The organism is Clostridium sp. MF28 (assembly GCF_002969175.1).
Lineage (GTDB): Bacteria > Bacillota > Clostridia > Clostridiales > Clostridiaceae > Clostridium > Clostridium beijerinckii.
In genome coordinates this window covers 2,708,676-2,766,346 of sequence record NZ_CP014331.1, presented here as the reverse complement: position 1 = coordinate 2,766,346, position 57,671 = coordinate 2,708,676, and the positions used below count along the sequence as shown (strand labels likewise).

At 30.1% G+C, this 57,671-nt stretch carries 35 protein-coding genes (2 of these 35 cut by a window edge); 27 read left to right on the top strand and 8 right to left on the bottom strand.

Annotation, left to right across the window (positions count from 1 at the left end; translation table 11 throughout):
- The 7 genes from AXY43_RS11920 to AXY43_RS11890 all read left to right on the top strand — a co-directional run.
- Positions 1 to 1,130, top strand: the 3' portion of a protein-coding gene (locus tag AXY43_RS11920; protein ID WP_017212092.1) for an N-acetylmuramoyl-L-alanine amidase family protein. 625 nt of this gene lie to the left of the window's left edge; only the last 1,130 of its 1,755 coding nucleotides appear in the window; its start codon lies off the left edge, out of view; it ends in the stop codon at positions 1,128 to 1,130.
- A gap of 433 nt (positions 1,131 to 1,563) precedes the next feature.
- Positions 1,564 to 2,985 carry a cadherin-like beta sandwich domain-containing protein gene (locus AXY43_RS11915; RefSeq protein ID WP_105411582.1) on the top strand — a complete coding sequence of 474 codons (1,422 nt, stop codon included), beginning with the start codon at positions 1,564 to 1,566 and terminating at the stop codon, positions 2,983 to 2,985.
- Positions 2,986 to 3,307: 322 nt separating this feature from the next.
- Positions 3,308 to 5,539, top strand: a complete 2,232-nt coding sequence (locus tag AXY43_RS11910) for a cadherin-like beta sandwich domain-containing protein (protein ID WP_105411581.1) — start codon at positions 3,308 to 3,310, stop codon at positions 5,537 to 5,539.
- Between the two features lie 256 nt (positions 5,540 to 5,795).
- On the top strand, positions 5,796 to 7,103 hold the full coding sequence (locus AXY43_RS11905) for a methyl-accepting chemotaxis protein (RefSeq protein ID WP_103698823.1): 1,308 nt from the start codon (positions 5,796 to 5,798) through the stop codon (positions 7,101 to 7,103).
- A gap of 272 nt (positions 7,104 to 7,375) precedes the next feature.
- Positions 7,376 to 9,481: a cell wall-binding protein gene (locus AXY43_RS11900; RefSeq protein ID WP_105411580.1), complete on the top strand. Its 2,106-nt coding sequence runs from the start codon at positions 7,376 to 7,378 to the stop codon at positions 9,479 to 9,481.
- A gap of 315 nt (positions 9,482 to 9,796) precedes the next feature.
- Positions 9,797 to 13,114 carry an Ig-like domain-containing protein gene (locus tag AXY43_RS11895; RefSeq protein ID WP_105411579.1) on the top strand — a complete coding sequence of 1,106 codons (3,318 nt, stop codon included), beginning with the start codon at positions 9,797 to 9,799 and terminating at the stop codon, positions 13,112 to 13,114.
- A 91-nt stretch (positions 13,115 to 13,205) separates the two neighbouring features.
- A complete protein-coding gene (locus AXY43_RS11890; RefSeq protein WP_077854093.1) occupies positions 13,206 to 14,273 on the top strand; it encodes an InlB B-repeat-containing protein in 1,068 nt (355 codons plus the stop codon).
- A 306-nt stretch (positions 14,274 to 14,579) separates the two neighbouring features.
- On the opposite strand, the gene AXY43_RS11885 is transcribed toward AXY43_RS11890, so the two are convergent.
- A complete protein-coding gene (locus AXY43_RS11885) occupies positions 14,580 to 15,902 on the bottom strand; it encodes an ISLre2 family transposase (protein ID WP_105411578.1) in 1,323 nt (440 codons plus the stop codon).
- Positions 15,903 to 16,284: 382 nt separating this feature from the next.
- Between AXY43_RS11885 and AXY43_RS11880 the strand changes: the two genes are divergently transcribed.
- Positions 16,285 to 17,157, top strand: coding sequence for a glycerophosphodiester phosphodiesterase (locus tag AXY43_RS11880; RefSeq protein WP_039770707.1), 873 nt, complete (start codon positions 16,285 to 16,287; stop codon positions 17,155 to 17,157).
- Positions 17,158 to 17,428: 271 nt separating this feature from the next.
- Here the strand turns inward: AXY43_RS11880 and AXY43_RS11875 are convergent, their stop codons facing one another.
- The 3 genes from AXY43_RS11875 to AXY43_RS11865 all read right to left on the bottom strand — a co-directional run bounded on the left by AXY43_RS11875 (position 17,429) and on the right by AXY43_RS11865 (position 23,896).
- Complete coding sequence (locus tag AXY43_RS11875; protein ID WP_077867907.1) at positions 17,429 to 19,378, bottom strand: N-acetylmuramoyl-L-alanine amidase family protein; 1,950 nt, start codon at positions 19,376 to 19,378, stop codon at positions 17,429 to 17,431.
- Positions 19,379 to 19,692: 314 nt separating this feature from the next.
- Positions 19,693 to 21,483: an N-acetylmuramoyl-L-alanine amidase family protein gene (locus AXY43_RS11870; RefSeq protein WP_105411577.1), complete on the bottom strand. Its 1,791-nt coding sequence runs from the start codon at positions 21,481 to 21,483 to the stop codon at positions 19,693 to 19,695.
- Positions 21,484 to 22,012: 529 nt separating this feature from the next.
- On the bottom strand, positions 22,013 to 23,896 hold the full coding sequence (locus AXY43_RS11865; RefSeq protein WP_105411576.1) for an N-acetylmuramoyl-L-alanine amidase family protein: 1,884 nt from the start codon (positions 23,894 to 23,896) through the stop codon (positions 22,013 to 22,015).
- A gap of 529 nt (positions 23,897 to 24,425) precedes the next feature.
- Between AXY43_RS11865 and AXY43_RS11860 the strand changes: the two genes are divergently transcribed.
- On the top strand, positions 24,426 to 26,021 hold the full coding sequence (locus tag AXY43_RS11860; RefSeq protein ID WP_023974296.1) for a peptide chain release factor 3: 1,596 nt from the start codon (positions 24,426 to 24,428) through the stop codon (positions 26,019 to 26,021).
- A gap of 150 nt (positions 26,022 to 26,171) precedes the next feature.
- Here the strand turns inward: AXY43_RS11860 and AXY43_RS11855 are convergent, their stop codons facing one another.
- Together AXY43_RS11855 and AXY43_RS11850 are read right to left on the bottom strand one after the other, a co-directional pair.
- On the bottom strand, positions 26,172 to 27,131 hold the full coding sequence (locus AXY43_RS11855; RefSeq protein WP_023974295.1) for a DNRLRE domain-containing protein: 960 nt from the start codon (positions 27,129 to 27,131) through the stop codon (positions 26,172 to 26,174).
- Positions 27,132 to 27,541: 410 nt separating this feature from the next.
- Positions 27,542 to 27,826: a hypothetical protein gene (locus tag AXY43_RS11850; RefSeq protein ID WP_023974294.1), complete on the bottom strand. Its 285-nt coding sequence runs from the start codon at positions 27,824 to 27,826 to the stop codon at positions 27,542 to 27,544.
- Positions 27,827 to 28,190: 364 nt separating this feature from the next.
- On the opposite strand from AXY43_RS11850, the gene AXY43_RS27910 reads away from it, so the two are divergent.
- The 8 genes from AXY43_RS27910 to AXY43_RS11805 all read left to right on the top strand — a co-directional run bounded on the left by AXY43_RS27910 (position 28,191) and on the right by AXY43_RS11805 (position 39,158).
- Entirely contained in the window at positions 28,191 to 31,673 is a 3,483-nt protein-coding gene (locus tag AXY43_RS27910; RefSeq protein WP_242986227.1) for a glycosyltransferase, read from the top strand.
- Positions 31,670 to 32,632, top strand: a complete 963-nt coding sequence (locus AXY43_RS11830) for an NAD-dependent epimerase/dehydratase family protein (protein ID WP_105411575.1) — start codon at positions 31,670 to 31,672, stop codon at positions 32,630 to 32,632. The genes AXY43_RS27910 and AXY43_RS11830 overlap by 4 nt, the downstream gene beginning before the upstream one ends.
- Positions 32,625 to 33,728, top strand: coding sequence for a DegT/DnrJ/EryC1/StrS family aminotransferase (locus AXY43_RS11825; RefSeq protein WP_105411574.1), 1,104 nt, complete (start codon positions 32,625 to 32,627; stop codon positions 33,726 to 33,728). The genes AXY43_RS11830 and AXY43_RS11825 overlap by 8 nt, the downstream gene beginning before the upstream one ends.
- Positions 33,721 to 34,758, top strand: a complete 1,038-nt coding sequence (locus AXY43_RS11820) for a hypothetical protein (RefSeq protein ID WP_105411573.1) — start codon at positions 33,721 to 33,723, stop codon at positions 34,756 to 34,758. The genes AXY43_RS11825 and AXY43_RS11820 overlap by 8 nt, the downstream gene beginning before the upstream one ends.
- 18 nt (positions 34,759 to 34,776) lie before the next feature.
- Positions 34,777 to 35,667 (top strand): UDP-3-O-(3-hydroxymyristoyl)glucosamine N-acyltransferase, encoded by an 891-nt coding sequence (locus AXY43_RS11815; RefSeq protein ID WP_105411572.1) that lies wholly within the window; start codon positions 34,777 to 34,779, stop codon positions 35,665 to 35,667.
- Between the two features lies 1 nt (position 35,668).
- On the top strand, positions 35,669 to 35,797 hold the full coding sequence (locus tag AXY43_RS28450) for a hypothetical protein (RefSeq protein WP_278337363.1): 129 nt from the start codon (positions 35,669 to 35,671) through the stop codon (positions 35,795 to 35,797).
- A 201-nt stretch (positions 35,798 to 35,998) separates the two neighbouring features.
- Positions 35,999 to 37,315: a nucleotide sugar dehydrogenase gene (locus AXY43_RS11810; RefSeq protein ID WP_023976115.1), complete on the top strand. Its 1,317-nt coding sequence runs from the start codon at positions 35,999 to 36,001 to the stop codon at positions 37,313 to 37,315.
- A gap of 55 nt (positions 37,316 to 37,370) precedes the next feature.
- Positions 37,371 to 39,158: a tetratricopeptide repeat-containing glycosyltransferase family 2 protein gene (locus AXY43_RS11805; RefSeq protein ID WP_039770716.1), complete on the top strand. Its 1,788-nt coding sequence runs from the start codon at positions 37,371 to 37,373 to the stop codon at positions 39,156 to 39,158.
- Positions 39,159 to 39,612: 454 nt separating this feature from the next.
- On the opposite strand, the gene AXY43_RS11800 is transcribed toward AXY43_RS11805, so the two are convergent.
- Positions 39,613 to 40,089 carry a PTS sugar transporter subunit IIA gene (locus AXY43_RS11800; RefSeq protein WP_077854083.1) on the bottom strand — a complete coding sequence of 159 codons (477 nt, stop codon included), beginning with the start codon at positions 40,087 to 40,089 and terminating at the stop codon, positions 39,613 to 39,615.
- Positions 40,090 to 40,522: 433 nt separating this feature from the next.
- Between AXY43_RS11800 and AXY43_RS11795 the strand changes: the two genes are divergently transcribed.
- The 4 genes from AXY43_RS11795 to AXY43_RS11780 all read left to right on the top strand — a co-directional run bounded on the left by AXY43_RS11795 (position 40,523) and on the right by AXY43_RS11780 (position 45,708).
- Positions 40,523 to 42,085, top strand: coding sequence for an alpha-glucoside-specific PTS transporter subunit IIBC (locus tag AXY43_RS11795; RefSeq protein ID WP_023976112.1), 1,563 nt, complete (start codon positions 40,523 to 40,525; stop codon positions 42,083 to 42,085).
- A gap of 519 nt (positions 42,086 to 42,604) precedes the next feature.
- Complete coding sequence (locus AXY43_RS11790) at positions 42,605 to 43,939, top strand: 6-phospho-alpha-glucosidase (RefSeq protein WP_105411571.1); 1,335 nt, start codon at positions 42,605 to 42,607, stop codon at positions 43,937 to 43,939.
- A gap of 253 nt (positions 43,940 to 44,192) precedes the next feature.
- Entirely contained in the window at positions 44,193 to 44,984 is a 792-nt protein-coding gene (locus AXY43_RS11785; RefSeq protein WP_012060857.1) for a MurR/RpiR family transcriptional regulator, read from the top strand.
- Positions 44,962 to 45,708 carry a MurR/RpiR family transcriptional regulator gene (locus AXY43_RS11780; protein WP_012060856.1) on the top strand — a complete coding sequence of 249 codons (747 nt, stop codon included), beginning with the start codon at positions 44,962 to 44,964 and terminating at the stop codon, positions 45,706 to 45,708. The genes AXY43_RS11785 and AXY43_RS11780 overlap by 23 nt, the downstream gene beginning before the upstream one ends.
- Positions 45,709 to 45,794: 86 nt before the next feature.
- On the opposite strand, the gene AXY43_RS11775 is transcribed toward AXY43_RS11780, so the two are convergent.
- Positions 45,795 to 46,865: a diguanylate cyclase gene (locus AXY43_RS11775; RefSeq protein ID WP_023976110.1), complete on the bottom strand. Its 1,071-nt coding sequence runs from the start codon at positions 46,863 to 46,865 to the stop codon at positions 45,795 to 45,797.
- 179 nt (positions 46,866 to 47,044) lie between these two features.
- Between AXY43_RS11775 and AXY43_RS11770 the strand changes: the two genes are divergently transcribed.
- From AXY43_RS11770 to AXY43_RS11745, 6 genes are all read left to right on the top strand, one after another.
- The gene (locus AXY43_RS11770) at positions 47,045 to 47,350 is read left to right on the top strand and encodes a hypothetical protein (protein WP_105411570.1); all 306 of its coding nucleotides are present in this window, start codon (positions 47,045 to 47,047) and stop codon (positions 47,348 to 47,350) included.
- Between the two features lie 351 nt (positions 47,351 to 47,701).
- A complete protein-coding gene (locus tag AXY43_RS11765) occupies positions 47,702 to 49,972 on the top strand; it encodes an N-acetylmuramoyl-L-alanine amidase (protein ID WP_039770724.1) in 2,271 nt (756 codons plus the stop codon).
- Positions 49,973 to 50,437: 465 nt separating this feature from the next.
- Positions 50,438 to 52,423, top strand: a complete 1,986-nt coding sequence (locus AXY43_RS11760) for an N-acetylmuramoyl-L-alanine amidase (RefSeq protein ID WP_039770726.1) — start codon at positions 50,438 to 50,440, stop codon at positions 52,421 to 52,423.
- 291 nt (positions 52,424 to 52,714) lie between these two features.
- Positions 52,715 to 53,113 (top strand): hypothetical protein, encoded by a 399-nt coding sequence (locus AXY43_RS11755; RefSeq protein ID WP_105411569.1) that lies wholly within the window; start codon positions 52,715 to 52,717, stop codon positions 53,111 to 53,113.
- Between the two features lie 428 nt (positions 53,114 to 53,541).
- Positions 53,542 to 56,703, top strand: coding sequence for an N-acetylmuramoyl-L-alanine amidase family protein (locus tag AXY43_RS11750; RefSeq protein ID WP_243099205.1), 3,162 nt, complete (start codon positions 53,542 to 53,544; stop codon positions 56,701 to 56,703).
- A 452-nt stretch (positions 56,704 to 57,155) separates the two neighbouring features.
- Positions 57,156 to 57,671, top strand: partial view of a winged helix-turn-helix transcriptional regulator gene (locus AXY43_RS11745; protein WP_023976105.1) — the start only. Its footprint extends 1,335 nt past the window's final position; only the first 516 of its 1,851 coding nucleotides appear in the window; the start codon lies at positions 57,156 to 57,158; its stop codon lies beyond the right edge, outside the window.

Genomic DNA, 57,671 nt, shown 5'->3' with positions numbered 1-57,671 from the left:
CTACTAATAAAACAGCAACTATAAGTAATACAGATGATACATATGATGCTGCTGGTGAAACTGTAAAAGATCAATTATCAGCAAGCGTTGATAGTGATAATGCTAAAGTAATTGGGCAAGATGCTAATAACATCTATAGAATAGCAAAAGTTACTGTAACAGTTAAGAACGGATCTACAATAGCTAAAATAAATGGAATAGATGTTTCTGTTGATACAAAGACTTTTGATACAACAGTATCTGGAAGTGTAAGCTTCAGTGTTATTCAAAAAATATCAAAAGCACAAGCTTCTGGCAATGTTGATGGAGCTAAATATGCTAAGTCAGTAACAACTTATATAGTTTCTGATGAAGATGGAAAGAATGAAGCTTTCACTTATGACAACTATACTGTTGCTAATGGAAAATTAGTTGGTTATACTGCTAATGGTACAAATGTAAAAACTGCTACAGGAACATTAAGTTCAAAGAATGGTTACTATTATGTTGATTTAGGTGATGAAGCAAGTGAAGATGTACAAGTAAATGGTAGTAAGAGTGCTGTTGATACAGATGCTGATGGAAATCTTTGGAGATTAGATGCTGGATATATCTACGAGTGGAATAATGATGAAGATTGGACAAAAGTGTACAAAGTAGACGGTTCTTTTGATCAAATGTCAGTATATAACAAAGATAATATCGTAGCTTGGAGTAAAGAAGATGATGTTTACTCAGTAATCGGTGGAAAAGGTACAACTACACCAACAGATCCTACTCCAGTTGTAAATAAAGGATGGGTTAAGACTGATGCAGGTTGGACATTCTACAATACTGACGGAACTCAAGTAAAAGGACAATGGGTTAACGATGGTGGAGTTTGGTATTACATCAAAGCTGATGGAACTATGGCAACTGGTTGGATTCAAGATGGATCAACTTGGTACTATTTACAATCATCAGGAGCAATGAAAACTGGTTGGTTAAATGATAACGGAACTTGGTACTACTTACAATCATCAGGAGCAATGTCTACTGGTTGGTTAAATGATAATGGAACTTGGTATTTCTTAAATTCATCAGGAGCAATGTTAGCTAACACAACTGTTGATGGATACAAATTAGGAGCATCAGGAGCTTGGATTAAGTAATAAATTAAAATAAATAGAAGTTTAGATAATAAATTTTAACTTCTACAACATAATACTAAAGATAAAAGATTACTTTTGAATAATTTCCTTATTCAAAAGTGAGTATAGGTAATGAAGGCTGCTCATAATGGTTTATTTAAATCGTTATGAGCAGCTTTTTTTGTGGTATCATTAAATAGTATTTTTACTAAAGTGTTAAAGTAAAATTAATATAAAATTAAGATTTAAGATTATTCATCTGCGTTTACAGTAAAGTATTATAATGGTAACATTATTATTAGAAGAAATATAAAAATAGAATTAATCATATTGGATTCACAGCTTATTAATATACATATAGAAGTGAGTATCTGTAGAATTTATACTCTATTTATATATTAAATATAGAGATTTAGTTTAGAAATATTAAGTGGTGACAAAGGGGGGGCAGAATATGAGTAAAATGGTCAGAAGGATAATTTTAACATTTTTTATTATTTATAGCGTTTCATTTTTACAGACAAGCTCTTTGAATTTGCTTATGACAAAGGTTTATGCAGAACAAGATAATCCTTCTTTAAAAGATATTTATTTAAGTGATGGAGGAAATCTCGATTTTTCAGAAGATAAATACTCATATGTCACAGATGTTGGTAATGATATTGATCAAGTATTAATTAAGGCTAAACCGTATGATTTGCTAGATACGGTTAAGGTTGATGGAGAGATAGTAACTAGAGATGATAGTTATAGAAAAGTCGTACCTTTAGTAAAAGGTAAAAATAAGATAGAAATAGAAGTCTTAGATAATAGGAGCGATGCAACATCTACCTATAATGTGTATATTTATAAGGGAGGAAAAGATGCTGTTTATCTAAAGGATATCAATATAAATGATAGTAATATTGGATTTGATAAAAACACCAATTTTTATAATATAGAGTTAGATGAAGGAACAGATATAATGGAGCTTGAGGCAACTCCAGAGGATGGAAACTATTCAATGACAGCTAATGGAAAGCAATTAAGCAATGATTCTATAAAGGTTAAGTTTAATGGTATAGGAAAATATACTATTAATCTAGGGGTTAAAGATGATGATACTCAAAGAATTGGGAATTATACTTTAAATATGTACTTAGGTATTCCAGTAACACCTAATGTTCAGGATACAATTAATGCAGTAATAAAGCCGAATCAATGGGTAATAGTAAATGGAAGATGGAGGTACAATGATACTGCGGGTAAATGTTTGAAGAATACTTGGTATTATGATAATAAATATAAAAGTTATTTTTATTTCAACAGTAGAGGAAATATGCAAACAGGTTGGATGGAAGATGACGATAAGTGGTACTATCTGGAGGCAAATGGAGAAATGCAAACTGGATGGTTATATTATAAAAATGAATGGTACTTTTTAGATAATAATGGTGTAATGAAAACTGGTTGGATTAAAGATAATGATAAGTGGTATTTCTTGAAAGACGATGGCACGATGGCAACAGGATGGATAACCAGTAATGGAACTTGGTATTTCATGGAGCGTAATGGTAGTATGAGAACAGGGTGGATATATTATGGAAGACAATGGTATTATTTAGATCCATCGGGTGCCATGAATACTGGATGGGTAAATGAAGATAATCAATGGTATTTTCTGAATGTTGATGGAAGTATGAAAGCTGGAGAATGGGTATATTGGAAAAATAACTGGTATTATTTGAACTACGCGGGTAATATGAGGTGTGGATGGCTTTATAAAGATGACAAGTACTACTATTTTAATGAGGATGGCGCTATGAGGACTAGCTCTATAGAAATCGATGGATATATATATAATTTTAATAATGATGGTTCCGTGAATTTTGGGTAATTACCATATCTAAATCTGACTTTTAATTATTTGAAAAAACAAGTTTTGTGTAACATTATAGTAGGAAATACAGAATATATTAGAATAAAAGTCAAAAAGGAACCAATATTTCCAAGGAAATTTGTATATTATAGAGGAAATAAGTACGAATAAAGGCAGGATGTCTATGTTTATTTAGTTAAAGAAACTTTAGGAAAATTCGATAATAAATATAGTAATAGATTATATACTTTATGAATTTGAATATACTGTTTCTGGTGTTTAAATGCATTAGAAATGGATGATAATACATTTCGTAAACATAAGATGGGGGGACGTATTAATGAGTGCAAAAAAAATCGATCTTAATAAGATTACTTCTTATTTATTAATTTTTACTGTATTTTTTACACTTATGCAGACAGTAAATTTGCAGAAAGCTAGTGCAACTGATGAAACTCAAATAAAAGGTCTGCAATTTCACATAGGAGATGTGAACGGAAAAACTAAAAATATTGATGGAAACGAGAAAGATGGATATGTATGTGAGTTTCTTCCAATAGGTCAAAATTTCACTTTGATAGCTGATTCTGGTTATTCTATTGTAAGTGTTCAAAGTAGCTCAAGTTTTATGAATGTTAAGCCAGTAGCAAACTCAAGTGGAGGAAATGATTATGTAGTAAATACAATAACTGATTATAGCGATTTTACACTTACGGTGGTTATGAAAGATAGTTCAGGAAAACAAGTTACCTATCCAATAAGAATGAAATTTGAAGCGGATTCTTCTCTTTCATTTCAAAGTTTAAGGGTTACATTAGATGGTAAAATAACTTATAATTTATTTTTTACACAAACAGATGCAAATGGAAACTATCATATTTCTGATATAAATTCTGATGTTAAAATGGCGAAAGTTCAGTTGTTTGACAATAATAATACGCCAATGAATTTTTCTACTAATGGCGGTAATAGTGCTGCAGAGGCGACTGTAAACTTAACTGGTGGAGATAATGTTATAAGTATAGGTGTGACAACCCAAAATATCTCTAGACAATATAAGTTGATTATAACTAAAAAAGGAGAGGCAAAATTACAGTCATTAGTGCCGTCAGCAGGTACTTTATCTCCAGCATTCAATTCAAATACGTATGACTATACAGTTCAAGTACCAACTACTCAAACAACAATTGCATTTACACCAATAGCTGTAGATAATTCATCTACTATTAAAGTCAATGGTGTGACTGTAAAAAGTGGAAGTAAGAGCCAAAGCATAAAGCTAGATGAAGGAGAAAATGATGTTGAAGTTATCCTTACAACTAAGGATGGTGATACAAGTACATATAATATTAAAGTTACCCGTACAGCTTTATTTAGAAGTTCTCAGCTTACTGGGTTGACACTGACATCAGGAACTCTAACTCCTGCTTTTAATAAAGGAATATATGAATATTCAGGAACCGTCGATAATAGTGTTACATCAATAGGGGTTACTCCAACAGCAGAGGATGTTAATGCGACAATTACGGTTAATGGAAAGAAAGTACCTAGCGGTGCAACTTCACCTTATATAAGCTTGGATGAAGGTGGAAATACTATAAATGTAAAAGTTACAGATTCTAAAGGAAATAGCAATACATATGTATTAAATATTACAAGAAGATATCCAAAAGACAATGTGAATTTAGCGAGTCTTTCTGTAACAGACGGAACAATGTCACCAAAATTTGATCCTGAGACTTATCTATACAGTGTTAAAGTTGCTAGAAATATTGAAAAAGTAAGAGTTATGTATACTTCACAAAATGACAAAGCAAAGATTAAGATAAATGGTAAAGAGTATACTAATGGACAATCTGATTACATAAAACTTGATATAGGAGCAAATCTTGTAGTTGTTGAAGTAACTGCTGAAGATGGAAAAACAACGACTACTTATAAGTTAAGTGTAATTAGAGGAGATATAGAAGGAACTAACCAGTGGGTACTTGTTGGAGGAAATTGGACATTCTATAATGCAGCTGGTATGCAAATTAAAAATCAGTGGGTTAAGTATGACAATCAATGGTATTTCCTAGACATAAACGGGTATATGCAAACTGGATGGATACAGGATTCTGGTAATTGGTACTATTTAAATAAAGATGGTATTATGCAAACAGGTTGGTTTTATGACAAAGGATATTGGTATTACCTTGAAGCTAATGGAGCTATGAGGGTTAATACATGGGCTACTTACGATGGAAAATGGTATTACTTTAATAACTTTGGAGAAATGCAAACAGCTTGGGCACAATATAAGGGTAAATGGTACCTTATGGATGATCATGGGGTAATGCAAAAAGGTTGGGTGACCTATGATAGAAATAAGTACTACTTGAATGATGATGGTAGTATGAGGACAGGATGGTTATATAATGGAAAGTCATGGTACTATTTAGATGATAGTGGAATAATGATAACTGGATGGAAGAATATAAATGGAAAGAATTATTACTTCGATGCGGGTGGAGTTATGAAGACTGGAATGCTTTTCCTTGACGGGCAATGGATAAATTTGAATAATGCATAATTAAGAATAGAAGTGATATCTTATGATAGGATATCACTTTTATTTTTGTACAAAGGATAAGCTGAAATTTATATATATGTCCAAATAATGTTATAATTGTAGAGTTATGTTTGTATTAGTTGAATGTAGGAAAAAATAATGATATCATAAAATTGTGTAGGATAGTCAATCACCATCTATAAATATGAATACATTTATTAAAATATTTTATAAATGAATGCAATTAGATTGAAAGGTACATATAGGAGGAGACAAAATGAATAAAGAGAAAAAAAATGTATCACTAAAGGTTAAACTTCAAGTTTCGTATGTAATTATGTCTATTTTGGTATTTATATCAGGAATAGTGAATTTTAAGCAGCTTAGTGATATAAAAAATGGTATTGCTAATGGAGATACATTGGCAAGAGATATTACGACAACTGTAGTGGTATGTATCATAAGTATAATTGCAGCAATTTTTGCTGGGTTTTATATGCATAAAAATATAATTTCAAGACTAAATACTCTTCAGAAATTTGCTATGAAGTTGGCAAGCTATGATTTTTCAGAAGGTGTTGAAATAACTAAATATGATGAAATTGGAGCTACTGCAAGGGAACTGAATATTGCTCAGGAGAATGTAAAAAATCTTATTTCAACTATTTTAAATGAAGCTTGTAACATGAGTGGGTTAAGTCAGGAATTATCTGCGAATGTAGAAGAAGTATCAGCCAAGCTTGATGAAGTTGATAATTCATCCAAAAATATAAATGTTACAATGACGGAAACAAGTGCAACGGCAGAAGAGATTGCTGCTTCTATTGAAGAAGTTAATTCTAGTATGGAAAGTTTGGCAAATAAAGCAGCCGATGGAAGTACAAATGCTGAAAAGATTAAAAGAAGAGCTGAAAAGGTCAAGGAAGATAGTAAAATTGCTATTGCAAATACAACACAAATAAGAGAACAAAAAGAAAAAGATATAATAAAGGCAATTGAAGATGCAAGAGTTGTTGAGGAAGTTAAAGTTATGGCTGGGGCTATAGCTGATATTGCGGAGCAAACTAATCTTTTGGCATTAAATGCAGCAATAGAAGCGGCTAGAGCAGGAGAATCAGGAAAAGGATTTGCAGTTGTAGCAGAAGAAATTAGAAAACTTGCAGAGGAATCTTCCCAAACTGTTTTTACAATTCAAGATACAATATCTAAGATACAGGACGCAGTTAAAAATCTTTCAGATAACAGTAATGATATACTTAACTTTATGTCGAGTGAAGTTGATAAGCAGTTACAGGATTATGCTAAGATCGGAGAAAAGTATAGCAATGATGGAGACTTTGTAAGCTCAATGTCAGAGGAACTAGTATCAATGGCTCAAGAGGTTGAAGCTACAGTCGAGCAGATAAATGAAGCACTTCAAAGTACAGCTGCAGATGTTCAAAAATCTTCTGTGAATAGCGAGAAAATACAATCAGAAATAGAAACTAGTTCATCAGCTATATCGCAAGTAGCCAATGCAGCAACTCAGCAAGCTCAGATAGCAATGCATTTAACTGAATTAGTACAAAAATTTAAATTAAAATAATAATAATAAATATTTAAAGAATAAATTAATTAAAGAGTTTTAGAATAACTATATCAAAGATATAATTTTTGTATCACGATATGGTTATTTTTATGCGGATATTTATAACTAAATTCGTAAACATAGTTATATCATTAATTATGTAATTAGCTATTTGGCTAATGAATTTTACATCATATAATGTACATTAAAAATAGCTATATATTGTTAGAATATTTAAACTCATCAGTATAAATGATATAATATATATAGATATTTTGGAGGCGATTGGCATGATAAGAAGAATTAATAAAATATTGGCACTTGTATTAATTGGGACAAGTATTATAGCTACAATACCAAATAGTGTTTTCAGTACTCCAGTTAAAGCGGAGACTAATGATATTTCAAAAATAATTTTAAATCCCCAAACTAATAACATAGCTCTTTCTGGAATTGATATAGGATCAATGGTTCCTGATGGAGATACTCTTATAGGAATGGCTGAAAACAGAACTATAAACCCTCAGTTAGAAAATGGAGTAAAATTGATGTTTAGCAGTAAAGGAGCAAAGTCAATCGACAATGAGGAATGTGGCAAGTTATCGTACAATCTGTCGGGTTCGCTAGTTGATGAAATTTCAGCACAAGTTTATGAGGTTTTGAAAGATCCAATAACAAATGCAGTTGTATCGAAGGCAGAATCGGCTACAGGAGGTACTATACCAGAGGAAACGCTTAAAAACGTAATCGAACCTATAGTGGAGAAAAACTTACAAGCAGCATTACCAAGTGTTATTAAGAGCAGATTTCAGAATATCCCTATATATCAGTATACTGGGAAAAATAATTCAGGTGATGTTATAGCTCAGGCCTTTGTGGTAAAGGGGTTAGTGGGATCAATAGTTAATACTGTGGTAGGAAATGGCGCATATTGCGTAAATACTTATAGTGCTAATGTGAGGAATGCATCTTACAGCAGCATTGATATAGTTCCTTCATTGACATTTAATCCAGCAGTAGGTACAACGGCTTATTCAAAAGTAATTAATTTAGATAATGGTTCTAAAGTTATTGGTGATGGTATGAGTATCAATGTTATTGATTCCGTAAACAACAAGGTATATGTAATTAATAACCCAATTTATAATATGTTAAAGGCAAAACAGGGGGATTCAGATAAAATAAATAAAGATTTAAATATTATTGATTTTAATGGTGTTACTAATTTGAGTGGCAGCTTAAGTTTTCCTTTGGATATAGATGGAACTAAATTCTCTATTTTAAGCTTATCATTAACTAAAAACGGAGATATCACAGCAAATAAAAGTTATAAATATGCTGTTGTAGTTGGAGATTACGAAAAGAATTTATTAGATAAGATGATTGATGGAGTTAATCTAGGTAATGTTGGGGATAAGATAAAGGGAATGATAAAAAGTGGGACATACAATATGATTCCAGATATAAATACTCAAATTGGCGGCTTGATAGATAAAGGTAAAAATGAGTTTGATAAAACTATAGATGGAATAAGTGATGGGATAAATGACATAAATGACTCCTTAGATGATCTTACTGATGCTCTTAAAGATAAGAATAATGATGTTGATGATGCTTGGGATAAAGTGTTTGATAGGTATGATAATGATAAAGGCTGGGGAAAACATGATGGATATATATATTATTATGATAAAGATGGAGTTAGTTTAAAAGGTGTACAAAAGATAAATGGAAAAATATATTATTTTAATAGAATTGATGGGGCCATGGAAACAGGTTGGCAGATTGTAGATGGTAAGAAGTGCTACTTCGATAAGAAAAAGGGCTGTGAACTGTTTAACCAATGGGTACAAGATGGTGATGATTGGTATTATGTTGGTGAAGATGGAGCCGTTAAAAAGATGGAGTGGGTCAATTATAATGGTAAATATTATTACTTAAAAGCTGATGGGAAGATGGTAAAGGACTGGTTTAAAGTTGATGAGTACTGGTATTATTTTAATAATGATGGATCAATGTCAACTTCAATTTGGAAATCGTCTAATGAAAAATGGTATTATTTAAAAGATAATGGACAGGCAGCTAGTGATTGGCTTAACTTGGGTAGTAACTGGTACTATTTTAAGAATACATCAGGAGAAATGCAGACAGGTTGGTTTAGAGCTAATGGAAATTGGTATTATTCAAATGATGATGGCTCAATGAAAACAGGATGGATTTATTCTAAGAATAATTGGTATTATTTAGATGAAGGTACGGGTGTAATGAAAAAAAATGAATGGGTAGTTATTGATGGTAAAAACTATTATTTTAATATTAATGGAGAAATGGTAACGGGATCAAGATATATAGATGGAACAAAATATGTGTTTGGTTCAGATGGAACCTTATATTAATTGAAGTCATGAATTAAATCTAAGGGGGAAGACGGCAACCTTCCTCCTTAGATTTTTAAATTATACTCAATATGGGATATTTAATGTAAAATGGTATTATATCTATATAGTTATTCAAAAAAGCTTCGATAATAAATAGAGTAATAAGATAAATTCAGGAATATTATTTGGATAATTGTGTGATAAGAATTCAATTGTTCAAAAGTACATATTATCTCTGTTAAATTTTATTATAATAGTTGTTTGAATTATGGTAAGACAAAAGTACTTTTTAATATAAGGTACTATGAAAAATATAAGATAGGGGTAGATTTGATGAAATGGAAGTTTATAAATAAAATAATTTCAGCAATTACCATTTCTATGACATTATTCACTCTAATTCCATTAAGGGCTTCAGCCGAATGGGTAAATGATTATCAAGGGAATTTTTATTATATGCAAGATAATCAAAAAGTTACAGGATGGAAGAGGATTGACGGACAGATATATTATTTTGATGGAAATGGGAAAATGCAAACAGGATGGATCAAAGCAGGCTCTTCATGGTACTTCTTGCAAAATGATGGAGCACTGAAAACTGGGTGGATTAATTATAATAAGAAATGGTATTATGCAGATTCAAGTGGTGTAATTCAAACAGGAATTGTTAATATCTCAGGAAAAGTTTATATTTTTGACGATAACGGAGCGATAAAGACAAATAATACAGTTATAAATGGAGAGTTTTACACTATTGGTTCTGATGGAGAAGTCGTTGGAACTAAAATGCCAACTCCAGAAAAAGAGTATGATGATTCAGGAAATTGCATTCAGGTATTGAAGAATACTGACAATAAGGTAATTACCTCTCCAACTGACTCGAAATTTAATGAAGTTATTGAGGATAAAACTGAATCGGATGACAATCCAAATGAAGGAAGAAGCTTTAAAGTTTTACTTAAAGATTCAGATGGATCAGAGCTTAAAACTAAAACTGTTAAATATGGTAAGTCATTTGACTTATATAAGCCAACTAAGGATGGACGTATTTTTGCAGGATGGAATGCTAAAAGCAATGGATCTGGAAAGAGCTACGATGCAGATGATAGTATAAAAGTAGAAGAAGATATAATATTATATGCACAATGGAAAGAAGATACATCAGTTTATGTAGAAGATATTAATATAAAAGGAAACTCAAATGTTACTGTAAATAAATCAGTTACAATGACAGCAGAAGTATCACCAAGTAATGTTACTAATGCAGATGTGACATGGTCTGTTTCTGATGAAACTGGAAAAGCAACTATTGATAGCAATGGAGTATTGACTGGAGTATCAGCTGGTACAGTTATGGTGAAGGCAACTGCAAAGGACGGCTCTGATGTAAGTGGAACAAAGGTAGTTACAGTTACAAACACAGATGTAGTGGTTCCAGTAAGTAAGGTTACAGTAAGTGGTCAATCAGGAGAATCAACAATAACAACTGATGGAGGAACTCTTCAAATGAAGGCAAGTGTGTCTCCAGAAGATGCAAGCAATCAGGGTGTAACTTGGGAAGTTCAAAATAATACAGGAAGCGCATCTATTGATTCTTCAACTGGGCTTTTAAAGGCAATATCTAATGGAACAGTTACAGTAAAAGCAACTTCAAATAATAATGTTGTTGGAAGTATGACAGTAACGATAAGCGGACAAAGTACAAAGATATTGGTAACCGATATGGAGATTACTACAACTAAAACTGATTTTGCAATTACAGAAGATGGTGGAACATTACAATTGAACTTAAATATAACTCCAACTACTGCAACTAACAAATCAGTAAAATGGTCGATTAAGTCTGGAGAAGACAAAGCCACAATTAATAGTTCAACTGGACTTTTAAAGGCGGTAACAAATACAAATGGAACACCAGTAACTGTACAAGCAGAAGCATTGGATGGTAGTGGAGTAGTTGCAACTAAAGATGTTACTATAATTGGTCAAAAAATTAAGGTTTCTAAAATTACTATAGATGGACCAGATTCAGTAACAGGAACTGGAAAAGTAACCATGAATAAAACTGTATTACCAAAAAATCCAACTAATGGTGCGGTAGCATGGTCTGTTGAGAATAACACAGGAAGTGCTACAATTGATGCCAATACTGGTGAATTAACTCCAAAATCAAATGGAAAAGTAACAGTAAAAGCGATCGCTACTGATGGATCTGGTATTAGTGGTACTATTGAAGTCACTATAAGTGGCATAGATAGTAATATAGCTGCAACCAAGATTAATATAGCAACAAAGGATGGAGTGGCTTTATCAATACCAGAAGATGATGGAACACTTGAATTGATAGCTAGTTTATTGCCAAGTTATGCTACCACAAAATCAGAAGCTGTAAATTGGGAAGTTATTAGTGGAAGTGATGGCGGAAGTGCTAAGATTGAAGGTGGAACAGTAGGAAGTTCTATAAATATAAGAGGAGTGACTAATGGAACAGTTACAGTAAAAGCAAGTGTAATAAATGCAGATGGCACAACCGCAATTGGAAGTGCAACTGTAAGAATAGCTGGACAAATTACAAATGTAACAGACATAATAATAAGTCCTGATGAAGCTCCAGAAGTAGTGGTTGGTGGAACATTGCAGATGAGCGCTAGTGTAGATCCCAATAATGCAACATATAAAATAGTGAACTGGTCTGTTTCCAATGGAACGGGAACAGCAACAATTACCTCTTCAGGATTATTAACAGGAGTATCTTCTGGAGATGTTAAGGTGATAGCTACTGCAGATAATGGAAAAGGAATTAGCAAATATATAACAGTAAAAGTAATTCCACAAGTTAAAGTCACTAAAATTACAGTTAATGCACCAGATGGAAGTGGAAATGAAATAACGGATGGCGGAACATTACAAATGACTGCAAGTTTTGAACCAACAGGGGCGACTAGTAAAAGTGTGACTTGGTCAGTAACACCTGGAACAGGAAAAGCAACAATTGATAGCAATGGGCTAGTAACCTCAGTATCAAATGGAACAGTTACTGTAAATGCAACTGCAACAGATGGATCAAAAGTTGTAGGAAGCCTGCCTATAACTATAAGTGGTAAAGTAGGGACAATAACTGTGGCAGGAACAGGAAATATTTCTACAATAGTTATTCCAAATGGTATATTACAAATGCTAGCAACGGTGGGGCCAACAGATGCAGTTAATAAAGCAATAACTTGGTCAGTAACGCCTGTAACAGGAAAAGCAACAATTGATAGTAATGGAATTTTAACTGCAGTATCAAATGGAACGGTTACTGTAAATGCGACTGCAACAGATGGGTCTGGAATTGTCGGACAGTCAGTTGTAACAATAAATGCAGCATCTGGAATTACAATAAATCAATCAAGTAATACAGTAGCTGTTGGAAATACAGTGAAATTGACTTCAGTTATAAGCCCAACTAGTGTAACAGGTAAAAAAGTGATATGGTCTATAAGTAATATAGACGGAACAAATACGGATCTTGCGACTATTAATTCAACTGGAGATTTAACAGCAGATTTAACAGCTTTAAAACAAGGCAGCGTTAATATAAAAGCAACTCTTGATGATGGATCAGGAATATCAGTTACAAAAACAATAATAATAAATCCAAATAGTTAAAGAGTGTATAAAATACTAAAGGAAAAATGGTCAAGTTGTAGTTTTATGACTTGACCAAATAATTAGGAAAGATAAGGGGGAGAACTTAATTGTGAAGTATGAATATTTAAGGAAATCTATTGCAGTAAGTCTTGCTATTTCATCATTAATTACTTTAGTTCCAGTAAAGTCTTTAGCTGCATGGATTGAAAACTATGATGGGAGTTGGAGTTATGCAGATATGTATGGTTATGCTAATGGAGGATGGAAGCAAATAAACGGAATTTGGTATTACTTTGATTCTTATGGATTAATGAGAACTGGATGGATTCTTGACAACGGAGAGTGGTATTATACTGATCTAAGTGGAGTAATGCAAACAGGTGTAATTCAAATAGAAGGAAAGATTTATATATTTTCAGAAAACGGTGCAATGCAGAAGGGAACTTCTATTATAAATGGAAGGATCTATAACCTTGATGATAGTGGAGCTTGTATAGGAAATGATTATCCAATACCGACTAAAAGTTTTGATTATTATGGAAATAATACACTTCCATATGTACCAAATCAAATAATTGATGAGGACTCAAAAATGTCAAAGGATATTCCTACAGACCCTTCAAAGGAAGTAAAAAAACAATATAAAGTTAAGTTTAAAGATCCTGAGGCTGAGGACGATGATGATGAGTTACTTAGGACAAAAACTGTTGATGAAGATACAATGCTTACTTTATATAAACCAGTTAAAAATGGGTATACTTTCATTGAATGGAATACAAAAAGTGATGGCGATGGTACAAGCTACGAGTATGATGATAGAATAAAAATAACTAAAGATATTACATTATATTCTCAGTGGAAGAAAAATGAAAACACAAGTGATGAAACTACTATAAAAGTAGACAATATAGTAGTTTTAGGACCAGTTTCTGGAACTACAGAGATGAGTTCAATAACCACTAAGGGTGGAAGTTTACAAATGAGTAAAAAGGTATATCCTACCAATTCAGATAATCAAAAAGTAAAGTGGTTAGTTGTAAACGAGGATGGATCAGCAACAATAAGTGATACTGGCAAGCTAATAGCGGTATCAAATGGAAAAGTTATTGTAAAAGCAGTTGCAACTGATGGCTCAGGAGTTATAGGAACTAAAGAAATAAAAATAAGTGGTCAATAAAAAGTATGTATAGACCTGCACAAGAATATGCTTGGAACAAACTTATTCTTGGCAGGGTTTGAGTCAAGTAAAAGTTGGCAAGAATTTTATTTAATTTATTATCCATTATTTTACATCATATTTTTAGAATTTCCCTACACACGCTTTATACTTAACTATAACTAATATCACTAAATGATTTTAATCCACATAAATCACGCACTATTTTTCTACCTAGCGTTGTGGCAGCTCCGCTGTACGGAATTTGTGCGCTATTACACTTATATACCTTACATTTATTAGATTCTTTATTTGCTTGAAATACTGTTAATGGTAGTTTGTAACTATTGTATCAATAACATTATCAGGAATAATATTTCTATAGATTTTATCCACAGTATCAAACAACCTATTACTAAATTTTTCAGATAATATTTTAGATAAATTATCTGCACCATTAATAGACCAGCTCATTTTTCTGCCCTTCATCCTTTGAGCTAATACATCACAAATATTATGTTCCATTGTACCTAAATTCCTGTATTCTATGCCTTCCGGCGCCGTAGGCATGTCTATGTTACCTCTTAATTTATATGGTGTTAATCCATCTCTATTGTGAGCTAAGTAATCATATAACTCAGTAAGCTTCTTAAATGAAACATCTTCTTCATTTGTAAGTGTCATCATATTTACAATAGCTTCTAGACCTTCATCAATTTTACCTTCTCTAAATAGTTTTAATAATTGCTTTTGGGTTCTTTTATCACTTACCTTACGCATAATTGCTTGACCTACATGAAATGGATCTAGTTGAAAATGAATGTCTTGATCCTCACAAGTTGCCTTAATCCACTTTGCTCCATCACCGTTTAATATTCTAGTTTGAATTTCGTCTACATTGTATTTTTCTGAAATTGTTGCGCTAGCAAGCTTTTTAAAGTGGCTAGAATTACTAAAACTTGCACAAGCAGTTTTATCAACAACTACATATTCTTTTTTGCTTCCTGGACGTAAAGTCCAGCCTGTATATGATACTGCTAGTTTTAACTCTTTCTTTTTATTTTTCCCTTTTGGTCTATCTTTACCTTGAAGATAGAGCCAAACTCCATCTTGCTCTTGAAACAATACTGGTACTTCCTTTTCGCCTTTTAACACACCTTTATCATCTAGTTCAATTTTACGATTTTCTAGTTCTTTAATCTTTTCTCCAACTGTTTGAACTACGTTCCAAACGCCTTGAGCACTAATTTCTTGATTACACATAGTTTTAATATTCTCAGATGTCTTTCTAAAAGAAACATCCGCCACGTTAGTCAAAATAGTTTCTACGAGATTTATAGAAACATTTCCTATAGTATCCATTCCTAAATACTCATCCAAAAGGTATTTAGTTGCTTTCTTACCATCCTCAAGTTTTAATTCATAAACACGCCTAGAATACTCTACATTCCCCATAATAGTCCTCAAACAAGTTTGCTTACGGCCTTTATTACGGTAAACCTTGCTATCTCTTTCATTAAGTAGTTTTTCATCCAAGGATTCTAATATGCTTTTTAATGCATTGCAAGCTTCATCACAAGCATATTTATAAATTCTTTTCTCTAACTCCTTGAAAGTAAATCCATTATCATTTAAACTTAATTCATACATAAATCTAACTCTATTCTATTTAGTTTCGTCAACTTAATTATAATGGATAATTTATGTATTGAGGAGATGCTTTTGCATCTCCTTTATTATTTATATAGTATTCTTTATTATCTTTGCCTACTAAAATTATACTCTAACCTTGGCAGGTATTTTTTATATTTAAAATTCTACTTATCTAAGTATTTAATCAGAATAAAATGCAGAAATTAAACTATAATTATATTTAAAATATAATAAATATAGAGTGTGTTATTATAAATTATTTTTAATTAAGAATCATGAAACTAATATTCATTATGGTAATATAGTTATGTTTAGTGTAAGATATGTATATTAGGGGAATTGTGTAAGATAAATTATATTTTAACAAGGGGGGAATAACTTGAAGATTTTAAATATTGCGCATAGAGGTTATAGTGGAAAGTTTGATGAGAATACAATGTTGGCATTTAAAAAAGCGATTGAGTATAATGCTGATGGAATAGAGGCAGATGTTCAGCTTTCTAAGGATGGAGTTCCAATTATACTTCATGATGAGACTTTAGATAGAACTACAAATGGCCATGGTTTTGTTAAAGATTATACTCTAGATGAACTAAAGATATTTAGAACTAAAAGTGTACCGGAAATTCAACTTTTAAAGAATGATTCTTTGCAGGAAATGGCACATTTAAAGTTAAATATGACAACAGAAAGAAACTATGAGGAAGGTAAACAAGTCGGTAGCTATAAGGTTGGGAAATATACTATGGAAGAAGCAGAATATTTTCAAAACAGAGGTGGAGAGGAAATACCAACTCTGCGAGAACTATTAGAGCTTGTTGCAGACTCTGATTTGAAAGTATTAAATTTGGAACTTAAGAATAGTGTCATAGAATATAAAGGACTAGAGAAAAAAGTTTTGTCTATGATTGATGAATATAATTTAAGAGATAAGGTTATAATATCAAGCTTTAATCATACTAGTTTAGTAAAAGTAAGAAAACTTGAGAATAATAAAAAGATCACTTTAGGTGCTCTGACAGAAACTATACTAGTTAATGTACCTAAATATTTGAAAGCCATTTCCGTTGATTGTTATCATCCTCATTTTTCAAGTATATTAAACGAAGAATATATTAAAGAAATTAAAGATGCAGGAATAAAAGTAAATCCATATACGGTTAATAGTTTAGTTGATATGAAAAAGGTGATAATGGTTGGAGTAGATAGTATAATTACGAATGAAGTTGAACTTTTAAATACATTATTATAAAAGTTTTTAATATTAGGAAATTATAATTTAGGGTAACCTCCAAAATAACTATGATCAATAATTTAAAGATTATATTTACTTTTATGTAAACGAAATTATATTAGATTTAGAATTTGAATCCTGTTATATTAAAATGTAAGGCTGTCTCCAAAAGTATCTATTTCTTTTGAGACAGCCTTGTTATAGTAAACCTAGGAGAGGTTTAAAAGAGCATATTATTTAGGTTAATATATTACGTATATTATTAAGCGTATAGTTTATATCTGATAATTTATACCCAAGCACCGCTTGCAGATAATCTATATCCGTTAATTACTGTATTAGCAGCCATAGCACCATTTGAATATAGATAGTACCAAGTTCCATTATCATTTAACCAACCAGTTTGCATAGCACCAGAACCGTTTAAGAAATACCAAGTACCATTAACGTTAGCCCAGCCAGTAGCCATAGCACCCGATTGATTTAAATAGTACCAAGTTCCATTTAAATTCAACCAACCAGTAGCCATAGCACCTGACGAATTCAAGTAATACCAAGTTCCATTTAAGTTTAACCAGCCAGTAGCCATAACACCATCAGCTTTTAAATAGTACCAAGTTCCGTTTAGGTTTAACCAACCAGTAGCTTTAGTTCCATCTTCTTTATTATAAGTCCAAGTTCCATCAGTAGCTTGCACCCATCCTGTTTTTACTACTGGAGTATCATCAGGATCACTATTAGACTGTTTTCCACCAATTACTGAATATACATCATCGTCTTGGCTCCAAGCAACGATATTATCTTTATCATAAACTGAGAATTCATCAAATGATCCGTCTACTCTGTATACTTTGTCCCAATCATCAGTATTATCAAATTTGTAGATATATCCACCATCTAATCTCCAAAGATTTCCGTCAACATCTGTTTGAACAGCAGCACCTTGGTTTTTGCTGTTTTCACAATCTTCTTTGCTTTGATCTTCCTCATCAGCGTAATAGAATCCGCTGCTTGATTTTAATGTATAAGCTCTAACAGTAACTTTATCATTATTATTAATTTCAGAATTGTAAGCTATAAGTTTTCCTCCAGCTACAGTATAGTTAGTTGTAGTAACTATATTACCTGAAGTATTTATAAATAATTCCTCAGCATCTAACTTTTTACCATCTTTATCAGAAAGTGCGTAAGTAGTTACAGTTTTAGCATATTTAGCGTCATCAACATCACCAGAAGCTTGAGTTTTTGAAATTTTTTGAATAGCTTTGAAAGATACAACTTGTCCGTTGTTTTCAACTTTAAATATATCATTGCTATTATTTGGATCAATTTTAACACCATTTATTTCACTAATTGTAGCAGCCGCACCAGTAGTAATAGTTACCTTTACAGTTGCAAGTCTATATATATAATCTTTATCTTGTGCCAATACTCTATCTTGAACAACACTTGCACTTAATTTATCAGATCCACTAATATTAGTTCCATTAATAATTCCATCAGCTGCATCGTAAGCGTCGTTTGTGTTCTCTATTGTATCTGTCTTTGTTAATGTAGTACCTGAAGCACTTGAAGCAGTTGTTGTAACCTTAACTTTACCTAAGTTATAGTCCGCATCAATGTAATTACCTTTTTCGTCAGTAAATACATTAAATGTTTGATGGGCTACATCCAATCCATTTAATCCATTAACATTTTTATCTATAGATTTTTGAGCGGCTTTATATTGTGTATAATACCAAACTTTATTATACTTTGCTCCTGGAATTAAATCGAATAGGTCACCATGATTTGAATCTTTAATAGTATTTGCTTCAGTTTCGTTATATCTATCATCTGTATCATCTTTTATTTTTTTTCTTAAAGCAGCAGCTGCATCATCTTCAGTATCACCTTTAATGTCATCATCAGTTACAGTACCCTTATCTAAATCAACAGTGTAGTCTCCGTCTGATATATCTAAATATTTTTCTCCAAATAGAACTGCGTCATCTCCTGAATCAACATCTTCCAATTTATTAAATTTACCGTTAGCTAAATAGTAAGCTTCTTCATCATCATTGATTTCCCCATCAATATAAGCTCTACCATCCTTATATGCTATTGCATTATAGATAGTCCCATCATCAGCGCTAATTCTTTTTATCTCAGCAGCATTAACGCCACTAAAAGGTACTAATGAAGCAACTGTTGCTGCTGCTACTAATAGTGATGTTACCTTTCCCATTCCTCTTATCATAATATTGTCCTCCTCTTATGAAAATAAAATTTAATAGTATTTAAGCTAATTAAAATATTTAGCTAATAGTTATGAATGAATAATCAATTAAATGTAATATTATTAATATACAGGTAAGATTTTGTCATTCACTATAATATACAACTCTTTAAACAGTACTTGGTACTTTTTTAAGTGGTAAATTTTCTTAAGATTTTCTTAACGTGTCTTAAGAAAATCTTAAGGAGGTTGATTTTATAAATAAGATCTGAATATCGAATGAAAGAAGAGCTATACCAAATAGATTTGATATAGCCCAATTATTAAGATATCCTCTATCTAATCCAAGCGCCTGAAGCATTTAATTTATATCCATCAACAATTGTGTTAGATAACATTGAACCTGATGCGCTTAGATAGTACCAAGTTCCATTATCATTTAACCAACCAGTCTTTATAGCACCTGATGATTGTAAGTAATACCAAGTTCCATTATCATTCAACCAGCCAGTTTTCATGGCACCTGACCCAGTTAAGAAATACCAAGTTGATCCATCTTTGATCCAGCCAGTAGCCATGATACCATCTGCTTTAATATAGTACCAAGTTCCGGAATCATTAACCCATTGTCCTTTTAATTGAGTTCCATTAGTGTTGTAGAAAGTCCATCCTGCATCAGTCTTAACCCATCCTTTGTTTATTACAGGAGTTGTTGGTTCAGCTGGGGTTGTTGGAATTGTCTCTTTTCCACCTATTACCGAATAAACTTCATTATTCTTATTCCAAGTTACGATATTATTATTATCGTAAACTGACATTTGATCAAAAGAACCATCTACCTTATACACTTTTGTCCAGTCTTCATTATTATCCCACTTATAGATATATCCGGCGTCTAATCTCCAAAGGTTTCCGCTTACATCTGTATCAACAGCACTTTTAGAACCATTTACTTTAACATCTTCACTTGATTCATCAGCTAAATCAACATAATAATATCCATTTTTTGACGTTAATGTTGCCGTTCTAACTTTTAAATTTGAACTATTAGCTGTATATCCGACTAATTTCCCGTTAGCAATAGTATACTTATCATAGGAAAAAGACTCATTTTTTCCGTCCTTATCAGAAATAACATAAGTTGTTACTGATTTAGCGTACTTAGCTCCATCAATGTTACCTGAAGCTTGTGATTTTGATATCTTTTGAATTACATTGAAACTTACTGTACTAGTGCCAGAACCCAATGTGCTATTGTTTACAGTAAATGTATGCCCGTTATCAACAGTAACATCCATTCCATTTATTTTAGTTATTTTAGCCCCATTAGCAGCATTAACAGTAATTTTGGCTGTTCTATAAATATAGCTACTATCTTGTCCAATGACTTTTCCTGTAGAAGTATCAACGCTTGCTGATATTTTATCTTTTCCTGTAATAGAATTAGTGCCATCAGCATCATAAGTATCGTCTGTGTTAGCTACAGTTATTGTTTTGGATGTAGATGAAGATGCAACTGTAGTTACTTTTAGTGATCCTAAATTATAATCAGCATCAATGTAGTTCCCTTGAGCATCAGTATATACATTTAATTTAGTAATTGCACCATTTGTTGAATTGTCTTTTGAATATTCAAATTTATACCATGGATCTGAATATTTATTCCCTGGAAGCTCTGCATTCGTTAATTTTTGGATTGTTTCAGCTTCAGTTTTGTTGAATCTTCCATCGTTGTCTTTTTTCAGATTCTTTCTTAGGGCTGAAGCGGCATCATCTTCTGCATTTTCTTTTATAGATTCATCAGTTACGGAGCCGTTATCTAAATTAATAAAATAATCCCCATTTTCTACATTTACATATTTAGAACCATAGACGTCAGAAGATGACCCGCTATCAATATCTGATAGATTATTGTATTTGCCGTTTGCTAAATAGTAAGCAGCTTCATCCTTGTTATTAACTTCTCCATCGATATAAAATTTACCATCTTTGTACGCTATTGCACTGTATATAGTACCTTCTTGTGAGTCGATTTTTTTATAATCAGCCGCATGAGCAGGTACTATTGAAATAATAGCAGCTGCAGCTACTAGTAATGATGTTGCATTAGTTAATCTTTTTAGCATAATTTGTCCTCCGTTTTATATAATATTTTATTTAAATAATATTTTTTATAAATTAAAAGTGATATTTAACTTTTTCACTATATTATACAGATTGAATGTGAAAAATTTAGTACCTTTTTTGGAAAAATATCAGAATTATAAGAAAATTAAGGGGATAATGATTTGTATTTTAATATAATATACATCCATTTAAGTATCATTAGGTACCTTTTACAGCAGCTTGACGTGATATTTTTATATAAAATTTGGTGTGAGTTTATAAAGGATAATCAATTAGAAATATAGGAATAGGTTATGAATTTCTGATATCTATAAAGAATTTAAGATAAAAATAGTGTTATATAGGAGTGAAAAATTAGATAAGTATGGAATATGTGCAGTTAGACATTAATTTAGATATAAAAATGTTATTGTTTATAACATAAAAAAATAACAAGGAAAACTGTACCATCGTTTAGATAAGGATGTATTGTATATAAACGACAGTATAGAAAACCTTGTCCTTTTATAAAGAAAAATTAGATTAAAACTATCTAATCCAAGCTCCATTAGAGCCTAATACATAACCATCAACAGTTGTGTTAGATAACATAGCTCCTGATGAATTTAAATAATACCAAGTTCCATTATCATTTAACCAACCAGTAGCCATAGCTCCTGATGAATTTAAATAGTACCAAGTTCCATTTAAGTTTAACCAGCTAGTAGCCATAGCTCCTGATGGATTTAAGTAATACCAAACTCCATTTAAGTTTAACCAACCAGTAGCCATAACGCCATCAGTATTTAGATAATACCAAACTCCATTTAAGTTTAACCAGCCAGTAGCCTTAGTTCCATCTTCTTTATTATAAGTCCAAGTTCCATCACCAGCTTGTACCCATCCTGAAGTTGTAGTTGGAGGAGTAGTGTTATTATCATCATCAGAAGATTTTCCACCTATTAATGAGTAAACATCATCATCTTCGCTCCAAGCAGCTATATTGTCTTTATCATAAACTGAAAGTTCATCGAAAGATCCATCAACTTTATAAACCTTGTCCCAATCATCTGTATTATCAAATTTATAGATATATCCACCATCTAATCTCCATAGGTTTCCATCAACGTCTGTTTGAACAGCTGATGTCTTATCATCTTGAGAACTTACTTCACAATCTTCTTTACTTTCATCTTCTTCGTCGGCATAGTAGTATCCGCCCTTTGTTTTTAATGAATATGCTCTGACAACAACTTTTTTATACTCATTCATTTCTGTATTGTAGGCTATAAGCTTTCCATTAGCTACAGTAAATTTAGTATCTTCATTGATAGTGCCATCAGTATTTAAGAATAAGTCTTTAGCATCTAGGTTTTTACCATCTTCATCAGAAAGTGCATAAGTAGTCACAGTTTTTGCATATTTAGCTCCATCCACATCGTCGGAGTCTTGAGCCTTGGATATTTTTTGAATAGCCTTGAATGATACAGTTCTTCCATCATTTTCAACTGTAAATATTTGCGGTTTGTCGTTTGCGTTTTCAGGGTTAAGTTCAACACCATTTATTTCGCTTATTCTAGCTGTAGCACCGGCATCAGTAGTTACATTTACTTTTATAGTTGCAAGTCTATAAATATAATCATCATCTTGTGTTAATATTTTATCTTGGGATACACTTGCAGTTAGTGCATCATCCTTACCAGCAGCATCGTAGTTATCATTAGTATTTTCTATTGTTTCTGTTTTAGTTGATGCACCATTAGCAGTGGTTGTAACCTTAACTTTTCCTAAGTTATAGTCAGCATCAATGTAACCACCTTTTGTATCAGTATAAACATTAAAAAATTGTTTTGATGCATCTGTTCCTTTTAGTCCATTAACATTATCATTCACAGCTTTATCTGCTGCTTTATACTGTGTGTAGTACCATGGGGCTTTATATTTAGCGCCTGGAACTATATTCATTTTGGTCAAATCTTCAGTATCACTTTCATTTTCATCAACTATAGTTTTAGCAAAATCTTCATCATATCTGTCATCAGTATCATCTTTAACTTTCTTTCTTAAATCTTCTGCAGCATCGTCTGCAGTATCGCCCTTAGTATCATCATCAGTTATACTACCTTTATCTAAATCTACAGTGTAATCTCCATCATTTATATCAAGATATTTTTCTCCGAATAGATCAGCGTCATCTCCTGAATCAATATCTTCTAATTTGTTAAATTTTCCATCAGATACATAATAAGCTTCTTCGTCATCGTTAATTTCTCCATCAACAAAGAACTTACCGTCCTTATAAGCTACTGCATTGTATACAGTACCATCGTCTGAATCAATTTTCTTTACATCTGCGGCATAAGCAGGAACTAAAGACATAACTGAAGCAGCTGCTATTAATAAAGATGTAATTTTGTTTGCTCTTTTAAACATAATTTTTTCCTCCCTAATAATTAAAAATTTAATATAAAAATAAAATTTGTTAACAAAACTTATAATTTAATCTAAAAGTTTTGAAACTAACAGAAACTAATATAATATGATTTAGTTTATGTTCCATTAAATCATTATATAGTAAAAAAGTGACAAAAATGTTATGAAAATATAAATTTAATCTAAACAAATAATTAAATTTTTGTTACTATTTACTTTTGGTTTTTATAATCAATCTTATTTAATAGATTAGTTTATCTGGCATTAATAAAGGATAGGCTCAAGTAAATATACTGCATAAAGTGTACATAATATATTTCATATGATATAATAATTTAGTTAATAATGAAGTCGTATAAGTATATATAAATGAAGTTATAAATTTTAAATAAAGCTATATAGGTTTTATCATTTTAAAATAATGATATATAAAATTTAGGAGGACTTGTCCGATGTAGATAAAGTACTTTTAATAATTTTCGTAGAAATTTTATGAATTAATTGATTATAAATTTAGGAGGATTTAGCGTTGGCTGATTATATAAAAGAAATAGAGAAAAGAAGAACCTTTGCAATTATATCTCACCCTGATGCAGGTAAAACTACACTTACAGAAAAGTTTTTATTATATGGAGGAGCTATTAGACTTGCAGGTTCCGTTAAAGCCAGAAAGGCATCTAAGCATGCAGTTTCTGACTGGATGGAAATCGAAAAGCAAAGAGGTATCTCAGTTACTTCTTCAGTTATGCAATTTAACTATAATAATCACTGTATTAACATATTAGATACCCCAGGTCACCAAGATTTCTCAGAAGATACATATAGAACTCTTATGGCTGCAGACTCAGCAGTTATGGTTGTAGATGCTGCTAAGGGTATAGAAGATCAAACAAGAAAGTTATTCCATGTTGCTTCTTTAAGAGAAATGCCAATCTTTACATTTATAAATAAGATGGATAGAGAAGCTAAAGATCCATTCCAATTATTAGATGATATTGAAAATGAACTTGGAATTAAAACTTATCCAATGAATTGGCCAATTGGTTCTGGTAAGGAATTCAAAGGAGTATACGAAAGAGACAATAACAGGATTATAGCTTTCAATGGTGGAAATCACGGTCAAAATGAAGTTGAAGCAATAGAAGGTTCACCAGATGATCCTAAGTTTAGAGAAATATTGGGAGATGCTCTTCACGATAAATTGATGGAAGATATTGAGCTTTTAGATATTGCTGGAGATGAATTAGATTTAGATGTTGTACGTCGTGGAGAATTAACACCAGTATTTTTTGGATCAGCATTAACTAACTTTGGTGTGGAACCATTCTTGGAACATTTCTTAGAAATGACTACATCACCACTTGCTAGAAATTCAAGTGGTGGAACTATTGATCCATTTGATGATAATTTCTCTGCTTTTGTATTTAAAATTCAAGCAAATATGAATAAGGCTCATAGAGATAGAATCGCATTTATGAGAATTTGTTCAGGTAAATTTAATAAAGGTGAAGATGTATACCACATGCAAGGTGGAAAGAAGATTAAATTAGCTCAACCACAACAATTTATGGCTCAAGATAGAGAAATTGTTGAAGAAGCTTATGCAGGAGATATAATCGGTGTATTTGATCCAGGTATATTTTCAATTGGAGATACACTATGTGCACCATCAAAGAAATTTAAATTTGAAGGAATTCCAACTTTTGCACCAGAACATTTTGCAAGAGTAAGACCAGTAGATACTATGAAGAGAAAGCAATTTATAAAAGGTGTTTCTCAAATCGCCCAAGAAGGAGCAATTCAAGTATTTAAGGAAATTCACATTGGTATGGAAGAAATAATAGTTGGAGTTGTTGGTGTGCTTCAATTTGAAGTATTAGAATACAGATTAAATAGCGAATATAATGTTGATGTTAAAATGGATAGATTAGACTACAGATATGTAAGATGGATTGAAAATAAAGATGTTAACATGGATTCATTGAACTTAACTTCTGATACTAAGAAGGTTAAAGATTTTAAGGATAGAAATCTTCTTATATTCCAAAATGACTGGGGTATAAGCTGGGCACTAGAACATAATAAGGGATTAATCTTATCTGGTGTAGGAAAAAGTGAGGACTAAAAACTATGTATTAACAGATTTATATTACAAGTAAATATGTAAAAATAATGAGAGCTTAGGCAGATTAAAGAAAATAACAAGTCCAAAATGTCATGATTATTTTTTTATGTGCTTTAAAAGCTCTCATTATTATTATATAAATTCTAGGAACTAAAAGCCTTTATAGGAACCATATAAAATCACATCTTCTGCATCACCAGATTGAATAGGAGGGCTTACAGCAATATTATACGTTTTATCTATAGGAAGAGGAGTATTATTTAAGGAATTATCATACTCATCTGATACATAATAATGATTTACTTGTCCACTAGAAGCGCGAGTTACTTGTAAATCTACAACTATATAATAAACTGATGTTGGAGCTACAGTTCCTGTCACTCGTACCGTTCTAGTAATGGAGGTATTTGAGGGGAATGGATTGCAATTACCTCCGCAAGCTTCTTTACAAACTTTAAATAAAATCGATTCAAGTTCTTCTTTGCATATTTTTATATATTTCTCACAACAATCATCTTTGAAGTATTCATCGTTATATTTTTTTTTACAACAATCCTTAGAATATTTATTAGTACATTCCTTTTTTAAACATTTATTGGGGGAATATGGATCATAATTTACTATTATAAATGGCATAAGATAGTTGTCTGAACTTTTTACAGATCCGAAGCTTGTGAATATATCTTCATTTCTTCCATATAGTATTATACCTTTATTTTTCAAACTATTTTTTACCCATGACGAAACTATTGTTGTAATATCTATTGTTACTGATATATTATCTGTCAATGGATAAAAGTTTATTACAGTATAATGATCATAATTAGGAGAATTATTATAAGTTGTATAAGTACTGAAGTATTCATAGAGCGGACTTATGGAGAATTTTTTACTAGTATCATAATAAAAATTATCAGTTTTGAAAAGCGTAAGCTTTGCATTATAAACTGTAGCATTAGTAGGTATCGATGAGATATCCCAAAACAAATAACTGTAGTAGTTATAGTTACCATCAGTGCCTACTATTATTTTATCTCCATTTAAACTTTTATCAGAATATTTATTTGTAATGCTTAAGCTTTTAATAGCTGGAATTGTAATACTATTCATTATTAACCTCCATTTCTTCGATATTATTGCACTATTATAGTATTACTTCACATTACTTAAAAACAGGTTCCACTTTAATATAGTATATGAGATCTATAAAAAGGAGTGAATAAACATACTATTTTAATTTTATGCAAATAGCTTAGTGCTTTATGTGGAATTATTTTCAAAGATAATTAGAAGATTAAGATATACTGTATGTTATATTTAACACAATAAAAAAATAATAAGTTCATCAGTGATTATTTAATTCTTTAGAGAAAATTATAATGCATTTAAATCCGTAGATGACTTTTAGAAGTATGTTAAACTAACACCTTGCGAAGTGGATTTTTTATAAAAATTATATAGACATATTAAAAACATGGAGTCGGATATTAGACTCCATGAAATTTATATTATAGTTCTTATTAATGCTTAAAGCTGTTTATAACAGTTGTTGAACTAACTGATTGAGTACCAAATAATTTAGGAGTAATAATTATCTGATAGTTACCAGCACCAGCCCATACTTGAGCAGTAGCTCTTGTAGCACTAGCAGCAACTTGAAATGTTTTATAAAAAGTTTCATGACCACCATTACGAGAAGCAACGGCTTGGATTTCAATAAAACCTGCATCATTGTGTGCAGGGATGGTTCCTGTAGCATAAATTGTTTGAATAGTGCTGTTTTGAGGTGTATCAAAACTTGCCATTAAATAACATCTCCTTTAATTGATTCCTTAGATTTTTTGTATATTTATAGTATATTATATTATTGTTTTTTAATTGTGATACAGTAATACATAATTTAGTGGGGAAAGTAAATTATCTTAAATTTATGATTAAAAGAATTCTATTGATCAATTTGTATTAAGTTAAGGAGCGTAAAAATAAATAACAAGTCCAATTTGTTATGGATATTTTTCGTCAGATAAATTGACTATTATTTTTCTGAATACGCTAACATTAAACTCATTTAGAAGTAAGATTCAAAAAAAGCCAATAATAAGAAATAATAAATCATAATTTAAATCAGCAGAGAGTAGAATATTATAATCAGAATTTTGGAGTGGTTTAATGAAAGACAACTTGGCTAATATTGTAATGCAATCAAAAGATGAATTAATTAATGATACTGAAAATTTAAAAGAAAATATTTCATGTGTCGTAAAAGATAAGATGAAATTGGTGTTTTTTGTAAGGCTAGGATTAGATAGTTTTTTAGGCGATATTATTGAGGGTCTGTCACAAGAATATGAGATAAAAAAAATTATAGCAACAGAATATAAGCAAATTGAAGATGGTATGCAATGGGCAGATATTTGCTGGTTTGAATGGTGTGATGAATTAATAGCATATGGAAGTAAATTAGAGTTAGCCAGAGAAAAGAAAGTTATATGTAGACTTCATAGATATGAAGCTTTAACAGAGTATCCTATGAATGTAATGTGGGAAAATGTAGATAAGTTAATAATAGTAGCAGATCATTTAAAGAAATTTTTAGTATCTTTAATACCAGATATAGAAACTAAAGTTGAAATTGTAACTTTAGCTAATGGTTTAAATTTAAGTAAATATAAATTAAAAGAAAGAAATAAAGGATTCAACATTGCGTATGTTGGATATATACACTCAAGAAAAAATCCAGTATTACTTTTTCAAATAATGAATGCATTAGTTAAGAAGGATAAAAGATATAAATTGTATGTAGCAGGTCAGTTTCAAGATCCACTAATTCAATTATATTGGAATGATGCAGTAAATAAAATGGGGCTTGAAAAAAATATAATATTTCAGGGATGGCAAGAAGATGTGAATATATGGTTAGAAGATAAGAATTATATTTTATCTACAAGTATTCATGAAAGTTTTGGTTATGGAATTGCAGAAGCAATGGCAAGAGGAATAAAACCGATAATTTATAATTTCCTGTTTGCTGAAGAAATATGGGATGATAAATTTATGTTTAATACAATTGATGAAGCTGTTGAAATGATTTCTGATAAAAATTACAATTCCAAAGTATATAGGTCATTTATTAAAGATAGATATTCATTAAATAATCAATTAATAAAAATTAAAGATTTATTAATTAGTTTGCCTGAAAAAAGGTTCAAAGAAAATTTAAGTTTTAATTATATAATAGGCATGTTTAATAGATTTATACCATATTCATCAAAAGATTTAGATAATTATGATTTTGAAGCATGTCAGATGGTTATTGGAAAAAGAGAGAAGATTGGGGACAATATTAATTTAATAGAATTCATTATAAGAAATAAGTTTGGCAAACAAGTAGTATTTAATAATATCCTATATGATATAGAGAGAGGTAAAGTGATTTTACCAGATTATATTTTAAGAAGTAAAAATTCTGATAAAATTATTGAATTATTGAATATATTGATAGATTTAAAAGTAAAATTGTTAAGTAACATTGAAGGCTATATTTTTGATGAAGAAATATTAGAAGATATTAAGAAAAATCAGCTTGCATATATTTGGGAAAGAGGAATACCCGCCAGTCAATTTATGCCTGCTTTAGGTTGGCTAAGAATTATTGAGAGGTATAACTTTGCTGCGAATTTTATTAAATCATCTGATTTAATTTTAGAAGCTACATCAGGATTTGGATATGGTGCAGCATATTTTCATGATAAATGCAAGAAAGTTTATGCTTTAGATTTAGCTAAGGAAAATATAAAATTTGGTGAAGACTCATATGATTTTGATAATATTAGTTGGATAACTGGTGATGTTACTAAATTACCTTTTGAGGATAACCAATTTGATATATATACATCTTTTGAAACTTTAGAACATCTTTCATTAGATTTAGTAGAAGCTTATTTTAATGAAGCGGTTAGAGTTTTAAATGAAAACGGAATTATGATATTATCAACTCCAAATAAAGAAGGAAGAAAAAATATAAATAACCCGTTTCATGTTAAAGAGTATAATTTTAGTGAATTCAATAAAATATTAAAAATGTATTTCTCCAATGTAAATTATTATTCTACAACTAATTATAAAATTGAAAATGGTATAAAAAGCAATGCAGTAAATATGATTGCTGTTTGCTCAAACAGAAGCATCAAAATTAATCCAGATGATTTAAGTAAAAGTAGTGACAAAGTTGATTTAATGAAAATAAAATTTATGGTAAATTCAGATGACATTACTAATACAGAAGCTTTATTTGATTATTTATTAAGCGTCAATGATGAAGAAAGCTATATGAAATATTTAAGTGAATGGTTTATAAGAAGTAAATATGAATTAACATTTAAATTCAATTATTATTATGGAAATATGTATAGGAGATTTACTAATTATTCTAGATTCAAATATATGCAAGAAAATGTATATAATGAAATGGATAAAATTGGGCAAAAAATTTTAGAAGAGAATTATTTAACTTATTTTAGTAACAAAAGCATAAGTTTAAAAGAAAATGAGAGAAAGATTTTATTTATATTAAATGGTTTGGATATACATCAGAGTGTAATACAGTTCGTTATAAATTATTTGGAAAATTCCGAGAACGTTAAATATAAATATTCAGTATTGAGTCTTTTAAACAAGAATGAATTTAATAATAGTAAAGAAAGTATAGATTATTTTAATAAGTTAAATGTAAATTTATTTGTACCAATTAGCAATTCTATTGAGGATAAAATTAAAGAATTTTACACTTATATAAGTGGAGGGGATTTTGATTATGTAATATATCAAAGTTTATATTTTGCACCGATAGGAATATTGTTATATCCATTATTAAAAAGGGTTTGTAAAATTATTGGAAGGATTCAATTTCAACAGCCAGAAGATTATTTTGATAAGAAATTAGATTTTTCTTATACGTATATTAAAAAAGATAATTGCTGTAAAAATATATTTGAATTAATCTCACCAATAAATACTGAGTTAGTGGATAAAAATCTTGATATAAGAACTTTATTTAATATTGATAGAAAGAAAAAAGTAGTAATTTCAATTGGAAGGTCTATAAAGTATAAAAACAATGAATTTTGGAATTTTGTAATTAAGCTTATTAATGAAATAGATGACATATGCCTTGTTGTATTTGGAGGCAACTATAGCGAGTTTGAGCAATATGTTCCAAATAAATTAATTCAGGAATGCAATGTGATTTTTGCAGGATTTAATTTAGAAGCATCATCATATCTAAAAAGTTGCGATTTTTATTTGAATTCATATCCTGGTGGAGGATACTCTTTAGAAGAAGCTTATTATGCAGAATTGCCTATTATTACTTTTTATAAAGAAGAAAATAATGAAGGATTTGATGTAATGAATGCTAGCTATATGGCTCCAGCATATTTATATAATAATGCAAAAACTATTTTCCCTAAAACAGGTGATTTTGATAAATTATTAAGTTATTCTAAAAAATTAATTCAAGATAAAAGCTTTAGAAATACTGTGAAAATTAATAGAAAAATAGAAAGCAATAATTTAAAATTTGAGTATTTTGTAAAAGAGTTTGAAAAATATATGGATAATATAGCAAATAATAATGGGAGAAATAATAAATGATAAAAAATAAAAAAATATTTCTAACAGGTGGTGCAGGTTTTATAGGCACCAAGTTGTGCGAAAAGCTTAGCAGTAATAATGAATTATTAATATATGATAATTTAAAGAGAAACTCGATTAAAAATACAAAATTATTAAATAAAGATAATATAAAATTAGTTAAAGGAGATATTTTAAATTTTAATTTTTTAAAGCATGCCATAGATGAATTTAAACCTAACATAGTAATCCATTTAGCTGCGATTGCAGGAATAGATACTGTTATAAAAAATCCAGTGAGTACTATGAAGGTCAATATGATTGGAACTTATAATATTCTTGAAGCATTAAAAAATCAAAAAATAGAAATATTTATAGATTTTTCAACTTCGGAGATATTTGGATCTTATGCATATAAAGTTGATGAAGCTCATACAACAAATTTAGCTCCTGTAGGGGAAGCAAGATGGACTTACTCAGTCTCAAAACTTGCAGGTGAACATTTAGCTTATAGTTTTTATAAGGAGTATGGACTTCCAATCGTAACAATAAGGCCTTTTAATATATATGGAGATGGTCAGGTTGGTGAAGGCGCGATTCATCAATTTGTTGTAAGAGCCATCAAAAATGAACAGATACAAATTCATGGCGAAGGAAATCAAATACGGTCTTGGTGCTATATTGACGATTTTATAACAGGAGTAATGTTATGCTTAGATAATGAGAAAGCAATAGGACAAGCATTTAATATTGGAAATCCAAGAGGAACTATTACGATAGCTATGCTTGCAAAATTAATAAAGAGAATAGCAAAGTCTAAATCTGAAATTGTTTATGTACCAAAGAATTATGTGGATATAGAACTTAGAAGTCCAAGCATAGAAAAAGCTAAAGAGATTTTGAAATTTGTACCTAAGTATGATTTAGATGAGGGGTTAGAAAGAACAATTAAGTGGTATAGAGGTGTTCTAAATGATTAAACTCGCTTCTCCAGATATAGGGCAGAAAGAATTGGATGAAATAAAAAAAGTTTTTGATTCAAAATATTTGGTGCAAGGAGATAAAGTAGAAGAATTTGAAAATCAATTAAAAGAATATTTGAATGCTAAATATTGTTTTGCTGTTAGCAGTGGAACTGCTGCATTGCATTTAGCTTTGCTTGCTATTGGAATAAAGGCAGATGATGAAGTTATAGTACCTGATTTTACTTTTCCAGCAACAGCTAATGTAGTAGAAATTGTAGGTGCTATAACTAAGTTTGTAGATATTAAACTGGATAGTCTATGTATAGATACAGATAAAATAGAGAATACAATTACTGATAAAACAAAAGCAATAATACCTGTTCATGAATTTGGACAGTCAGCAGATATGGATAAAATAGTGACCATAGCTAAAAAATACAATTTAAAAATCATAGAAGATGCTGCGTGTGCACTTGGAGCGGAATATAAAGGGAAAAAGGTCGGAACGATTGGAGATATTGGTTGTTTTAGTCTTCATCCAAGAAAAGCTATAACAACGGGTGAAGGTGGAATCGTAGTTACAAATAATTCTAAATTAGCAGAAAACATTAGAATACTCAGAAATCATGGACTGAACTATAAAAACGGGAAAATAAGCTTTGTAGAGGCAGGTTTAAATTATAGAATGACAAATATCCAAGGAGCTATTGGAACAGTACAAATGAAAAAATTAGAATTAATAAATGAGAGAAGAATTGAATTAGCAAATAAGTATAATAATTTGCTTAAAAATGTGAAGTTTATAACATTACCAGAAGAAAAAAGTTATGAAAAACATGTTTGGCAGACATATCATATACTTTTAGATAAAAGAATTGACAGAGATAAATTAATTATAGAGTTAAAAGATAAAGGAATAGAAACTAATTTTGGTGCTTATGCTGTACATGAAGAGCCTTACTATAAAGAGAAATATGGGTATGAAAATTGTCAATTTTACAATTCTGTATATGCTCATAAGCATGGAATAGCATTACCTTTGCATAATAATATTTTGTCGAAAGAGATAATTTATATTGTATCAGAATTGGAGAAAATATTAAATGAATAATAATATAATAATGTATTTCAAAGAAAATGGAATGATAAATCCAAAGAGAAGTATTAATCTAATATGCAAAGCGATAAAATTCACTAAATTGGATTTAAGTGGACTTATAGTTTTTACTGAGGCTGCATGTGGGGAGTTTATATATACGCCCATAATAGCAGCAATGGCTGGGGCTAAAAAAGTGTATGCAATAACTAAAGACTCAAAGTATGCATCTAAAGATGAGGTGAAAAAGAAAACAATGCTATTTGCTGAACTTTGTGATGTTGTAGATAAAATAGAGATAGTATTTGATAAGAGGAATATTAATCAAGCTGATATAGTAACTAATTTAGGTTTTGTAAGACCTATTGATAAAGAAACAATAGATATGATGAAAGAAAATGCAGTGATTCCATATATGTGTGAAACATGGGAATTAAGAAATGAGGATATAGATATAGAGTATTGCAAACAAAAAGCTATTAATGTAATGGGAACAAATGAAAATTATCCAGGATTAGATACATTCAAATTTAGTGGTCCACTTGCAGTGAAGATGCTATTTGATGTGGGCATAGAGATTTATAAAAGTAAGATTGTAATTGTAAGTAATGATAATTTTGGACAGATTATATACACCACATTATCAAAATTGTCATCAGATGTAGTTGTGATAAAAAATTTATTAGAAGAAAACCATGATTTATTAATAAATACAGATGCTTTAATTGTAGCAGATTATACTTCAGAAAAATGTTTTATAGGCATGAATAATTCAGAAATAACATCAAAGAAATTGAAATCATTGTCGAGTTTTATAACAGTGATACAGTATTCTGGGATAGTGGATATTGACGATTTAAAAGAAAACTGTATAAATTTTTATCCAGATTATAAAGTTGGAAATTATAGAATGGGCAAAACATTGGCATATTTAGGACCTAAACCAATAATTGATTTACATTGCGCTGGACTTAAAGTTGGAGAAATCATGCATAAAAATAGTGAAAAACATATTAGAAATAAATTGTGTCAAGAATTTTTATAAGTAGGAGGAAGGTGAAAAATGAAATTATCTGAATTAGTTAATAAGATAGAGAATATTAGTATTTATAATGATGGAGAATTTGATAATCTTGATTATTCAAACTCTAAGACGAGAAGTAGGATTTTAACATTTATTAATGATGAAAAATATATACACACATTATCAGAATCTGTAACTTGTATAATATGTGATGCTAAAATAGCTAAAATACTTCCTAATAAATATGGGATTTGTTTATCAGAGAATCCACGTTTAAGTTTTTACTTAATCCATAATTGTTTATGCAGAGATCTTAACTTATATAATAAAGAAAAGTTTGAAACTATTATAGGAGATAATTGTATAATACGTGATAGGAAAGGTATAAGCAGAAAAAATGTAATTATTGGTAATGATGTAACTATAGAGGAAAATGTTATTATTAGAGAGAACGTTAAAATATTGGATAATTCAGTGATTAGATCTGGAGTTATACTCGGAGGTGAAGGATTTCAGTTTAATAAAGAAGGAAGAATTTTTTTTATTGAGCATTGTGGCGGTGTAGAAATAGGTAGGAATGTTGAGGTGCAATACAATACCTGTATTGATAAAGCAATGTTTCCATGGGATAATACTGTAATTGGAGAAGAAACAAAAATTGATAATTTAGTACATGTAGGACATGGAGCAAAGATTGGTAAAAGATGCTTAATTGCAGCTAATGCATTAATTGGTGGAAGTTCAATCATTGGAAATGATTGTTGGCTTGGTGTAAGTGTAACTATATCGAATGGACTTATTGTAGGTAATAATGTGAGTATTAAAATAGGAGCTGTTGTTACTACCAATATAGCAGATGGAAGCGCTGTTTCAGGAAATTTTGCAATAGAACATAGCAAATTTATTAAATTTATTAAGAGTATAAGATGAATTGTATATTTATGCTTTATGTGTAGTTATAGAGTTAACATGCAAGATAAATGATGTAGTAGTAGTCGAAAATCTAGATAGTAATATTATGGTTGCTGGAAATCCAGCTAAACTATATAATAACAGTTAAATAATAATAAAGAATAAGAATGGGATAACATATACTTTTCTTTGGTATATGTTATCCCATTCTTATTTTTTAAATATACTGCAAAATCAAAGAACTAATTAATAAGAAATACATATTATATTATTGAACTTAGGCATATTCAAATAAATAACAAATCCATTTGTCTTAACTGAAAAAAATGACTAACTAGGGGAGAATTTGATGTTAGATAAGGATAACTTGATTTATAAGATTAATAATAAAACAGCAACTGTAGGGATTGTTGGATTAGGCTATGTAGGCTTACCTTTAGCAGTTGAATTTGCAAAAAGTGGATATAGAGTATTGGGATTTGATATTCAACAGAAGAAAGTTAACATGATTAATAATTGTGAAAATTATATAAGTGATGTTGTAAATGAAGAACTAAAGTTTGTAATTGAAAATAGAAGATTAAAAGCGAGTAATGAAATTAAGTTTTTGAAAGACACAGATGTAATATTAATTTGTGTTCCTACTCCATTAGATAAATATCAACAACCTGACATAAGCTATGTTAAAGAATCTACAGAATCAGTTGGAAAGTACTTGCATGAAGGGATGCTCGTAATTCTAGAAAGTACAACCTACCCAGGAACTACTGAAGAATTAGTATTACCTACATTAGAGAAGATGTCTGGTTTAAAGTGTGAAAAAGATTTTTACTTAGCATTTTCACCTGAAAGGGTGGATCCGGGAAATTCAATATATCATACTGCTAATACAGCAAAGGTAGTCGGAGGAGTAGGAAGAGATAGCACGGAAATAGCAGCAGCATTATATAGAAAAGTTTTAAACAGCGAAATTTTTGAAGTATCTACGCCAAGAGTAGCTGAAATGGAGAAAATTCTTGAAAATACTTATAGAAATATAAATATTGGATTAATTAATGAAATGGCAGTTATATGTAATAAGATGAATATAAATATTTGGGAGGTTATAGAAGCAGCAAAAACTAAGCCTTATGGGTTTCAAGCATTTTATCCAGGTCCCGGGCTTGGCGGGCATTGCATACCATTGGACCCTTATTATTTAACATGGAAAGCTCGAGAATACGATTATCACACAAGACTTATAGAAACCTCAGGAGAAATCAATAATTTTATGCCTCAATATATAGTGCAAAGGTCTGCTACTATATTGAATAAATTCAATAAAGCTTTAAATAAGGCAAATATCTTGATATTAGGAATCGCCTATAAAAGTGATATAGGCGATTATAGAGAAAGTCCAGCGCTTAAGATAATAGAAAATTTTCAAAAACAAGGTTCAGAAGTAAAATTTTATGATCCATATATATCATCTTATATGTATAAAGGCGAAGAGCATTATGGAATAAAATTGACACAAGAAGTATTAAGGAATGCAGATTTAGTTATTATAACTACTGCCCATAAAAAATATAATTATAGTTTTATTCAAGAAAATTCTATATTCATATTTGATACAAGAAATGCAACTAAAAATGTTCAAAATAAAGATAATATTGAATTGCTATAAGATACTAAAAATATCTATCGCATTAAGAATATATTCCATAAGATAGGAGGATTGCATGAAGAATCAAGTAAGTTTGTGTATGATTGTAAAAGATGAAGAAGAATATTTACCTAAATGTCTTAAAAGTATTAAAGATATTGTTGATGAAATAATAGTAGTTGATACAGGTTCTACAGATAAAACAGTAGAAATTGCCCAAAATTATGGTGCGAAGATTTATTACTTTAAATGGAATAATAATTTTAGTGAAGCCAGAAATGAATCTTTAAAATATGCCACAAAAGATTGGATATTCATATTAGATGCAGATGATGAGTTGAGTTTAGAGGGAAGAGAAGCCTTTAAAGTATTACTAGATATGGAATTAGATGAAAAAGCAATTTATCATTTTGAAACATTAAGTTACTATGGAAGTGTGATAGAAAATGGTAATATTGCTGTAAATTTAAATCCACGGTTATTTAAAAATTATCGTGGTATTCATTATGAAGGGGAAGTTCATAATCAATTAATTAGGGTAGATGGAGATTATAATGCTGTTTGCAATGATGTAAAAATATATCATTATGGATACCTTGATAAAAGAATCATTTCTAAAGATAAAAGAAATAGAAATATACCTATTTTGAATGAGCAAATTAAAAAAGATCCTAATAATAAATTTGCTTATTTTAATTTAGGAAATGAATATGGGGCAGAAGATGATACGAATAAAGCGTTGGAATGCTACTATAAAGCCTATGAAAATTTTACTCCCAATATAGGTTTTGGTTCCTTATTGATATTACGAATAATTGTCTCTAATTTAATATTAAAAAAATATGATGAAGCTTTAAAGTTTATAAGTATAGGAAATTCAAATTATCCCAAATGTACAGATTATTATTTTTATGAATCGATTGTTTGGAAAGAGATCGATAGACCTACTCTTCAAATAAAGGCATTGAAAAAATGTATTGAACTTGGTGAACCGCCTTCTGAATTTAAATTTATATTTGGAACATGGAGTTATAGAGCTTATTATGAGTTGGGGAAGGCTTATATGAAATATAAGGATTATTATACTGCTTATAATTATTATGTTGATGCGTTGAAATCAAAACCTGATTATATTGAGCCTTTATATGATATAGCAGATGTATTAAAAGCACAAAATGTATCACTGGAAGAGATGAAAAGAATAATGGAAGAGTTTTTTCCAGAAGACAAAAAGGTTCATTATGGAACTATTGCTGATTTATTTTATCATATTGGATATTACAACATAGCATTAGAATATATAAAAGAATATGAAGAATCAGTAAATGTTACTGAAAATACAATCATGTTAAAATCAAGATGTCTTATAAGAACTGGAGATTTTAAAGAATGTACTAGTATAAATTATAATGATAAAAAAAGCTCAAATTATGTAATTTTGTCTATGTATAAAGTTTTAAGTTTCGTATTACTAAATAGATATGAGGATGCGTTATTTATAGTAAATAGTTTTAACGCAAAGAATTTATCTAATTATGATAAAAAGTATTTAGGAGTATATTCTGAATTAATAAAATTAGTAACCCAAAAATCAACAAGTATGTTGGCAGAGGATGAAAATGATAAAGAATATATGAATATAATTTTAGAAGTTATAGAAATATTGCTTATAAATAATAAATTTGATGAATTAACAGTAGCAGTTAATTTGCTGAATTTAGTAAACACTAAATATGCATTACTTTATCTTGGGAAATTATATTATAAACATGGGTATGTTGATCTTGCGAAGAAAGAAATATTAAGATCAATAAAAGAAGTAGATATATATGATGCAGAAGGATTAGATATATTAAAATACTAAATTAGTTAATAGAGGTATTCAAACCATAGATCATACTTATGGGATGGCTAACCGAAATTCAATAAATATTTGTTCCATAAGGGCTATGAAATTTTTAATAAAAGGTCTCATGTGCAAGGTTGTGCCAATTTTTGAATAATTCTAACATAAAATTAGGACAAGCAAAAAACGCATAACCTTGTATTAGGAACTCTCACAGTTTAGATTTAATGATTGTTTCACGAAATGTATGTAATTTCTAGTATGGAAACACATTCTAATTAGAAGTCTAATTAATTGTTTATCTATAGAAATTTTTTAAAAATTCATTGTATTTATTAGATAATAATGGTGAATTGTCATTCTTTATGTGATATTTATGTTTTGTTAAATTATTATATTACAAAGGAATGACTTAATTATTTTATAGCAATAAAGAATCCGTACTTTCGATAAGTTAACACATAACTTATAGTTATAAACTGCATTTTAATATAACATCTTTGCCACCAGAAACTTGTTTGCCAATAATGGGACTTAATGATTTTAATTTGTCATGATTTACTATTATAACTGGAGTTATCAGTGATAATCCTTTGGATTCTATAAGTTTTCTATCTATTTTTAAAATAGGTGTACCAGCAGTTACTTTAGTATTAACAGATTTTACAACTTCAAATCCTTCACCATTTAATGAAACAGTTTCTAAGCCTACATGGACTAATAATTCAATTCCATTACTAGTGGTTATTGCAAAAGCGTGTCCACTATCCATTATTAATGATATAGTACCATCACAAGGTGCGACAACTATATCGCCAGTAGAGTTAATTGCAATTCCATCACCTGCCATTTTTTCTGCAAATACTGGATCAGGAACTTCGCTTAGATCTATAGTTCTTCCTGAAATAGGAGCAATTATAGTTAATGGTTTCTTAAAAAAATTAAACATAAATATATGACTATATTAAAGATATTTTTAGATATATTCTACTTTATTAGGATATATAAGGAGAAAATATTTCTAAACGATAATCTTCAAAAAGTCATTCACCTCTCTTTCGTGTATTCTAATTATTATATAACGTTAACATAATTACAATGAATTATACTAGTCAACTTTCTTATTGATATGTGTATTCTTAAGTAGAATGCGTAAAATAAAATCACAAGATTCAACTAAGGTGTATTAAGTATAATATAGGTTAATTTTACTTATATTTTATTTAAAAGCAATAGTATTACATAATAGTGTGAAAATTCACGTAAAAAGTGAAAAATTTCATAAAGATTAGTTTAATTCCTAAAGTACTACAGAATATTGATAATGAAAAATGATAATGTTAACATGAAATTGTAGAAAACAGAGAAAGGATGAAGAAAAAATGATGCAGAAAATTCAAAAATTCGGTGGAGCGATGTTTACACCTGTTCTACTTTTTTCATTTGCAGGTATTATAATTGGTATAGGAACATTATTTACTACACAGACAATTATGGGAGGATTAGCAGATCCAAGTAACTTGTGGTTTAAATGCTGGAATGTAGTTTTACAGGGTGGCTGGACTGTATTTAATCAATTACCATTATTATTTGTAGTAGGACTTCCAATCGGAATGGCAAAAAAGCAAAATGCAAGATGTTGTATGGAGGCATTCGTATTATATTTAACATTTCATTATTTTCTAAGTACTATCATTTCACAATGGGGCGAATTTTTTGGAGTTGATTTCTCTGCTCAAGTAGGAGGAACTAGCGGTCTTACTATGATAGCCAATATTAAAACATTGGACATGGGAATGATTGGCGCATTACTCATTTCAGGACTTGTAATTTATTTACATAACCGTTTTTTTGATACTGAATTACCAGAATGGTTGGGAACGTTTAGCGGATCTACATTTGTATTTATGATTGGATTCTTTGTTATGATTCCAGTAGCAGTTCTTGCAGCATTTATATGGCCTAAAATTCAACTTGGAATGCATAGTTTTCAAGGCTTTGTAAAAGGTGCAGGGGCATTAGGTGTATGGGTGTTCATTTTCTTAGAACGTGCTTTGATTCCATTTGGATTACATCATATACTGTATTCTCCGTTTTATTATGATAATGTTGTAGTACCAGGAGGGCTTTATTCTTATTGGGCAACAAAGTTACCAGAAATAGCAGCTTCTAAAGCCTCTTTGAAATCGTTATTACCAGAAGCGGGATTTACAGCTACAGGATACTCTAAAATTTTTGGATGTCCAGGTATTGCATTAGCATTTTATGCAACAGCAAAACCTGAAAAGAGAAAAAAGGTATTGGCGTTACTAATACCTATTACATTAACTGCAATTTTGTGTGGTGTAACAGAACCAATTGAATTTACATTTTTATTTATTTCACCAGTGCTATTTGTAGTACATGCACTACTTGCAGCAACAATTTCAACAACTATGTATCTTGTGGGGATTGTAGGAATATTCTCTGGTGGAGCTATTGAAATGGCTTCTTTAAATTGGATTCCTCTAATGGGAAATCATTGGGTCCAATATTTACTCCAGTTTGCTATAGGACTTTGTTTTACAGGAATTTGGTTCATAGTATTTAGGACCTTAATTTTGAAATTTAACTTTAAAACTCCTGGTAGGGAAGATGAAGAAGAAGATATAAAATTTCATTCAAAAGCAGAGTATAGAGAGAAAAAAAGTGATTCAAAAGATAGTAGTAAGGCAGTATTTGCAGAAAATATCTTAGTTGGATTAGGCGGAAGAGATAACATTGTTGATGTTACAAATTGTGCAACTCGTTTAAGAGTAAATGTAAATGATCCAGCTCTTTGTAAGGATGATCCTTATTTTAAATCTATTGGAGCTCATGGATGCTCTGTAAATGGAAAATCCTATCAAGTTATTGTTGGATTGAAAGTTGCGCGAGTAAGGGAAGACTTTGAAGCGTTACTGTAAAGATAGTTGGAGAAGTTAAGCTTAAAAATGTATGGTATATAATTTCACTTTTATTTTTATTGATTAAACATTAAAAGCATATAATTCTTGGTTAAAGAATGTCTTAAAACTAAACGGAATAAAGTCTTTTAGTACTATTTTAGGTGGAATTATAGTGATAGATTAGTATGCATTTGCTTATCTGCTAATTTCAGAATTAACATGCAACAAATAATATTTTTAAATAAATAAAAAGCTGATTTCTGCGTAGCAGAGATCGGCTTTTTATTTTATACATCATATATCATTGAATGATTCAGAGTTATGTAAAATCTAGTTTTAAATTTCAAGTAGTTAAAGAAATATATAATTTCATAACAGAAATTTCCTGTGAAAAGTCACAGAAAATGTTAAGAAATACACTTGAAATGCTTATTTCCCTAAAGGGTTCATATATATTGTAAGGTGCCTTTCTCGGGTGTATTATGTACTCAGAAAAGATAATAAAGCAAAAAATAAGCAGGTTTTGGAGGAAGAAAAATGGCAAAGAAGAAGTATTCAATTACAGTAGCAGGTGGAGGAAGTACGTTTACACCAGGAATTGTACTTATGCTGTTAGAACACATGGACAGATTTCCAATTAGATCTATTAAATTTTATGACAATGATGCAAAGAGACAAGAAATTGTAGCAAAGGCATGTGAAATCCACTTAAAAGAACATGCTCCAGAAATTGAATTTGCATATACAACTGATCCAGAAACAGCATTTAGTGATATAGATTTCGTACTAGCACATATCCGTGTTGGAAAATATGCAATGCGTGAGAAAGATGAAAAAATTCCACTAAAATATGGAGTGGTAGGACAAGAAACTTGTGGACCAGGAGGGATTGCATATGGTATGCGTTCTATTGGAGGAGTTATTGAAATACTAGATTATATGGAAAAGTATTCACCAAATGCATGGATGTTAAATTATTCAAATCCAGCAGCTATAGTAGCAGAAGCAACAAGAAGATTAAGACCAAACTCAAAAATATTAAATATTTGTGATATGCCAATTGATTTAGAAGAAAAAATGGCAAGTATGTGTGGCCTTAAATCAAGAAAAGAAATGCAAGTATCTTATTATGGATTAAATCATTTTGGATGGTGGTCAAAGATTTACGATAAAGATGGAAATGATTTAATGCCGCAAATTAAAGAACATATGGCAACAAATGGATTTGCAGATGCATTATCAGATACAAATCAACATGTAGATGAAAGCTGGGTACACACTTTTCAAAAGGCAAGGGATATATTTGCAGTGGATCCAACAACAATTCCAAACACATATTTAAAATATTATTTATTCCCAGATTATGTGGTTGAAACTTCGAATCCAGAATATACTCGTGCAAATGAAGTAATGGATGGAAGAGAAAAACATGTATTTGGAATATGTAAAAAAATTATTGAAAGTGCTACAAGCAAAGACGGAGGTTTTGAAGTGGATGCACATGCAACATATATTGTAGATTTAGCATGTGCAATAGCTGAAAATACAAGGGAAAGATTCTTACTTATAGTTCCAAATGAAGGTGCTGTAGAAAACTTTGATAGAACTGCAATGGTTGAAATACCATGTATCGTTGGAAGTAATGGTTATGAAAGAATATGTCAAGGAAGTATTCCTCAGTTCCAAAAGGGATTAATGGAACAGCAAGTAAGTGTAGAAAAATTAGCAGTAGAAGCATGGATAGAAAGAAGTTATCAAAAGTTATGGCAATCACTTACTCTTTCGAAGACAGTACCAAGTGCAAGAGTTGCAAAATTAATATTAGATGATTTAATTGAGGCTAACAAAGGTTATTGGCCTGAATTAAAGTAATTAGAATATATTACCTATATCAATAAAAAACAATAGCTTATAAAACCTTATTTATAATATGCAAAGAAGAGAAATGAGTTCATGAGGACTTGTTTCTCTTTTTTTAAGAAAAGATAGATTAACCTTTAGTTTTTATTCCAACTAAATTCGAGAATTAATTTATTAAGTATTTACAATAATAGACAAAAGATAAATTATAGAGTAGAATTTAAAGAAACATGAAACAAAGTAGAAAATAGTGGTGGGGAATATCATGAAACTGGATGAACTGATAAACAAATACCATAAGCACTTAAATGAGAATGATTTATATATTTGGAATTATATTTCTAAGCACCGAAAAGAGTGTGAAACTCTTGCTATAGATCAATTAGCACATAAATGTAATGTTTCTAGAACGACTATTCTTAGATTTTCACAAAAATTATCTCTAAAGGGATATGGGGAATTAAAGGTTTATTTAAAGCTTGACAATGAAAAGTCAAAAGAGAATGTTAATAATGTAGAGGCTGTTTGCGATGCATATAATGAGGTAATAAAAAATATAAAGGAAAAGGATTGCACAGATATTTTTGAATTGATTGATAAATCCAGAACTCTCTACGTATATGGAATTGGTATGGTACAGTCGTCGATAAAGAAAGAATTTAAGCGTACTTTTTTAACTGCTGGAAAAATATTTTATGACTTAAGCGGTTATACTGAAGCAAATGCTATAGTAGATTTGGCTACGGATGAAGATGTTTTCGTAATTATTTCAGTATCAGGTGAGAATCAATTTATTATGGATTTTGCTAAAAATTTGAAAATTAAAAATATTCCTATTATATCAATAACAAAGTTAAAAGATAATTCTTTAGCTAAATTAAGTGATTATAATCTATATACATCTACAGCTCTTATACCAAGTATCTATAATGACATAGATTTTGAATCTTTAACATCATACTTTATTTTAATTGAAATATTATTTTTGAAATATATGGAATATAAAACACAAAAAAATAAGAAGGAAGAAAAGCATGAAATTGGAAACGTTGATTGATGAAAATTATGAAAAATTAAATGAAAGTGATTTGTATATATGGAAGTATATTTTACACCATAAAAAAGAGTGCCAAACCATGTCAATACAAGAATTAGCTTCTAAATGTAATGTTTCTCATACAACTATTTTACGTTTTACACATAAATTAGGATTACAAGGATATAGTGAAATGAAAATTCATTTAAAATGGGAAGACAAGCAGCGAAATTCATTCGATAATAAAGAAATTGAAAAAACATATAAAGATATTGAGAAGACCATGGAAATTATGAAAGAAAGAGATTTCTACGATGTATTTGAATTAGTTGAGAAGGCAGATAAAATTTATGTTTATGGATCTGGAGCAGTGCAAAAAAATGCAGCAAAAGATTTAAAGCGTAGCATGATTTTTGGCAATAAGTTAATATATGTCATAGAGGGAAGGGAAGAAACTAACATTATTTTAGATGCTTTATCTTCAAAAGATATTTTTTTCTTATTATCTTTATCTGGAAACAATTTATTTATGAATGAGTTTGCGCAAAAGTTAAAGGAAAAAGATGTGAAAATTATTTCTATTACTCAGGTTGGAAATAATGAATTAGCTTCTATCAGTGATATTAGTCTTCAATTCTATACACATCCAATTTCAGTAGGAGAAAATAAAACAAAACTTTATTCAACTACACAATTTTTTCTGATAAATCAAATATTGCTTTTAAAATACTTAGAATATAGATAATGCTTTTAAATCTAACAGCAGATTTATTACTTAAATAAAACTGAGATTCAGGTGAATTTAATCTACACCTGAATCTCAGTTTCATTTTAGCATACTTTATTTCTTCCTGTGCGCTTTGCTAAATATAATGCATTATCAGCTTTGCTTAAGAGAGTATTTATATTTTTTGTTATATCAGGATAAGAACTAATTCCAATGGAAACTGTTATTTTGGCTGTGGCATTATTGTCAAGTTTAAAAGTATTGCATTCTACATTTTTTCTTATCTTTTCGGCAATATCAACTGCATGTTTGTAATTGCAATCTAGTAAAACTGCAGTGAATTCTTCACCACCATTTCTTGAGATAATATCGAAAGTTCTACAAGAATCAATTAAAAGTTTGCTAAGTTGTTTTAATACTAAATCTCCAGAATGGTGTCCATAGGTATCATTAATATGTTTAAAAAAATCAATATCTATCATGAGAATTGATAAGTTTTCTTTCTTTTGTAAGGTGTTTCTAATTGTTTTATCTAATAGTCCATTAAATGCTCTTACATTATTAAGCCCTGTAAGAAAATCCTTTCTCGAGTCGACCTTGAGTTTTTTATACATTTTATTAGTTTTAGAGATGTAGTTTAACTCATAATAAACTACAGTAGAAACCATTATTATAGAAATAACAAAGTTTCCTAGAGCAGGGAGTATAAGATTCATATCTTTTAAAACTAATGAAATCCAAATTATTGTTGATATTATGTTAACTATAGTCATCAAAAAATATTTCTTTGAAAAGTTTATCTTATATCTTGATATAATGGTAAAAATTATTAGTAATATAAATAAATTTCCAGAAGTAATTAAAGAAGAATAATTTATTCCAAAGAAAGTAAGTCTAAATAGTATTATTATAAATACACTTATAAAAGTTGATATAAATCCTCCATAAATTGAAGTGATTATAACAGGAATAATTCTAAAATCTATTATTGTATTGTGAGTCAAATTAATTCCATAAAATATAAGTACACATCCAGATAAACCAGATAGCATGCCAAAGCATAATTTGAATTTTACTTTAGAATTTGATTTTATAAATTCATCATTTAGTATGTGGCTTCCTAAATATAAAAAAGATATAAGAATTGCAGCGTTCGCAAATAATAATTTAAGCATAAATTCTCCTTTCGATCTAACATATCTAGCAGTTATAATCTATACTTCTGATAAAATATATTGTTCAAATTATTATTATGTATTTATTAAATAATAATACTTTTATTTATAAAGTAACAAAACGACAAGATTACTCATATTATTATTATATAAAATCTTTGTACATGGAGAGGAAGAGAATGAGTAACTGTAACTATTGTGATCCTGGCTTTGAAAGTCCCGGAGCAAACACTCTTGGAGCAAATTGTAATGAACCAATTAGTGACCTAACTTTGTCTACAATGGTTGTAGGAAATCAAGAAGCCGTATTAAGTCGTTTAGTAACGGTACTATTATTTCTATATGCATTTACTAACCAAAATTTTATTTGTCATTTAATCAATACTAACGAAAAGCTGTTATGTAACCAAATGTGTCTTACAGATAAATTAGTAGACAATTTAATAGACAACCTAAATGACTGTAAGAGTGATCTTGCAGGTTGAGGAGACACCATAGTCACTAAAAGAGAGCACTAAAACAGGCTCTCTTTTAATTATGCGCAATAAAATATTTTTGTTTGAAGATATATATACATTATAATTCAGCTTATATATTCTAAGCATATTTGATAATGTGTTTTATTAGAACTCTAGATATAATTTTACTATAAAACAGATATATGATTGTAATTAATTAACACATTTACATATTAAAAATTGATTAAAGCTATGAAATTTATTGATAAAAAACAATAACTGTGGTTTTATTCTAAAAAAGTCCACATTTTTTCAAATTTGCCTTTAATGCCATGACGTTTTTTGTTAAAATCAAATGTAAGGAGGTGGCACACTGTTTTGAATATTAAAAAGAAATTTACAACATTTGCTTTGGCATTTGCAGTTGTATTAAGTTTAATTCCAGGATTAAGTGCACAAGCGGCAACTACTGATTTTAAAATAATTTCAGAAAGTAAGGTTACTGCAAAGCAAGCAAAAAGTTGGGCTAAATCTAAAGGAGCAACAGATACTTTTGCTGATTTAGCAGATCTCTACTTCAAATACGCATCAGAACATGGTGATGTAAATCCAGCAATCGCATATGTACAAGCAGCAAAAGAGACTGGATATGGTAATTTTGGTGGTGTTCTAGATGAAAGTTATCACAATCCATGTGGACTTAAAAATCCATCTGGTGGAGGCGATACTGATAAAAATGCACATCAAAAATTTGAAAGTTGGGATGAAGGTGTACAAGCACATTTGGATCATTTGGCTCTATATGCAGGAGCAGATGGATATCCAAGAAAAGATACGTATGATCCAAGACATTTTGTGACAATTAAGGGTAAAGCAACTACGGTAAATTCTTTGGGTGGAAAGTGGGCACCTAGTGCTACATATGGAGAAGAAGTTAATGCATTATACAAAAATTTAATGGATTATGCTGGAATAGATTATCCAAAAGATAATGGTAAAACTCCAGATAATCAACCATCAAATGCGTCACCAAATCCAGCAACTCCTGAAAGTAAGCCTAGCGCACCAAATGCATCTGATATTATTACAGAGAATAAACCTCAAAGCTCAAATGATACTGTAGACAATAGTGTTAGTATAACATCAAATATTGGTTGGAAGTATGAGAATGGAGCTTGGTATTACTACAAATCAGATACTACCAAAGCAGTCGGTTGGATTAAACCAGATAAAAATTGGTATTACTTAAATGATGAAGATGGTAAAATGACAACTGGCTGGATAAAAGATAATGGAACATGGTACTATATAGATAAATCAGGTGCTATGGCAAAAGGTTGGAGGCAAGTAGATAATAACTGGTATTTACTAAAGGATTCAGGTGTCATGGAAACTGGATTTCAATTTGATGGATCAGGATTATATTATCTAAATGATTCTGGAGCTATGGCTACTTATAATGGTTGGACAAAGATAAATAATAAGTGGTATTACTTTGAGAAAAGTGGAAAGATAAAAACTGGATGGTTCAAGGAAAATGCTAAGTGGTATTATCTTCAAGGCGATGGAAGCATGGTAACTGGTCTTAAAAATATAGACAATAAGAAGTATATGTTTAATGATAACGGAACCATGACTACTGGTTGGATGAAATTGAACAATTACTGGTATTACTTTAATACAGATGGCAGCATGGCATCAGGATGGATTATTGATAATGGAACTTACTATTATTTGTATGAAACCGGAGCTATGGCGAAAGGATGGATTAATCTTGGTGGAGCGTGGTATTATTTAAAAGACAGTGGTACAATGGCGACAGGATGGGTTACATCTAATGGAGATTCGTATTACCTAGATACTTCAACAGGAAGAATGGTTACTAATACAACAATAGATGGATTTAAGATTGGCTCTGATGGGAAAAAGCAGGCTTCATCTAATCAAAATGATGAAGATAGTTCAGGAAATAATACTCCAACAGATCAAGACGATGAAGATAATTCAGGAAATAGCCCTTCAGCAGGAAGTAATTCTTCAAATGGTAAAAAGACTATAGTAATAGATCCAGGACATGATTATGGCAAAGATTACGGTGCTGAAAGCACTATTGATGGAGTTACTTACAGTGAAACAGTTCTAAATATGCAAGTTGCAGATAAGTTAAAGACAGAACTTCAAAATAGAGGATATAATGTGATAATGACGAGAAATCTTGGTGAGCAGCCTTCATATGGCTCATTAGTTGCGAGTCTTACTCATAGGGTTGATGTTGCAAATAATGCTAATGCAGATTTCTTTATAAGCGTACATCATAATTCAGCTGGGGAGACAGCGAAAGGCGTTCTGACTCTTTATAGTTCAGAAGCCCAAGACTCTAAGTTTGGGGGAAAACTAGATAGCAATAGAATAGAAAGAAGTAAGCAAATGGCAACTCTTATAAATAATAATATTGCTAATAAGCTTGGCTTAAATAATAGAGGTGGACAGGAACAAAATTTATTTGTATGTAGAAATACCAATATACCAGCAGTTTTAGTTGAAGTTGGATTTATAACCAATAAAGAAGAAGCAGCAAGATGCGCTGATCCAGCTAGTCAAAAAAAGGTAGCTCAAGCAATAGCAGAAGTTATCGCTGGTAATATTTAAAATGTAATTGTATTAAATTAACTAAGATCCAGGGAGAAAACTAAAGTTGGATATAGTTGAGTTCATACCATCAATATGTATATTATAATTACAAAATTTACAGTAGATAAGTATTAAATAAAGGCTTTGAAGTGTTATTCAATAACATTTCAAGGTTTTTATCTATTTATCAGAGTATGTATTAGCAAAATCGTTGGTTTTAATAAAAGCATTTATTATTAGTAAGACTAATATTTAGCGAATTGTATAATTAAAGAATATAAAAAATGTAAATTTATATAGCCTTGTTGCTAAGTTTATGATTATATTCGATAATTTTCCTTAAGATAGTGCCATATAATTGGATATATTAGTACCTAAAATAGAATAAAAGCTTGTACTATATAATAGGCAAACTACTTTTAGGGAAAATTTGTCTATATAATTTTTGTTCTTTAGAACTAAATAGAACGGGGGAAAGCTGTTTTGAAGGCTATTAAGAGATCGACTACATTATTTTTTGCTTTTGTGATAGTTTTAATATTAATTCCTATTACTAGCGTAAAAGCTGCTATCACTGATATTAAGATAGTATCAGAGACGAAAGTAACAGCAAAACAGGCTGAACAATGGGCTAAATCAAAAGGTGCAACAGATGCGTTTATTAATCTGGCAAAGTTATATTGGAAGTATTCGCCAGAGCATGGAAATGTTAATCCAGCTGTGGCATATGTGCAAGCTGCAAAGGAAACAGGATATGGTAAATTTGGAGGAGTTATAAATGAAAGCTACCATAATCCATGTGGATTGAAAATAAGTGCTGGTGGATTGGATAATGATCCAAATGCTCATCAAAAATTCAACACATGGGATGAAGGTGTTCAAGCTCATTTAGACCATCTAGCACTTTATGCAGGTGTAGATGGATATCCAAGGAGTGATTCATATGACCCAAGGGATTTTATTACCATAAAAGGTACAGTAGTAACGGTAAATGCTTTAGGTGGAAAGTGGGCTCCAAGTCTTACATATGGAGAAGAGGTTAATCAATTATATAATGATTTATTAGTATCAGCAGGAATTGTATCAAAATCAGATAATGACACTTCTAAAAATTCTGGTAGTGATAACGACTCAGGCAAAACTGTAGGAACTGATAAGCCTCAAACAAATACAACAGTTCCAAGTGGAATGGAAGCAACCAAGCCAATCCCAGCATCGCCGGATGGTAGTAAAGGTATTTCTTCATCAATAGGTTGGAGATTTGGAAATGGAAATTGGTACTACTACAACTCAGATGGATCTAAAGTTACTGGGTGGATTAAGCCTGATGGTAACTGGTATTACTTATATAGTGATGGAAGTATGGCAAAAGGCTGGAGCCTTTTAAGAGGAAAATGGTATTACTTTAAATCAAGTGGAGCAATGCAGCTTGGATGGATAAAAGATAGCAATAAGTGGTACTATCTTCAAGGAGATGGAAGTATGATTACTGGATTTAACTTGATTGATGGTAGGAAATATTTTTTAGATTCAAGTGGGGCAATGAAGACTGGATGGGTTTCAATTAGTGGACAATGGTATTATTTCAATAGTGATGGAAGTATGCTGACTGGATGGATTAAGCCAGATGGAAGCTGGTACTATTTGTATTCCAATGGAGTTATGGCGACAAATTGGCTTCAGCTTAATGGAACATGGTACTATTTAAGAAGTAATGGCACGATGGCAACAGGCTGGATTTTATCTGGAAATGCCTATTATTATTTATTGCCTGTTTCAGGAGCAATGGCTAAGAATACAGTTATAAATGGATGGCAGATAGGTGAAGATGGAAAAAGAGGAGATAGAATGCCTGGAAGTACAAACGGTAAAGTCATAGTTATAGATCCGGGGCATAACTTTGGCGGTGATGATGGCGCATATTCAACTAATAATGGCATTACATATTCTGAAAGAGATTTAAATATGCAGGTTGCGGATAAGTTAAAAGAAAAGCTTGAGGCAAATGGATATACAGTAATCATGACTAGGAAATCATCTGATAGAGAAGTCTTAGAAGTTAATCAAAGCCTTACTAATAGAGTTAATATAGCAAATAATTCAAAGGCTGATCTATTTATAAGTTTGCATCACAATTCAGCTGATGCAGAATCTGCAAGAGGAGTTGAAGTTTATTACAGTTCAAAATCACAAGATGAAAGTTTTGGTGGTGGATATAGTTACGATAGGCTTTCCAAAAGTATGAATGTAGCTTCATCTATAGCATCATCTCTTACAAATAGTACAGGAGCTATAAATAGAGGTGCTAAAGATGGTAATTTATTTGTATGCAGAAATACTACAATGCCAGCTGTTTTAGTTGAATTAGGATTTATAACAAATACAGATGAAGCTAAAAAATGTGCAGATTCATCATATCAAGATGTAGAAGCAACAGCAATTGCTAATGCAGTTTCAACAATAATTTAAATGATTTTACTGCTGAACAGAATTGGCAATTTAATAGCTATAAAAATATGGTGAGAAAAGTTTTAATACAATATACTGATATAATATTTGGTATATTGTATTATTTTTTATAATAATACTTACAGTAAAGAAGTGAGTTCATATTTAAACTAATAGGTTGTAAAATTTTGCAGGATTTGATTACGAATGTATATCATAAAAAATTAATGGATTATTAATAATATAAATGTTGATAGATCTTATTAATTATACTATATTTTATATTAATAGAATTCAAGAGAGGTGAAGTCCATGGATAGGTTAAGAAGATTTATGTTTGGAAGATATGGTGGAGATGAATTATCTAAAGCATTACTTGTTTTATCTTTTATACTACTGTTGATAATGAATTTAGTACCAAAGGATTTAAGATTTTTAACAATATTAGCATATATTCCTGTTATTATATGTATGTTTAGGATATTTTCAAGAAATATATATAAGAGAAGAAATGAGAATTATAAGTATTTAAAAATTAAAAATAACATAGTAATGTGGTTCAAGAATAATATAAATAGAATAAAAACATTAAAAAACTATAAATATTATACTTGCTCAAATTGTAAGCAAAAATTAAGAGTGCCAAGAGGAAAAGGAAAAATTTCTATTACATGTCCGAAATGTAATAGTTCGTTTAAAGGAAAATCATAAAGTGTTTCATTTAGGGAATATGAATAAGATTATAGAAGTTTAATAAAAGTACCTTCCATAATATATAACTGCTGTATTATATTATGGAAGGTTATTTTTATTTAGATATTAATATAAGATTAGTCATTATTTTATATTATATGATTTTTAGGTAAATTTAATGAATACGCCTTAATACATTCATATAAAGGATATAAATGTCTAAAGGCACAAGGAAATGATTCGATAATAAATAATGGAATGTATTTAAAATTAGTAAAATAATAGTAATTTATTATAACATATTAACACATAAGGGATTTATATAAATTTAGATATTTTTTATTTAATATAATTCTAAGATATGTCTTAATATGATGAGATAAATAGGCGAGCGGCTATATATAAACTAAATTTTGAATTTGAAGCACAATTTAAGGAGGACGAGAATGATGAGCAAGATTAAAAAAAGGTTTATAGCGCTAATAGTGGTATTTACAAGTATAATATCACTTATACCACTTGGATTTAATTCAGAAGTGGCAAAAGCGGATGATATACCTGCAGAAGCTACAGCTAGCAGAGTAAATTTAGATGGAACTATGACACCTCTTCCAAGTAGAATAGATAGCACTACTCAAGAAGAGATACATACTGCTAATTCTCTTGAGGATAATTTTGATATATCTCTTAAAAATATTCAAAAGACTCAAGCTGAATTGATACAGCAGGCGAAAGATTCAAAATCATCAATTACTGGAGTAACAAAGCAGGAAATAGTTGTTAAGGCTATAAATGAAGCTATACTAATCAATGATGATGGGACTGCCAATACAGACGGACAAAATGCTGTGGCAGGGATGGGAATAACTTTAAGTTATAGTAACAGTACTGGAAATGGTGGGCCAACTCCTGTAGAAAATGATTCAGAAAGAATAGGAGTAAAGATAACAGGTTTACCAGCAGGTGTTAATAAAATTAAATATTCAGTTAAAATAACAACTTTGTCAATAATATATAAAGAAACTAAAAATTCTGACGGAACTGTAACACAAGATGCAACTCCGGATCCAGCTGGAGAAAAGACAGTTACAAAATATGAAAAAACAATAACAATAGAGAATGGTAAGGATTATGCAACTAACCAAATAAGTGAAATGACATTTAAAGCTTATGTTGGTGATGCAGATGCATTTAATGATAAAGATGAGATTTTAGATGCCACAAAAAATGAAAATAATACAGTGCCATTTTTATATTCGACTACGGTGACACCAGATCCTAATATGAAATTAAGATATAATTTTGATGTGCCAGATTCACTTTCAGCATTAAAATATATCATGACTTTTGGAGATATGATTAATTTAGATAAAGGTGTTGAATTATATAAAAATGGTATACGTGCTGTTGATGGAAGTTTCAGTCTTAATGGACAGAAATTATCTGGAGATTTATCAAATCGAAGTAAGTCAGATTTAATAGTAATTAAGGTAAACTCAGTTACTAATGACAGTAGCTCTACTGTAAAGATAGCGAAGGCATATGCAGTAGAAATTAGATACAATAAATTAGATGCAGAGAAAGATTATAGCTTAAAAAATGCAGGTATAACAAAGCTTGATTTTAATGACGATGATGATGTTAAAGCGTATATTGGAAAGGCGTTTACTGTCACAAAAACTACGTCTGGTTTTTCAGAATATAAAGGAAAAATATACGTAGATTCAAGGGCAGGAATGATAAGTATAAATCCTACGTTAATAAGATCTCAATCCAGTAACAATGTAGCATATACTGTGACTAATAATTATAAAGATTCATCAGGGAAGACTAAAACTGAACAGTCGCAGCTCAAAAATGGAAAACAATATGTTAATTTTGATACGAGCCCAGATTATAATCAGATACAGATAGATGCCTATGAGGGCAAAGATGGAAATATAACCAATTCATCACAGATATTAGCGAGATATCTATTAGATGTCGTTGTTATAAATAATGATAATAACTTTACAATGAATTTAGAATTTAGTAAAACTACAGATAGTAATAGTGATGTGGTGTTAACACAACCAGGAGTAACTAAAGCGAATAATGGGGAAGTTAGTTTTACTTCATCTAGGCGTAGTTATGATTTGTATTATGGGTCGCCTAATGCAAATTCAGTTATAGTTTCTTTTACAGGTCATCAAAGTGATAAGCATGAATATATAAAAGTATTTTTTGCGGATGATGTAAATAGTACTAATCTTGAGGAGGCCACTGAATCAGTAAATAATTTGCCTGATAAGGATCTTTTAAGAAGTACTAGCCTTAATGTTAATATTGCTCATAGTAGAAAGAAAATGGTTGTTCAAGCATATTATGATAAGGTTGAAATAAAGAAAGATGAGAATGGTCAGGATGTAAAAGTCAAAACTGGTACGTATACTGTAGGCGATAGTTATGTGTTTTATCTTCCGGAAAATTTTACAGGTGAAGTGACACCAGATCCAGGAGCAAGTTCAAGCAATGCTTCATTAAATTCATTAAAAATTTCAGGATATACTTTAACTGATAGTGATGGGAATTCAGGATTTTCAAGTGATAAATTAGATTATACAACTACTGTGGCAAAAGAAGATACAACTGAAAAGATAACAGCAATAGCCCAAGATGATAATGTTAAGTCAATTATTGCAAGTATTAATGGAAGTGATGCAACTTATGATTTAACTTCTGGAGAATCAAATGAAATTCCTTTAAATACAAATGGGAATACAACTATAACCATAGTTGTAACAGCACAAGATGGGAAAACTAGTAAAATATATAGCATTGTAATTAAGAACAATTCAAAAGGTAGTAATGCGAATTTGAAAAATGTTATTCTTAGCCAAGGAGACTATACATTTGATCCTAAAGAAGATATAACTAAAGTTCGAGTTGATCAAAATGTATCTAAGATTAATGTAACTCCAATAGCAGAAGATTCCAAATCAACAATTAGTGTTAATGGAGAGGAATATTCAGATTCTGCAATAAGTATTAGCCTTAAAGGAGCTCAGAAAACGGAGATCGATATAGAGGTTATATCTGAAGATGGCAAGGAGACTAAAACTTATACTTTAGAAGTTTATAGGGTTGACTCTTCTGATTGGAATAACGATGATAATAATAATGATAGTAGCAGTGATGATGATCAATTTTATGATGATTACAATGATTGTTGGGTAGATTTAACTAAGTATGATGAGTGGGGAACAGTAAATGGAAAGCCAGTATACTTTGATAAAAAAAGCAGACAAGTTAAAAATGCTTGGGTATCTACTGGTGGAAAATACTACTACCTAAATAATCTAGGATATAGAGCATCAGGGTGGAAAGTTGATGATAAGACTGGTCAAACATATTACCTAGATCCAACAAACGGAGAGATGAGAAAAGGATGGATGAATTTAAATAATAGCTGGTATTACTTGGGGTTAAATGGAGTAATGAAAAAAGGCTGGTTAAATTTAAATGGAAAATGGTATTACTTTACTCCTAATGGACAAATGGTTGTGAATCAAAGTATTTATATTGATGATGGTGTATATAAATTTGGACAGGATGGAGCTATGTACTAAAAATATTTATAGTTTTGTTAAGCTATGACTTTTAATTACATATAGCTCATAGAAATAAAGATTATGCTATTTCTACAGTTTTAAAGGAATTATGATTGGTGGATGTAAGATTATATTTACAAATCAAATACGTACGTGTATAACAGGGATTTAGAAATTTCTATACAAAAAGGCACTAAGAGGGAGGTTTTTCAACTTTCGCTTGTCTGATTAAAGATTTAGGCAAGCGAAAAGTGAGTTTAGCTTTCCTCTTAGTGTTTTTTTAAATATTAAGAGTTCAAATTAAAACAAATGTATTTGATTTTAAACAAGTATCATATAGAGGCGAACTTTGGGGCAGAAATATACAAGGGAGTTTTTATTGACAACTGGAATTTTAGGGAATATAATAATTATAGTTCAAAATTCGAACAATAAATGCTATGTTTAATTAAAGGGGAGTTAGGTGTAATATGTTAGAAGATAGGATAGAAATTTTAAAGACGCTGAATGATAATTTTAATATTAATCAAAGAGAATTGGCTAAAAGAACTAATATATCCCTTGGGAAGGTTAATGCAGTTTTAAAAGAATTTACCATGGATGGATTTATTGACAGAATAACAAATAATAGAGGAACTTTATATAAAGTAACTGAAAAGGGCATGAAGTTTTTAGAAGAAAATATTGCTTCTGCAAAAAGTACTAGATTAAAGATTCATGAAGAAGAGAAAAAAATAGTTAAACAAGCTGTAATACTTGCAGCAGGTAAGGCAGAGGAATTTGGGAAACCTGTAGGAATGTTGGATATTGAAGACTTTAGGCTTATTGATAGAACTCTAAATATTTTAAAAGAAAATGGAATAACTAAGACCGTTATAGTAACTGGATATGAAAGTCAGTACTATGAAGAAGCTTTTAAAAATAGTAAAAATATAATATTAGTAAAGAGCGATACTTATAAGTGGACAGGAACAATGCATTCATTA

What these genes read in the sequence shown, in the direction of transcription:
- AXY43_RS11895 (WP_105411579.1), top strand. Translation starts at nt 9,797, where the DNA reads ATGAAATGGAAGTTTATAAATAAAATAATTTCAGCAATTACCATTTCT.
- AXY43_RS11870 (WP_105411577.1), bottom strand. Translation starts at nt 21,483, where the DNA reads ATGCTAAAAAGATTAACTAATGCAACATCATTACTAGTAGCTGCAGCT.
- AXY43_RS27910 (WP_242986227.1), top strand. Translation starts at nt 28,191, where the DNA reads ATGAAAGACAACTTGGCTAATATTGTAATGCAATCAAAAGATGAATTA.
- AXY43_RS11810 (WP_023976115.1), top strand. Translation starts at nt 35,999, where the DNA reads ATGTTAGATAAGGATAACTTGATTTATAAGATTAATAATAAAACAGCA.
- AXY43_RS11825 (WP_105411574.1), top strand. Translation starts at nt 32,625, where the DNA reads ATGATTAAACTCGCTTCTCCAGATATAGGGCAGAAAGAATTGGATGAA.
- AXY43_RS11780 (WP_012060856.1), top strand. Translation starts at nt 44,962, where the DNA reads ATGAAATTGGAAACGTTGATTGATGAAAATTATGAAAAATTAAATGAA.
- AXY43_RS11865 (WP_105411576.1), bottom strand. Translation starts at nt 23,896, where the DNA reads ATGTTTAAAAGAGCAAACAAAATTACATCTTTATTAATAGCAGCTGCT.
- AXY43_RS11795 (WP_023976112.1), top strand. Translation starts at nt 40,523, where the DNA reads ATGATGCAGAAAATTCAAAAATTCGGTGGAGCGATGTTTACACCTGTT.
- AXY43_RS11875 (WP_077867907.1), bottom strand. Translation starts at nt 19,378, where the DNA reads ATGATAAGAGGAATGGGAAAGGTAACATCACTATTAGTAGCAGCAGCA.
- AXY43_RS11805 (WP_039770716.1), top strand. Translation starts at nt 37,371, where the DNA reads ATGAAGAATCAAGTAAGTTTGTGTATGATTGTAAAAGATGAAGAAGAA.
- AXY43_RS11905 (WP_103698823.1), top strand. Translation starts at nt 5,796, where the DNA reads ATGAATAAAGAGAAAAAAAATGTATCACTAAAGGTTAAACTTCAAGTT.
- AXY43_RS11850 (WP_023974294.1), bottom strand. Translation starts at nt 27,826, where the DNA reads ATGGCAAGTTTTGATACACCTCAAAACAGCACTATTCAAACAATTTAT.
- AXY43_RS11855 (WP_023974295.1), bottom strand. Translation starts at nt 27,131, where the DNA reads ATGAATAGTATTACAATTCCAGCTATTAAAAGCTTAAGCATTACAAAT.
- AXY43_RS11815 (WP_105411572.1), top strand. Translation starts at nt 34,777, where the DNA reads ATGAAATTATCTGAATTAGTTAATAAGATAGAGAATATTAGTATTTAT.
- AXY43_RS11885 (WP_105411578.1), bottom strand. Translation starts at nt 15,902, where the DNA reads ATGTATGAATTAAGTTTAAATGATAATGGATTTACTTTCAAGGAGTTA.
- AXY43_RS11755 (WP_105411569.1), top strand. Translation starts at nt 52,715, where the DNA reads ATGGATAGGTTAAGAAGATTTATGTTTGGAAGATATGGTGGAGATGAA.
- AXY43_RS11910 (WP_105411581.1), top strand. Translation starts at nt 3,308, where the DNA reads ATGAGTGCAAAAAAAATCGATCTTAATAAGATTACTTCTTATTTATTA.
- AXY43_RS11820 (WP_105411573.1), top strand. Translation starts at nt 33,721, where the DNA reads ATGAATAATAATATAATAATGTATTTCAAAGAAAATGGAATGATAAAT.
- AXY43_RS11830 (WP_105411575.1), top strand. Translation starts at nt 31,670, where the DNA reads ATGATAAAAAATAAAAAAATATTTCTAACAGGTGGTGCAGGTTTTATA.
- AXY43_RS11915 (WP_105411582.1), top strand. Translation starts at nt 1,564, where the DNA reads ATGAGTAAAATGGTCAGAAGGATAATTTTAACATTTTTTATTATTTAT.
- AXY43_RS11900 (WP_105411580.1), top strand. Translation starts at nt 7,376, where the DNA reads ATGATAAGAAGAATTAATAAAATATTGGCACTTGTATTAATTGGGACA.
- AXY43_RS11775 (WP_023976110.1), bottom strand. Translation starts at nt 46,865, where the DNA reads ATGCTTAAATTATTATTTGCGAACGCTGCAATTCTTATATCTTTTTTA.
- AXY43_RS11785 (WP_012060857.1), top strand. Translation starts at nt 44,193, where the DNA reads ATGAAACTGGATGAACTGATAAACAAATACCATAAGCACTTAAATGAG.
- AXY43_RS11750 (WP_243099205.1), top strand. Translation starts at nt 53,542, where the DNA reads ATGATGAGCAAGATTAAAAAAAGGTTTATAGCGCTAATAGTGGTATTT.
- AXY43_RS11770 (WP_105411570.1), top strand. Translation starts at nt 47,045, where the DNA reads ATGAGTAACTGTAACTATTGTGATCCTGGCTTTGAAAGTCCCGGAGCA.
- AXY43_RS11800 (WP_077854083.1), bottom strand. Translation starts at nt 40,089, where the DNA reads ATGTTTAATTTTTTTAAGAAACCATTAACTATAATTGCTCCTATTTCA.
- AXY43_RS11790 (WP_105411571.1), top strand. Translation starts at nt 42,605, where the DNA reads ATGGCAAAGAAGAAGTATTCAATTACAGTAGCAGGTGGAGGAAGTACG.